Consider the following 56,182-nt stretch of genomic DNA (forward strand, 5'->3'; position numbering starts at 1 on the left):
CGCCCTGGCGGTGGCCGTACACCGGGACAGCGGTGAGCTGACCACGGCCGCGACGGACGGCGCCAGCGCGGCCACCCGGGCGGCGGTGGCCCGGGCCTGGGCCCGGCCCCGCGCGGTCAGCGGCACGTCGCCGCGACCGGAGTACTGCTTCTGCACGGTGCGGTCGGTCTCCCCGTGCCGCACCAGGATCAACCGGGTGCCCTCCTCGGTCGGGCGCGGTTCCCAGGAGGCCGGCGTGGTGGCCGGGTCGGTGCCGGTGGCCTTCGCGGTGGCGGCGCGGGCGGCCACCTCGCGGGCGGCGGCCCGGGCCGCCGAGTCGGGGCCGGCGACCTCGCGCGGCGGCTGCGCGGCACGCGGCGCCGCCGCCGTCGGGGCGCGGCCGGCGGCGGCGTCCATGGCGGCGTTGGCCAGCGCGTCGGCGTGCTTGTTGCGCTCCCGGGGGATCCAGGTGAACCGGACGGCGGTGAACCGGCCGACCAGCCCGGCGGCCTGGGCGGCCAGCGGGCGCAGCCCGGGGTGCTTGATCTGCCAGCGGCCGCACATCTGCTCGACCACCAGCTTGGAGTCCATCCGCGCCTCGACCTCGGCCGCGCCCAGCTCGGCGGCGGCCTCCAGCCCGGCGATCAGGCCCCGGTACTCGGCCACGTTGTTCGTCGCCGTGCCGATCCCCGCCGAGCGTTCGGCCAGCACCTCACCGGTCTCCGGGTCCCGGACCACCGCGCCGTAGCCGGCCGGGCCCGGGTTGCCCCGGGAGCCGCCGTCGGCCTCGATCACGACCGCGCGTACCGCCACGGCGGCTACAGCCCCGACTCGTTGGTCCGGACCATGATCCGGCGGCACTCCTCGCAGCGGACCACGTCGTCCGGGTCCGACTTGCGGATGCGGGCCAGGTCGGCGCCGGAGAGCTCCAGCCGGCAGCCGCCACAGCGACCACCGGTGAGCAGCGCGGCGCCCATTCCGGTGTCCTCGCGGATCTTGTCGTAGAGCGTGACCAGGTCCGCCGGCAGGTCACCGGCGAGCGGCTGGCGGGAGGTGCGCTTGAACTCCTCCTCCTTGGCGATCTCGGCGAGCGCGTCGTCGCGGCGCTGCTCGGTCGCGGCCCGCCGCTCCCGGGCCTCGGCGATACGGCTCTCGATGCCGTCGAGCACGCCCTGCGCGGTCTCCCGCTGCTCCATCAGCTCCAGCTCGGCGTCCTCCAGGTCGCTCTGCCGGCGGTTCAGCGAGACCAGCTCGTGCTGGAGCGCCTCCAGCTCCCGGGCCGGGCCGCTGCCCGAGGCCAGCCGGGCCTCGTCCTTGCTCTTGCGCGCCCGCACCTGGTCGACGTCCTTCTCCAACCGGGCGATGTCCCGGTCCAGGTCGTCGACGGCAACCTGGGCACGGACCCGCTCGTCCTCCAGCGCCGACAGCTCGCGCGCGAGCGCCTCCAGCTCGGCCCGTTCCGGCAGGCTCCGGCGGCGGTGCGCCAACTGGGCGAGCGTGGTGTCGATCGCCTGGAGGTCGAGCAGGCGACGCTGCACCTTCGGGTCAGCCTTCACGGTCGGGGCTCCTTGTCGTCCGGTCGGGGCGCGGCGGCGTGCACGGTCCAGGGGTCGGTGTCCAGGTCGGACACCACGGTCTCGACGCCGAGGTCGTCGGCCAGGTGGGCGGCCAGGTCGTCCAGCCAGGGCCGTTCGGTCGCCCAGTGGGCGGCGTCCAGCAGGGCCGGGCCCCCGGCGGCGAGGTGCTCGCCGGCCGGATGGTGGCGCAGGTCCGCGGTGAGGAACGCGTCCACCCCGGCCGCCGTCGCCTCGGCCAGGAAGCCGTCCCCCGAGCCGCCGCTGACGGCGAGGGTACGAACCATACGCCCGGGATCCCCGGCGGCGCGAACGCCCCAGGCGGTGACCGGGAGCACGTCGGCGGCCAGCCGGGTCAGCTCGGCCAGCGTGACCGGCGTGGGCAGCTCGCCGATGCGGCCGATGCCCCGACCGGGCGCGTCGGCCGGTGAGCCGGGGCGGGGCCGGTGCAGCGGACGCAGCCCGGTCAGCCCGAACCGGGCGGCGAGCGCGTCGGACACGCCGGGGTCGGCCACGTCGGCGTTGGTGTGCGCCACGTACAGGGCGACGTCGGCCTTGATCAGCCGGTGCACGATCCGGCCCTTGAACGTGGTGGCGGCCACCGACGAGACGCCGCGCAGCAGCAGCGGATGGTGCGCGACGATCATGTCGGCGCCGGCGGCGAGCGCCTCGTCCACCGTCTCCGGGACCACGTCGACCACGCAGGCGACCCGGCGGACCGGCTGGTCGGGCTCGCCCACCACCAGGCCGACCCGGTCCCACTCCTCCGCCCAGGCGGGCGGGTAGCGGCGGTCCAGGGCGGCCACCACGTCGGCGACCGTGGGCGGCGATCCGGTTGTGCTCACGGCCGGCCAGCTTACCGGCCGTCCGGCGGTTTCCACGCCCACGGCGTTAAGCGGGGCCCCCTGCACCACCGAATGCGTTGACAAGGGGCCCGTGCTTACACCTCAGGCGGCCAACGGCCGGGCCGCGCCGCGCAGGGCGGCCAGGCCGGCCTCCCAGGGGAACGCGTCCAGGTGCTGCTCGCCGGTCCCGGGCGGGTGCAGGCGTACGACGTGGTCGCCGAAGACCACCCGGACACCCCACTCGGCGAGCCGGTTCAGGCTGGCCCGGAACGCCGGGTGCCCGGCCATCGCCACGTTGGTGAACGGGACCGCCGCGATCGGCACACCGAGCCCCTGCGCCTCGATCAGCAGGCCGAGCGCGAGCGTGTCGGTGATGCCGGCCGCCCACTTGTTGACCGTGTTGACCGTCGCCGGGCAGACCAGCATGGCGTCCGCCGCGGGCAGCACGTCCTGGTCACCCGGGTTCTTGTAGTGCGTACGGACCGGGTGGCCGGTCTGCCGGGCCAACGCCGCCCGGTCGACGAACTTCGCGCCGTCCGGCGTGGTGACCACGCAGACCGTCCAGCCGTCGGATCGGGCGAGGTCGACCAGCCGGCCGACGTGACGGGCCAGCGGCGAACCGCAGGCGATGACGTAGAGCACCCGAGGGTGCCCGTCGCTGGTGTGCGGACCGCTCATCGGGCCCGGCCCGCGCTCATACTCCGACTCCCATGTGCTCAGCCAACTCCGCAATCGGCGGCGGCGGCGCACCACGTGTGCGACGGAGCACGTCCGACATCAGTTCGTGGGCGATGGGCCGGCACCGGATCTCGGAGGGCGCGAGCCGGTCGCCCTGCAACAGCATGTCGCCGGCGTTGGCGACGTCGCCGATCTGGGCGTACCCCCGGGCCAGGTCGAGCAGGTGGTGCGCGCGCCGCTCCGGCAGGAGCGCGTTGAACGCCGCGGTGGGCAGCCGCTGGTGGGTCTCCACCGCCCGGCCGCCGTCCCCCAGCTCGACCGCCGCGGCGGCGCGGTGCAGCTCCAGGTTGGTCGGGCCGAACGACGTCCAGTAGTGGTTGTGGTCGCCGCCGAGCAGGACGGCCGCCTCGGCGGCGCCGCTGATCAGGTCGTCCACGGTCGCCGAGTCGCCGATCCGGGCGGCGGCCATGGCGCCCTGGAGCAGCAGCGAGCCGTAGACCGAGAGGCGCTCGGGCCGGGCGTCGGTGTCGTTGCCGGGGGCGAGCCGGTCGGCGATCCGCACGTTGAGTTCGAGCGCGGGGCGGGGGCGGCCCATCGCGACGAGCGCGTTGCAGACCCGGGTGGTGGCGATGCCGGCGAGCAGCGGGTCGTCGGCCCGCTGGGCCACCGCCATCGACCGGTCGGCGGCCAGCCAGGCCAGGTTGCACTCGCCCAGCTTGCGCAGCACCGAGGAGGCGATCTGGTAGACCTGCCCGAGCAGGTGGGCGGCCTCCCGGCCCTGGTCGTCGCCGCCGTAGACGGCGTCCGCCGCCTGGGCGTCGCGCAGCAGCTTGGGCAGCGCCCGGGTGAGCATGCCGTAGCGGCCGTACTGGTAGGTGAGCCAGGCGTGGTTGACCGCCTTGCGCATGTCGGCGAGCGGTGGCGGGTACGGCGCCGCGTCGAAGTAGGCGCTCATCGAGTCGTAGCGCTCCAGGGCGGAGCGGATCTCCTCCACCTCGACCTGGTCGATGCAGTTGAGCGCGTCGCTGCGGCGCTCCGGGTCCTTGCCGTGCAGCAGTTGCACGTCGATCTGGAGGATGTCGGCGATCTCGTAGAGCACGGAGAACTTGTCCAACCGGCGGACCCCGCGCTCCACCTTGTCCACCCAGCTCTTGGACTTGCCGAGCCGGTCGGCGAAGACCTGCTGGGACATCTTGCGACGACTCCGCCAGTACGCCACCCGCCGGCCTATGGGTAGTTCGTCCATCCCCACTCCCTCCCCCTGTCGGCGCCGGCCGGCCTCCGCACGTTCACCAGATTTGCCCTGGTCGCACAGGTTGTACGTCAGCCGTCCGGCCAGTTCTCATAGTTTTTGTGCAAGTTGCACCGGCCATTCGTCAGGTCAACGATCCCGGGTTACGGCAGTGACGGTCCTCGACGTGTGGCGGTGGACGATTCGGTGGGGCGAGAGGGGATGGCACACATGTGGGGGAACGTCCGACCGCGCGTCGCTCACCTGTCGCCGCTGGAGCGGGTGCGGCTGCGACGGGTCGCGATCCGGTACGCGCTGCACGGCTGGCCGGTCACGCCCGGCGCCTGCCTCGCCAACAGTCGCTTCGTCTGCGGCCGGGCCGGCTGCCCCACGGTGGGCTGCCACCCCGCGCTGGAGGAGTGGGACCACGCGGCCAGCGCCGACCCGGCCCGGGTGGCCACCTGGTGGCGCAGCCGCCCGCACGGGGTGCTGCTGCCCACCGGGCGCGCGTTCGACGTGCTGGAGGTCGCCGCCCACCTGGGCCGGCAGGTGCTGGAGACGGTCGCCGCCCACCCGGCCGGCTTCGGCGTACGCGGGCCGGTGCTGGTCACCCCGACCGGCCGCTGGATGTTCCTGGTCCGCCCCGGCGACCCGCTGCGACCGGAGCTGGAGCACTGCTTCCACGTGGTGCGGCACGGCCCCGGCTCGTGGATCCCGGCCCCGCCCACCCGACTGCCCGAGGGCGCGGTGCGCTGGGCGGTCGCCCCGGAGCAGGCCCGCTGGCAGCTCCCCGACTCCTACCTGGTGCAGAACGCGCTGATCGCGGCGTTGCGGGCAGCCGGCGTCACGCTCACCCCGGAGCTGTTCCCCGGTCACCTCCCGCTGCCCCGCCGGGGTCGCTGACCCGACTGTCGCCGAGAGCGACTCCCCGGCACCGGGCTCGTTGAGCCTGGCGAGGGCGCGGACGCGCCAGAGCGGGGGTTGAGGATGTCCAGGGACGACGCGGCCCGCCACACCGGCGGCACGGAACCAGCACGGCACCGCCGGCACCCGCACCCGTGGGGCTTCACCCGCCCGCGCGGCGCCCGCCCCGGGCGACCCCGCCCCACCGGCTCCCGCCCCGCCATCCTGCACCGCCCGCTCCGCTGACCCCGGCCCCTTCAGGGGGCGACCGGGAGGGCGTGGGAGCGGAGGAGGCGGGCGTCGTCCGTCACCACGGCGTGCCGCCAGGGCGCGGGAAGGCGGTCCAGCCAGGCGATGCCGGGCTCGCCCATGGCCACCGCTGCCGTCGCGTACGCGTCCGCCACGCCCAGGTCCGGGCCGACCACGGTGACCGAACGCAGGCCGGCCGCCGGCGTGCCCCGGCGCGGGTCGACCACGTGGTGGCCGCGCTCGTAGACACCGCTGGTGGCGACCGCCAGGTCGGTGCCGGTCAGCACCAGGCAGGTGGCCGCCGGGTCCCACGGATGCCGCACTCCGATCCGCCACGGCTCGCCGGTCGGGCTGTGCCCCCGGACCCGGACGTCGCCGCCCGCGTTCACGCAGTGGTTCGGGGCGCCGGCCGCCGCCAGCCGGTCCGAGGCGACCTGCGCCGCCCACCCCTTCACGTAGCCGGACGGGTCCAGCCGCCCGGTGGCGTACGCGTCGAAGAAGCCGTCCGTGGCCGTCCACAGGTCGGCGCAGCGCGCCAGCACCGCCCGCAGGTCGCCGGAGGCGTCGACCGCCCGCAGCTCGCCCCGGTCCAGCCGGCACACCTCGCTGTCGTCCCGGTACGTGCTGAACCGGGCGTCCACCTCGCGCAGCCAGTCGAAGGTGCGCTCGGCCAGCTCGTGCGACGTGGCGGCGGGCAGGTCGTCGGCCAGGTCGAGGCTGATCGCCGTACCCATGATCTGCTCGACCCGACGCAGGCCGGGCCGGCCGGCGGCGGCCAACCGCGTCACGCCCTGTCGAGGGCGGACTGCAACGACTGCTTGTACGCGGTGCTGGTGTACGTGGCGCCGGAGACGGTGTTCAGGTTGGCGCTCTGCTTCGCCACCACCTCGCCGGAGCTGCCGCTGTAGCGGGCCTGCACGTCGTCGGCGCGCTGCCCCTCCTGGCCGCCGACCGGCATGTCCAGCCCGGTCGCGTCGACGATGCGGCTGCCGCTCAGCGTGATCTGCACCCGCAGCGACCCGTACCGATAGGTGACGGTCGGCCCGGTGACCGTCCGCGTGGTGGGCTTCGGCGCCTTCGTGGTGGTCTTCGGCGCGGCCGGGGCGGTCCGGGTCCGGGTGCTGTTCCGGGTCGCCGGGGTCCGGTCGGCGGAGGGCTTCGCGCTCGGCTTCGCCGAGGTGCTGGGCGCCGCCGACGGCGTCACGCCGGCCGCGGCGGGCGGCAGGGCGTCGGGCGCGGGTGAGCCGCCCGGCGCGACCGGAGCCGACGCGGCCGGCACGTCACCGGCGGTGGCCTGCCCGGCGCCGGGGCCGCCCTTGAGGACCACAAGCGCGGTGGTGCCGGCGGCCAGTCCGGTGATCGCGATCAGCGCGCGACGCATGGTGGATGCCTTCCTACAGCTCGAACGCGGTGAGGTGGATCTGGCGGCGGGGCACGCCGGCCGCCCGCAGCGCCCGCACGGTCTCGTCGACCAGGCCGCCCGGCCCGCACAGATAGACGTCGCGGCGGGTCAGGTCCGGCACCAGGTGGCGCAGCCCCTCCGGGTTCATCACCTGGCGGGGCCCGGGGTCGTCGCGGCGGCCGATGACGTACCAGACCGAGGTCTGCCGGGCCTGGGCCAGCCAGTCCAGCTCCTGGTGCAGCAGCACGTCGGCCGGGGTACGCGCGCGGTAGATCAGCGCCGCGCCGGGCGGCAGCTCCTCCAGCATGGCCCGCAGCGGCGCGATGCCACTGCCGCCGGCGATGAGCAGCGCCCGCTCCCGGGTGCGGTGCGCGGCGGTGAACGTGCCGGACGGGCCCTCCGCCCACACCCGGGTGCCCGGGGTGAGGTCGCGCAGGTCGGCGGTGTGCCCGCCGACCACCTTCACGGTGAGCCGCAGCCAGCGGCCGTTGGCCGCCGCCGAGACCGAGAACGGGTGCGACTGCCACCAGCCGCCGGGGTTGAGGAACCGCCAGCGGAAGTACTGGCCGCCGAGCATGTCGATCTGGTTGAGCCGCTGCCCGGTCAGATAGACCGAGACGGTGTCCGGGCTCTCCGCCACCACGTCGGCCACCCGCAGCCGGTGCCGCAGGTTGAACACCAGCGGCGCGATGAGCCGGCCCCACAGCAGCGCGGCCACCACCAGCAGGTACGCGGCGATCCAGCCGGTGCGCACCGGCCCCGGCTCGTAGAGCTGGGCGCCGTTGCTGAACTGGTGCGCGTAGCCGAGCAGCAGGGTGAGATAGCTGGTCAGGTGCAGCGCGTACCAGAGTTCGTAGGGCAGCCGGCGGCGGATGCCGCGGACCGCGGTGAACCCGACCACCACCATGATCCCGGCGGCCACGAACGCGGAGAGCATGTCCTCGTAGTCGGTGAGCAGCGCGCCGACCTCGCCGAACACGGACTTACGCTCCTGCCGGGCGTAGCCGACCACCAACAGCGCCATGTGGGTGAGCACCGCCACCAGCAGCGTCGCGCCGAGGTCCCGGTGCAGGCGGGAGATCCGCTCGCCGCCCAGCGCCCGTTCCAGCACGCCGAGCCGGCTCATCGCCAGCACCTGCACCAGCAGCAGGTAACCGGCGATCAGGCCGGTGATCCGGCCACCGGCGGTGAGCAGGTCGGCGGTGTCGGCCAGCGAGCCGGCCGGGGTGGCCAGCCACCACGGCAGGACCGCGACGACCAGACCGAGCCAGAACGCCGCCGCGAGCGCCCGCCGGCCGCCGGGCCCGCGACGCGGCCGGCCCGGTGGTACGGGAGCAGCCGGACGGCCGCCGTACGGGGCGGAGTGCCCGGTACGACGGCCGGCGGCGTCGGTGTGCTGATACGTCACGCGTACATCTTGATCGGGGTGAACTTCTGCCGGGGGAAGACCTTGTCCACCTGGGCGGCGGTCAGGCCGAAGCGGCCCTGCGCCACCGACCCGTAGACGTTGAACATGTTGTTGTACTCCGGCACGTCGCCGCTGTCCAACTTGTCCAGGCCGTTCCAGGTGCCCAGCAGCGAGCCGGCGAGCTTGCGCCCGGACAGCACGGTGACCACGCCGCCGTGCCCGTGGTCGGTGCCGCCGCTGTTCGAGGCGACCCGCCGGCCGAACTCGCTGGACACCATGACCGTCACGTCCGCGGCCTTGTCACCCAGGTCGGTGAAGAACGCGGCCATGGCGTTGGCCAGCTCGTTGAGCCGCCGCCAGAGCTGGCCGCCCTCGCTGGTGCCCTGGTTCTCGTGGGTGTCGTAGCCGCCCATGCCGACGGTCGCCACCCGCACGTTCGCCCCGCCCTTGATGAGCTGGGCGAGCTGCTGGAACGCGTTCCCGACGCCCTCGTACTTGACGCCGGCCGCGGCGGCGTACGGCTTGGCGGCGAGCTTCTGGGCGGTGGACAGCGCGCCCATGCCCTCGATGACGGCCTCCTCCACCGGATGGTTGATGCCGGTGAACAGGCCACGGATCGCCTTCTCGGTGGCCGCGCGGTACTTGTCGTCGCCGTTGAGCCGCAGCTCACCGACGTTGTTGAGGGAGATCGCGCCGTTCACGCCGACAAGCGAGCGGGGCAGCGTGCTGCCGATCCCGACGCTGCGGAACGCGGTGCCCTTGCCGAGCGTGTCGACCAGGCTGTCCAGCCAGCCTCGGCCGCCGGTCTCGCCGGGCAGGCCACCCAGGTTGCAGGCGTCGGCGGCCTGGAAGTGGCTGCGGGACAGCCGCGGGTCCGACACGGCCGGCACGAAGCCGAGCTGGCCGGCCTTGAGCCACTTCTCCAGCGGGGCGAACGCGCTGGTCAGCTTGAAGCCGCGGGCCAGGGCCAGCGAGTCGTTGCCGAGCAGCAGGTCGGGGCGGGACTTGCCGAGCACCGGGTCGTTCGCCGGGGCGACCAGGCTCAGGCCGTCCAGCCCGCCGTAGAGGAAGACGTGGATCAGCGTGCCGGTCTTGGTCGCCGCGAACGACGCCGAGGTGGTCACGAACTGCGCGGTCGCCAGCGCGGTCGCGGTGGCCGCAGCGCCGGCCACGAAGGTACGCCGGGTGACGCCCCGGCCGTCCTGCTGGGCCTCCTCGACCTCCTCCAGCCGGCGGTACCGGTCGGCCTCGGCCGCGTTCTCGGCCGCGACGATGTCCGCCTCCGCGCGCAGCAGCGCCTCGGTCGGGTTGTCGGCCAGTCGCCGCACGTCGGGGCATTCGGGGTGCAGGGGGTACGGGTTCACGGTCATCTCCATCGAATGCCTCACCGGAGGTGGTGCTGGGGGGACGCGAGGATCGTCCGCGCGACCGCGGCGATGGCCCCGTTGAAGGTGGCGTCGACCTTGGCGCCCTCGGACACCCCGGCCACGGCGAGCACGAGCTTCTTCTCCTTGGCGCTCAGCTTCTGGTGCACGAGCTTCTGCGCCAACGCGTCCACGTACGCCCCGGCGGTCGTCGGCGGCTTCGCCACCAGCTTCTCCGGCTTCACGTAGGTGAACTGCTTGCGCCAGCCGCCGAGCAGGTCGCCGGCCTCGTTCCAGCCGTCGACCATGGTGCCGGCCGAGGTCCAGGCCAGGTAGACGTCGGCGTAGCCGTCCGGGGTGGGCTTGCCCATCGGGTACTGGCCCAGCTCGCGCATCTTGTCCTGGATCTGCCGCAGGCCCTGCGCGAACGGCGTACGCCGCTGGTCGCCCTCGAACCCGGCGGTCGCGTCCGGGCCCACGCCCAGCGACCGGTACGTGGCGACCAGGTACTCCATCGGGCGGCGGACCTTCTGGCCGACCGCGGCCCAGAACTCCGAGGAGCTGAACAGCGTCGCCAGCACCGGCCGGATGTTGCCCTTGTTGGTGGTGTACGCCTTCGCCAGCCGGTCCACGATCGACTTCGGCGGCGTGTCGGAGACGAACCGGGTGGCCAGGTTCTGGGCCACGTACTTCGCGGTCGACGGGTGCAGCGCGATGTACCGGATGTACGAGTCGATCACCTTGTCGGCGACCTTCGGGTCGTTCGAGTTGTTCGCGTGGCTGAACCCGAGGATCTTCACCTTGCCGACGTAGTGCCGGTCGCCGAAGAACATGTACTTGCCGTCCGCGACGCCCCGGCCGGTCTGGAGCATGGCGGCCTGCCGCACGTCCTTCTCGGTGTAGCCGCCGTCGACGCCGACCGAGTACAGCTCCAGGTTCTCCCGGGCCAGGTTCTCGTTGATCGCGTCCTTGCGCGAGTCGACCTGGTTCAGGTAGAGCAGCAGCGCGGGGTGCTTGTTCGCGGCGACCAGCATGTCCGGGTAGCTGCCCAGCGCGTACTTGCGGATGACGTCCTTGTCGAACGAGTTGCGGTACGTCTCGCCGCCGTCGAAGTCGGCCGCCACGTGCAGGAAGTCGTTCCAGAAGTCGACCATCACCTCGAAGAGCTGGCGGTCGGACCAGATCTGCCGGGCGATGGTGGCGTCCACCGTCTCCCGGGCCGGGTCGACGCCGCGCTCGTTGAGCTGGTCGCGCTGCTCGCGGAGCTGGGTCGGGCTGAGCTTCAACGAGGGCAGCTCGGCCAGCTTCAGCTCACCCTTGGTCGGGGCGATCTTCTCCGGCTCCAACTGCTGGCGCAGCCAGTTGTCGATGCCGAGCTTCTTGATGTCGGCGATCACCCTGGGCGTCGGGCCGAACGTGGTCCGGCTGGCCAGGTGGCGGATCGGGTCCTTGGCGAGCACCGTCTTCACGGTCACCTCGGTCGCCGCCGCGGCCGCCGCCGGGCTGCCGAAGAGCCGGCCGCCGGCCGGGGCGTTGCGCTTGAGCGCCGCGCCCGCCCGGGAGCCCATGTAGCTCTCGTTCTGCTCGGTGTAGGTCCGCACCGTGCTGGGCTGCTGGCCGCTGGGCCGCGCCTGGGTGCCGTCGGTGGTCACCGTGCCGGTGGCGTCACCGGCCGCCACGTCGTCCGAGAACAGGCCGCGAAGCTGCGGGGAGAGCGCGAAGGCCGCGCCGCCGGCGACCACCGCCGCGCCGCCGAGCGTGGCGAGGGCACGACGCCGGCCACGACTCGGGGCGTCGTCGGAGTCGTCGTCCAGGTTGGGCAGTCCCGGGCCGGCCGGCGGCGGGTACCCACCGGCGGGCTGGGCGTAGCCGGGGTGCGGCTGGGGGTGACCCGCGCCGGGCGCGTGGCCGGCCGGGGCGAAGCCGTTCGGTCCGACCCACTGGGGGCCCGGGGCGGGCTGCGGCGCCGGGGCGGGGTGACCGCCGGCGTACGGGGCGGTGGCGCCCAGGTCGCGGTACCCGTCCGGATGGGGGTGCTGGTATCCGTCCCAGCCGCGGTCGTCCCGAGGTCGACGCGGTGGCACGTTCAGGTCGGCCATGTAGCTATCCCGTTTTCTTCGAGCGCCGGCACGCCTGCCACCCGGGGGTTGGGTGGGAGGGGCGGCGACGGTTGCCGGAGAGTTGCTACGGGAAAGTAGCCAGGCCGGACCGGCTGCTCAAGGCGGCCCGGAGCGGCTCCTGAGCACACTTAAGACGGTGCTCAGGCCCGGCGCGGGCCACCCGACGTCGACCCCTTCCCCCGGCACCCCCCGGAGCAGGGCCGACTCACCCGCCAACCGCCCGGACGCGAGGTTTCGCCCGCCATCGGGCCCTCACCCCCCGTTCACCCCCACAGGCAAACTTAAGGCACCGCTAAGCCTCCCCTACCCCTCTCCCCCGCCCGCCCTCCCCGGGCAGATTCACGGGAAGAGTGGCCATTCCGCCTCGGATGGCCACTCTTTCCGGGAAACCGGGCGCTCGTTGTCGAGGGGCGGGGAAACGAGCAGGGGCAGGGGGGCTTGACGGGCGGGGAATCCGGGTAAGCCGCCGAACCGCTGAAGCCGTGAGGGGAAGGCATCGCCATGCTCAGCCAAGAGGATCAGCGCAGGTTCGAACAGATCACCCGCCAGCTGCGGGAAAGCGATCCGCGGTTCTTCGCCCGGTTGGACAACCGGATCAGGGGTCGCCGGGGCCGGTACCTGATGCTGTTGACGATCACGCTGTGGGCCTCGCTGCCGGCGATGACCGTGCTGGCCGGGAGGTTGGCCGGGGCGATCTGCGCCACGGTGCTGGTCGCCAACGCCGCCCTGATGTGGCGCTTCCGCCATCGCCTGCGGTGAGCGCAAGGACGGGCCCCGCTCAACGCCTCCGGTAGAGGTGGGGCACCCGCTCAACCGGCCGGTCCGCGCAACTCCCGGTACGCGCGGCGCAGCCGCTCGACCAGGCCCGGCCCACCGATCTCGGCGCCGGGTGGGCCGAGCTGCCGCAGCAGCAGCTCCGGGCCGGTGTCCAGGGTGGGCGGACGGTCGGGCAGCGCCACCGGTGAGAGCCAGAACCGGTCCAGCTCCGCCGCCGGCTCGATCGGCGTCAACCCGGCCAGCACCCGCCCGGCGCCGGTCACCGACAACGCCGCCGCCCCGGCCGGCGGGTCCACCGAGCCCGCCGACGACGCCGCTGCCGTCCCGTCCGGGTGGTCCACCGACCCGGCCGACGACGCTGCCGTCCCGACCGGCGGGTCCGCCGATCTGGCCGACGCCGCCGCCGACCCGTCGGGCCGGACCCCGCGTAGCGTCCGCAGCCGGTTCAGCAGGTCGGCCCGGGATCGGCCGCGCCAGTGCAGCAGCCGGAACGGGTCCGCGTCGAACGCCTCGGCGAGCAGGTAGAACGTGGCCGCCAGGTGCTTGCACGGCACCGCGAAGTCGGGGCAGCCGCAGCGCTGCGCCAGCTCGCCCACCTCGGCCGGGAACAGCGGCGCGCCCGCCGCGGCGAACAACTCCTCCAGCTCCGCCGGCAGGTCACCGGCGAGCAGCCGGGCGCTGAAGAACGCCTGCCCGGCCAGCTCCGCCTCGATCCGACGCCAAACCTCCTCCGGGTACGCGGACAGCCCGATCCGCACCGGGTACGGAGTCGGCCGCGACCCCTGCACCTCGGCGGTGACGAGTCCGGGCGCGACGTCCAGCCGGAGCACCTGCCCCCGGCGCGCGTACGCCCGACCCCGGGTGAGCCGGGTGCCGAGCGCGAACGACTCCAACACCTCCAGGAACCGCCGCGACCACCAGGACCGCCCGATCGCGCCCCGGGTGCTGCGCGCCCGCAGCCCACCCTCGACCCGCAGCGGCGGCCCGTACTCGTCGAAGCGGGGACCCGTGCTCACTCGACCACCGCCCCGGCCTCCAGCGTGAACAGCTCCCGCAGCGTCTCGGTGGACAGCTCGGTGACCCACTGCTCGCCGCTGCCCACCACCGACCGGGCCAGGTTCCGCTTGTCGGCGATCATCGCGGCCACCTTCTCCTCCACCGTGCCGGCGCAGACGAACTTGCGCACCTGCACGCGGCGGCGCTGGCCGATGCGGAACGCCCGGTCGGTGGCCTGGTCCTCCACCGCCGGGTTCCACCAGCGGTCCACGTGCACCACGTGGTTGGCGGCGGTCAGCGTGAGCCCGGTGCCGCCGGCCTTGAGCGAGAGCACGAACAGCGGCGGGCCGTCCGGCGACTGGAACCGGGTGACCATGGCGTCCCGCTCGGCCTTGCCGACACCGCCGTGCAGGAACAGCACCTCCCGGCCGGTACGCGCCGACAGGTGCCCGCGCAGCATCCCGCCGAACTCGGCGTACTGGGTGAAGAGCAGCGCCCTCTCCTCCGCCGCGAGCACCTCGTCGACGATCTCGTCGAGCCGTTCCAGCTTGCCGGACCGGCCGGCCAGCGCGGAGCCGTCGTGCAGCAACTGGGCGGGATGGTTGCAGACCTGCTTGAGCCGGGTCATGGTGGCCAGCACCAGCCCCCGGCGCTCGATCCCGTCACTGGACTCGATCTTCGCCATCATGTCGTCGACCACGGCCCGGTAGAGCGCGGCCTGCTCGGCGGTGAGGTTGCAGAGCACCTCCATCTCCAGCTTCTCCGGCAGGTCGGTGATGATCGACGGATCGGTCTTGAGCCGCCGCAGCACGAACGGGCCGGTGACGCGGCGCAGCCGCTCGGCCACCTCGGCGTCGCCGTGCCGCTCGATCGGCTCGGCGAACCGCTTGCGGAACGTCGCGGCCGGGCCGAGCAGCCCCGGATTGGCGAACTGCATGATCGACCAGAGGTCGGCGAGCCGGTTCTCGACAGGCGTACCGGTGACTGCGACCCGGTGCCGCGCGGGCAGCGCGCGGACCGCCTCGGCCTGCCGGGTCGCGGCGTTCTTGATCGCCTGTGCCTCGTCCACCACCACCCGGTGCCAGTCCACGCCGGCGAGGTCGACGGCGTCCCGGGCGGCCACCGAGTAGGTGGTGAGCACCAGGTCCGCCTCCTGCACGGCGACGCCGAACTCCTCGCCCCGGGTCCGCTCCGCGCCGTGGTGCACGTGCACGCGCAGGTCGGGCGCGAACGTCGCGGCCTCGCGCTGCCAGTTGCCGACCAGCGACATCGGGCAGACCAGCAGCGTCGGGCCGGCCTGCGGCGGGTCACCGGCGAGCAACGCGAGCAGCTGCACCGTCTTGCCCAGCCCCATGTCGTCGGCGAGGATCCCGCCCAGCCCCAGCGACTGGAGGAAGGTCAGCCAGGCCAGGCCGCGCCGCTGGTACGGCCGCAGCGTCCCGACGAAGCCCGGCGGCGGGTCGGCCGGCGTGAGCCGCCGCTCCGCCTCGCCGGCCAGCAGCTCGCCGAGCGCCCCGTCGGCGACCACGTCCAGCACCGGCAGCTCGCCACCGCCCTCCTCGCCGGACAGCCCCATCCGCAGCAGGTCCGCCACGGTCAGCTCGCCGGAGGACCGCAGCAGGCGCAGCCCGGCCTCCAGCCGCTGCGGGTCCAGCTCGACCCAGCGACCGCGCAGCCGGACCAGCGGCGACTTCAGGTCGGCCAGCGAGGCCAACTCCTCGGCGGTCAGCGGCTGGTCGCCGAGCGCCACCTCCCAGCGGTAGTCGACGAGCGCGTCCATCCCCAGCGTGCCGGCGGCGGTGGCGACCGCGCCCGGCGCGGTGCGGCCGCGCGCCCGCAGCCGGGCGCCGAGACGGGACGAGGAACGCCGCCACCAGGACGGCAGCAGGACCCCGAAACCGGCCGCGTGCAGCACCGGCGCTCCCTCGCGCAGGAACCGGTGCGCGCCCTCGGCGTCCAGCTCCATCCCCTCCGGCGCGGCGGTACGCAGCGCCGCGTCCACCTCCGGCCAGAGCCGGCTGGCCCGGCCCAGCTCCGCCAGCAGCGTCTCCTGCGGGTCGATGCCGCGCGCGGCGAGCGCGGGCGCGGGCCGCTGCCAGATGTGCCCGGCGTCGACCACCAGCCCCGGCTCGTCGGTCGGGTGCAGGCCGAACTCCACCCGCCACGCGCCGCCCTCGACCAGTTCGGCGACCGGGTCGACGGCCGGCTCGACCAGGCGGAACGTGGCCCGTACCGCGCCGCCGGCGGCGTCGCGCTGCCAGGCGTCCAGCTCGCGCCGCAGCGTCGCCAACGCGGCCGGCTCGGTGGTGAAGGCGCGCTCCGGGCCGGTGAGCGCGGCCAGCCAGCGCGGCACCGGACCGCCGGGTCGCATGCCCCGGTGCAGCCGGGTGTCGGCCAGGGCCGCCCGGGCGGCGGCGTCGACGAGCGCGTCCAGCGCATCCGCCACCAGTTCGCCCGGCCCCACGCCCTCGCGGGCGGCGCGGGCCGCCGGGGGCAGGGCCAGCGCCAGGTCGCGGGCCCACCCCGCGTCCGTGCCGGTGAGCAGTGGCCGCCAGAGCGCCAGCGCGGTCGCCACGTCGGCCTCCGCCACCGCCCGGAGCCGGCGCCGGGCTCGCGCCGGGTGGTGAGAGGGGGCCCCTTCTCTACCGGAGGCGTTAAGCGGGGGCCCCTCCTTGAGGGCGAGCACGGTGGGGAGCAGGCGGCCACGGGTGACCAGGTCGGCGGCGAAGTCGGCCAGCTCGGCCAGGTGGCGCAGGCTCGCCCCGACCGGGTCCGGCCGGGGCGCGCGCAGCAGCGCGTACGCGTCGTCCGGGGCGTACGCCAGCGCGGGGACCCGCCAACCGGCGCGGGTGACCGGGCCGCGGACCGGGTCCCCGACGGCGGCCCGGACCAGCTCCGGCGAGTCCACCGGCGAGCCGGCGCGGGTGGGCAGGCCGAGCAGCACGGAGATCGGCTCACCCGGCAGCGGATCGAGCGCGGCGGCCAGCGTGGCGTGGTCGGCGGCGAACGGTTGCGGCCGTTCCCGGGGCGCACGGCCGGGCCGGCGCGGCGCGGCGGCCGGCAGCGCGCCGTCCTCGGCCCACAGGGCGAGCCCCGCGCCGGGCAGCCACAGCCCGTGGATGACCAGCACGCTCTCCCCCTCGCGACGTCCGGGGCCAGGATAGGCGGCTCGGCGCGGATATCGTCGGCGCCATGGCCGACCTCCTCGTGATCGGTGGGCTGGGCGTGGACGTACGCGCCCGGGTGCCCGCGCTGCCGCTGCCCGCCGCCGACTCGCTGACCGTGCCCCCGGTCGAGCTGCGGATCGGCAACACCGGGGCCGGGGTGGCGCTGGCCGCGCACGCGCTCGGCCTGCGGGTGACGCTCGTCGACGTGCTGGGCGCCGATCCGGCCGGCGACGTGGTGCGGGCGGCGCTGGCGCGTACCTCGGTGCGGACCGTGCTGGTGGACGCGCCGGCCGGTACCCGCCGGTCGGTGAACCTGGTCGACCCGGCCGGCCGACGGATGTCGTTGTACGACCCGCGCCCGTGGTCCGGCCAGGCGGCGCCGTTCGCCGAGGCGGAGCTGGCCGCGCTGGTCGCCGGGGCCGCCCACACGCACGTGTCGATCATGGATTGGGCGCGGGACGCGCTGCCGACGCTGCGTGGTGCCGTGTCCCTCTCCACCGATCTGCACGACTGGGACGGCGAGAACGGCTACCACCGGCCGTTCGCCGAGGCCGCCGGGCTGGTGTTCGTCAGCGACGTGAAGCTGGGCGAGCGGGCCGGCAAGGCGGCGGCCGGGCTGGCGCCGCGCACGGTGCTGGTCACCGGCGGGGCGGCCGGCGCGACCCTGCACACCCCGGACGCGCCGCCGGCGCACGTGCCGGCCGCCACCCCACCGGCGCCGGTGGTGGACACCAACGGCGCCGGGGACGCCTTCGCCGCGGGCCTGATCGCGGCCCGGCTGCGGGGTGCCGACCCGCTCGACGCGGCCCGCTACGCCGCCCGGGTCGCCGCCGCCGCGTGCACCCACGACGGGATGGAGTATCCGGACGGGCTGCTGCCCCGCGAGTGACACCCGCGGGCGGTTCGACGGGTGCCGCCGCGCCCGGAGCGTGCCCGCTGGACCGGGACGAGGCCGCTCCGACGCTCAGATCGCGCCGGTCTCGCCGTCGGTCAGCTCGCGCAGGATGTCGGCGTGCCCGGCGTGCCGGGCGGTCTCCTCGATCAGGTGCACCAGCACCCACCGCAGCGACACCTCGCCGAGCTGGGGATGCGGCACCACGTGGTCGAGGTCGAAGCGGGCGGCGACGGCGCGGGACCGGGCGCAGGCCGCCTCGTAGGCAGCGGCGAGCGCCTCGACCGTGTCGTCGGGGCCGAGCGTGAAGCTGGCGTCGGCGTCGGCCTGGGAGGTGAGGTAGACGTCGCCCGGCTCCGGCGCGAACAGCCGGGCGAACCAGTTTCCCTCGACCAGGGCGAGGTGCTTGAGCAGCCCGGCCAGCGTGGTCAGCGAGGGCACCAGCCGTCGACAGGCGTCGGCGTCGGCGAGGCCGCGCGCCTTGCGCAGCACGGTGGCGCGGTGGAAGTCGAGGAACGCGTCGAGGATCGCCCGTTCGTCGCCCGTGCGGGCGAGGACCGGACCGAGTGTCGGGTCGATCGTCGGGGTCGCCATGTCCGGACCCTAGTCGCCGGACCGACCGCACGCTGCCCCGCTATCCGCTGCGCGTGCCCTTCGGCCGGGGCAGGATGGGCGCATGGCTTCCACGGTGCACATTCCCCTGGTCGGCGGCGCGGCCGACGGCGAGACCGTCACGGTCGAGCTGGACAGCAACGGCCGTCCGCCGCTGACCCACCACCACCTCGGAGCGGGTGGGCTGGCGGAGGCGCAGATCTACGAGCTGGAGTCGGACGACCGGCCGGAGCACGACTGGGTCTACACCTGGCGCGGCCCGGCGGTCTGAGCGCGCCGGCTCAGGCCACCGGGGTCAGCGTGCGGGTCCGGATGCTGTCCAGCACGCTGCGGGTCACCTGCGAGGTGCCGCGCGCCTGCTCGCAGACCTCGGCCACCCGGCGGGCGGTCTCGTCGGCGCGGGCCGCCCGCTCGTCCCACAACCGGTCCACCTCGGCCAGCAGCGGGCCCTCCACCTCCCGCTCCATGCCGCGCAGCGCCGGCACGCCGAGCCGCTGGGCCAGGTCGAAGACCTTGCCGGCGTACGGCAGCGGCAGGAACGGCGTGTTCATCATGGCGGCGAAGATCAGGAAGTGCAGCCGCATGCCGACCGCCAGGTCGAAGTGGCGCATCAGGCCGAGGATCTGCGCCGGGCGGTAGTCGCCGTGCAGGATCCGGCCCCGGTCCGCGGCGATCATGTGCGACAGCACGCCGTGCGAGTGCCGGATGTCGTCGCGTTCCATCGGGACGAAGAGCACGTGCGCGTCGATCCGGTGCACCAGGAAGTCACCGATCTGGGCGAGCAGTCGGTGGTAGCCGTCCACGTCGAGGCGTTCCGCGGCCCGGCCCGGCTCGCGCACGCTCAACCCGACCAGTCGCGAACCGGCCGGCACGCCCTCCTCACGCAGCCACTGCGCGGGGAACTCCTCGGGCGTGAGCAGGAACGCCGGGTCGCCGGTGACGGTGATCGGGTTGACCAGGCCGGCCTCCTCCAGCACCATCCGCGACTCCTGGTCCCGGACGGTCACCTCGACGGCCTGTGCCAGCGTCTCGCGGACCATGCCGGTGTCCACCCCGTCGGTGAGCGGGCCGACGCCGACCGCGTACGTGAGCAGCGGCAGGCCCCGCTCCTGGGCGACCCGGACCACCCGTAGGTAGCGCCGGGCCTCCTTGTCGTAGAGGATCCCGCCGCCGCCCAGGACGAGCAGGTCGAGCTGGTTGAGCACCTGGGACGAGTCGACCCGGCTGACGCCCTCCCACGGCACCGCCTCGACGTCGGGGTGGGCCAGCGCGGTGTGCGCCGGGTTGCGGGAGAACACGATGATCCGCGCGTTCGGCTCGTGCTGACGCAGGTCGGTCAGGAGACCCGTGAGGATCGCCTCGTCGCCGAGGTTGCGTCCGCCGTACGAGCCGAGCACGCCGATGGTCAGTCCGGCGCCTCCGGTCATCCGATGCTCCTTTCCGTGGCGTCCGGGCCAGCGTTCCCGCTGCGCACGCCGGGGTAACCCGGTCGGGTGCCGGTCTCAGGGGGCGAGGTCCGCGCCACCGACCAGACGGGAGACCAGGGAGGAAACCACCTGGTCGGGGTCGAACCCGGCGTCGATCGAGGTGGTGAGCAGGTCGAGCAGGAGCCCGTCGACCGCGTAGTGCAGCAGCGCGATCTCGTACGCCCCGCCGGGCAGGCCGGCGGCGACGTGGAAGGCGACGTCGTCGGCGTACCCCCGGCGGAGCACGTCGCCGAGCGCGGCCCGCAGTTCGGGACGGCGGCCGGCCTCCAGCCGCAGCTCCCACAGCGCCCGGGTGAGGTCGGGCTCGCGGGTGGTGCGGGCGACGACGTCGCGCAGGTAGTCGGTGACCAGCGCGAGCGACGGCTCCCGGCGGCCCAGGTCGGCCACCACCGCCGGGTCGGGCGCCATCCGGTCGAAGATCCGTTCGGCCAGGCCGGCGAGCAGCGCCGACCGGGACGGGAAGTAGTTGGAGGTCGTGCCGGTGGGCACGCCCGCCTCGGCGTCGACCGCCCGGTGGGTCAGCCCCCGCGCGCCGGCGGCGGCGAGGATCCGCAGGCCGGCGTCGGCGAGCAGGGTACGGCGTTCCGGGTTCCTGGCCACGCCGGACACCCTAGCAACAACCACGACAGGTGTTGTACATTCGTCGCCGAACCACGACGGCCGTCGTGGTTACCTTGGACATCGGAGTCGGTTTGCGCACGCTCGTCTACTTCGTCGCCAGCACGCTCGACGGCTTCATCGCCGCCCCCGACGGGTCGTTCGACTTCCTCCCGCTGGAGCCGGACGTGGCCCCCTACCTGGTGTCCGACTGGCCGCAGACGCTGCCCACGTTCGCCCACGCCCAGCTCGGCGTCCCGTCGCCACCCACCGGCCGCTTCGACGCCGTGCTGATGGGTCGCGCCACCTACGAGCCGGCCCTGAAGGTCGGCGTCACCAGCCCCTACGCCCACCTGGAGCAGTACGTCTTCAGCCGCTCCCTGGACCCGGCGGACCATCCGGACGTCTCGGTGGTGACCGGCGAGCCGGCGGCGTTCGTCCGCGAGCTGAAGACGCGTCCCGGCGGCGACATCTGGCTCTGCGGCGGCGGCAACCTCGCCGGCCAGCTCCTCGACGAGATCGACGAGCTGGTGGTCAAGCTCAACCCGGTGGTGGCCGGCAGCGGCATCCCGCTGGTCGACCGCCGCTTCGACCCGAGCCGGTTCACCCTCACCGCCACCCGCCCGTTCAACAGCGGCGTCGTGGTGCTGCGCTACGCGCGGTGAAAGGCCGGGCCCCCTGTTAACGCATCCGGTAGAGGCAGGGGCCCCGCTTGACGCCTCGATGTCGAGCGGGGCCCCGGCCAACTCGGTTGCCCGGCGAGGGGACGGCGCGCACGGTGGACCGGGTGAGCAGCCTGACGAAGAACCGACTCCACTGGCACGAGCTGCCGGCCCACGTACGCGCCGCGGTCGAGACCATCCTCGACGACCGGGTGGTGACGGCGGAGTCGCAGCCGGGCGGCTTCTCCCCCGGCACCGCCGACCGGGTCCGCACCGCGCGTGGCGAGCGGGCCTTCGTCAAGGCGGTCAGCCCCGCGCAGAACCAGCACACGCCGGCCATGCACCGCGCGGAGGCCCGGATCGCCGCCGCGCTGCCGCCGACCGCGCCGACGCCCCGGCTGCTCGGCAGCCACGACGACGGCGAGTGGATCGCGTTGGTCTTCGCCGACGTCGAGGGCCGGCACCCGGTCACCCCGTGGGACGCCGGCGAGCTGGCCGCCGTGCTGTCCACGCTGGAGACGATGGCCGCGACGCTCACCCCGGCCCCCACGGTCGCGACCACCACCGCGACCGAGGCGCTCGTCCACGACTTCGCCGGCTGGCGACGCCTCGCCGACGATCCGCCCGCCGATCTCGACCCGTGGGCCCGCGACCACCTGCCCGAGCTGTGCGCCGCCGCCGACCGCGGCCTCGCCGCGCTGGCCGGCGACACGCTCTGCCACCTCGACGTCCGCGCCGACAACCTGCTGCTCGGCCCGGACGGACGGGTCACCGTGATCGACTGGCCCTGGGCCTGTCGTGGGCCGGCCTGGCTGGACACCTTGCTCACCGTCATCAACGTGCAGGTGTACGGCGGCCACGACCCGGACGCCCTGCTGGCCTCCCGGCCGCTCACCGCGCACGTCGACCCGGCCGATCTGACCGGGGTGCTGGCCGGGCTCACCGGCTTCTTCCTCGACGGCGCCCGTCAACCGCCGCCGCCCGGCATCCCGACCGTGCGGGCGTTCCAGCGACTCCAGGCCGACGCCCTGCTCCCCTGGCTGACCCGCCGCCTGAGCCCCTGACCTCTGCCCCCCACCCTCCCCACCCTCCCCGCCCTCCCCACCTCGTTGATCTTGCAGTTGTGGCCCCTCGAAAGCCCGATACGCCCCTTCTGCCCGGGCCACTTCTGCAAGATCGACGCACGGGTGGGGTGGGGTGGGTTAGGGGCGGAGGGCGAGGGGGTTGGTCAGTAACGGGGTGAAGGCGAGTTCGGCGGCGCCGATCAGGGTGGCGTCGTAGCCCAGCGCGGAGACGCGCAGGTGGGCCTTGTCGCGCGAGACGGGGAGCACGTTGGCGGCGATACGGTTGCGGACCTGCTGGGCTGCGGTGCCCGGGAACACCTCGCGCAGCGTCCCGCCGAAGATCACCACGCCGGGGTTGAACAGGTTGATCAGGTTCGCCACGCCGATGCCCAGCCAGTCACCGATGCGCCGCAGCGCCTCGCACGCGGCGGCATCCCCCTGCTCGGCGGCGGCGACCACGGCGCGCACCGCCTCCCGCCCCCGGTGGTCGGCCGGGCGGCCGGCCTCGTCGAGCAGCGCCCGCTCACCCACCTCGGCCTCCAGGCACCCGCGCGAGCCGCAGCCACAGGGCCGCCCCTGGTACGGGTTGACCAGCATGTGCCCGACCTCGGAACCGTACCCGCCGTCACCGTCGAGCAGGTCCCCGCCGACGATGATCCCGCCACCCACGCCGACGTCACCGTGCAGGTAGATCAGGTTCTGCGCGCCGACGCCGGCGCCGCGTCGGTGCTCGGCAATCGCGCCCAGGTGGGCCTCGTTGCCGACCAGCACCGGCAGGCCGAGATCCAGCCGGCGGGCCAGTTCGACGCCGAACGCCTGGTCCACCCAACCCAGGTCCGGCCCGAACCGCACCATCCCGTCCCCGGGCCGGATCATCCCGCAGTAGGACGCGCCGATGCCCACGCACACCGACGTCGGCGGCGCGTCGTGGTGCAGCGCCCGCCCGAAGTCGGCGAGCACGGACACCACCGCGTCGAGGTCGGCCCCGGCGCGGGCCCGGGTCGCCTCGAGCCGGGCCGAGACCGTCCCGCCCAGGTCGACCCGGGCGGCCACGAGCCGGTCCACCGCGATGTCGAAGGCGAGGACGTGAACGGCTTCCGATTCCGGGCGGACCACGAAAGACGGACGTCCCGCCCGTCCGCTCGTCGTGGCGGGCACCTCCCGAACCAGGCCGGCAGCCGCGAGGTCCGCCGTGAGCGCCATGACCGTGCTGCGGTTGACGCCCAGCCAGTCGGCCAGCTCGACGCGCGAGACCGCGCCCCCCAGGTGGACCCGGCGGAGTAGCGCACCCAGGTTGCGGCGACGGGTGTCCACCTGCGCATGCCGATCCGCAGCCAGATCCTTCAGCATCGACCACCCCGTCAGCTGACACACGGCCTGTCCTCCGAGGATAGACCTCAACCATCAGCCGGTCGGCCGGCGTTCATTCCAGCGCGGGGTCGTTGCGGATGGCCGATCGCGATGCCGGCCGACGGTTTCGGCAGAAGTGGCGTCCGGCGACGGGCCGGTCCACGCCGCAGTCGACGCGGTGCGCTCAGCCGGGCGCGCGCGCCACGTGCGTGAGGAACGGCAGCACCGCCGCCGGCAGCGCGGGCGACGCCACCACCTCGTCGTGGGTCAGGCCGGGCAGCACGGCCAACCGGGACGTGGGCCGGTCCGATCCGTCGTCGCCCGGGTCCCGGTGGCCGCCGCCGAGCAGGCCGAAGAACTCGGTCACGTGACTCATCGGGATCGCGTCGGCGTCCGCGAAGACCAGCAGCACCGGCATCGGCAGCGCGGCCACCTCGGCCGACCAGTCGTAGTCGCGGCGCAGCAGCTCACCGCTGCGCGCCCAGAGCGCCGGCCAGTCCTGCGGCCGGGGCGCGGCCTCCGCGTACCGCTCGTACGGCGGGGTGCCACGCATCCGCTCGGCGGCGCGTTCGTCGTGCGTGGACATCGCGGCCAGCACCCGCGGGTGCCAGCCGCCGCGCCGGAACGGCGTGGAGACCAGGACCAGGCGGCGGACCAGCGCGGGATGCTGGATCGCGGTACGCAGGGCCACGCCGCCGCCGAGCGAGTAGCCGAGCAGGTCGACCTCGGGCAGGTCGAGGTGCCGCAGCAGCGCGGCCACGTCGTCGGCCATCGACTCGTACCGCAGCGGCCGGTCCACGCCGCCGGTGCGGCCGTGGCCCCGCAGGTCGACCGCGATCAGTCGCCGGCGGGCGGCCAGCGCGGACCGGACCGGGGCGAACGTCCCGGTCGAGCCGTAGGAGCCGTGCAGCAGGACCAGCGGCTTGCCGGCGCCCTGCACCTCGTACCAGATCCGCAGCCCGCGCACGTCCGCATAACTCACCCGCTGATCGTGCCGCCCCGGCCGGCGTTTCGGGGCGGGATCAGTCCCGAGCGCGTGGGCGGGCGCGCAGGTGGGCCCGCTCGCCCTGGCTGCCGAAGAGGCTGAGGAACTCCACGCCGTCGGCGTCGGCGCGGCCGAACCAGTGCGGGACGCGGGTGTCGAACTCGGCCGCCTCACCGGGGACGAGCACCAGGTCGTGCTCGCCGAGCACCAGGCGCAGCCGCCCGTTGAGCACGTAGACCCACTCGTACCCCTCGTGGGTCTTCGGCTCGGGCTCGGCCCGGCCGCCGGCCGGGATGATCAGCTTGTACGCCTGGATGCCGCCGGGCCGCCGGGTGAGCGGCAGCATGGTCATCCCGTGCGCGGCGACCGGCCGCAGGTGGATCCGCGGGTCACCGGTGGGTGGCGCGCCGACCAGTTCGTCCAGGGCGACGCCGTACGCCTTGGCCAGCGGAAGCAGCAGCTCCAACGTGGGCCGCCGGCCGCCGGACTCCAGCCGGGACAGCGTGCTCACCGAGATGCCGGTCGTGGCGGAGAGGTCGGCGAGCGTGGTCTCCCGTTCGCGGCGCAGCGCGCGCAGGCGGGGGCCGACCGCGTCGAGCGCCTGGTCGAGGTCGTCATCCATCCCGCCAGTTTGCCACGTTGGCAACAAGGTTTGCTCCCGGGCGCAGGGTCGTCGCACGCTGGGCGCGGAGGTGGTCACGATGACCGAGGTACGGCAGGACGACTACGAGGTGTTGGTGATCGGCGGCGGTGCGGCCGGTCTGAGCGGCGCGCTGATGCTGGCCCGGGCGCGCCGGTCGGTGCTGGTGGTCGACGGGGGCAGCCCGCGCAACGCGCCGGCCGACGGGGTGCACGCGCTGCTGGGCCTCGACGGCGTGCCGCCGGCCGAGCTGCTGGCACGCGGGCGCGACGAGGTCCGCCGTTACGGCGGTCACCTGCTCACCGGCGAGGTCGAGGCGGTGACCCGCGACGGCGAGGGGTTCGACGTGGCGCTGGCCGACGGTCGTCGGGTGCGGGCCGGCCAGGTGCTGGTGGCCACCGGCCTGGTCGACGAGCTGCCGGCGGTGGCCGGGTTGCGCGAGCGCTGGGGCCGGGACCTGGTGCACTGCCCGTACTGCCACGGGTGGGAGGTGCGCGACCGGCCGATCGGGGTGATCGGCAGCGGCCCGCTGTCGGTGCACCAGGCGCTGCTGTTTCGGCAGTGGAGCGACGACGTGGTCTATCTCCGCCATACCGCGCCGTCGCTCACCGACGAGCAGGCGGAGCAGCTCGCCGCGCGCGGCGTGCCGGTGGTGGAGGGCGAGGTCGCGGCCGTCGAGGTGGTCGGGGACCGGTTGACCGGGGTACGCCTGGGCGACGGCCGCACGGTCAGCCGGGAGGTGCTGACCGTCGCGCCCCGGATGGTGGCGCGGGCCGGGTTCCTGGCGACGCTGGGGCTGCGCGTGGCGCCGCACGAGAGCGGTTCGGGCGAGTACGTGCCGGCCGACCCGGCGGGGCGTACCGGGGTCCCCGGGGTGTGGGTGGCGGGGAACGTGACCGACCTGTCCGCGCAGGTCGGAGCCGCGGCGGCGGCCGGCGCCCGGACAGCCGCGATGATCAACGCGGATCTGGTGGCCGCGGAGACGCGCGCGGCGGTCGAGGCGCGTCGGCGGACGACGGACCGCGAAACGGCCCTAACCTGACAATTCTTCCCCTAGGTTGAAAGCGCAGGAGGCAGTCGACACCGGGGGGCGACGTGGAGAGCTATCCGGCGATCGAGGATCACGGGCTCATCGGCGACCTGCAGACCGCCGCGCTGGTGACCTGCGACGGGACGATCGACTGGTTCTGCGCGCCGCGCTTCGACTCGCCGAGCGTCTTCGCCGCGCTGCTGGACCGGGAGAAGGGCGGCTACTTCCGGATCGCCCCGCACGACGTCCGGTACGTCACCAAGCAGCTCTACCTGCCCGGCACACCGATCCTGATCACGCGCTTCATCAGCGCGGACGGCGTCGCCGAGGTGATGGACTTCATGCCGGTCACCGGCGAGCGGGCCACCGACGCCCACCGCCTGGTCCGCATGGTCAACATGGTCCGGGGCAGCATGCGCTTCCGGGTCGAGTGCCGGCCCCGGTTCGACTACGCCCGGCAGAAGCACCGGCTCGAACGCCACCGGAACGGGTACGTCTTCCGCAGCCCGTCGGCGTCGCTCACGTTCAACCCGGTCGACCCGGTGCGCCAGCTGATCTCCCAGAGCGGCGACCTCCACCTGGACGACGGTGACCTGGTCGCGCACGGCACGTTGAACGAGGGCGACACCGGCGGGGTGGTCCTGGAGACGGGCGGCGCGGAACCGCGGATCATCTCCCCGGAAGAGGTCCAGGGGATGTTCGAGTGGACCCGCGACTACTGGCGGCGCTGGGTCGAGCGGTCCCGCTACACCGGCCGCTGGCGGGAGATGGTCGAACGGTCCGCCATCACGCTCAAGCTCATGACGTACGCGCCGACCGGCGCGATGATCGCCGCGCCCACCGCCGCGCTGCCCGAGCTGGTCGGCGGCACCCGCAACTGGGACTACCGCTACACCTGGGTACGCGACACGTCGTTCTCCGTGCACGCGCTGCTCGGCCTCGGGTTCACCGAGGAGGTCAGCCGCTACATGGACTGGCTGGACGAGCGGATCCGCGAGGCCGGCGACCACCAGGACCCACTGAAGATCATGTACCGGGTGGACGGCTCCTCCGACCTGCACGAGGAGGTGCTCGACCACCTGGAGGGCTACCGCGGCTCCAGCCCGGTGCGGATCGGCAACGGCGCCGCCGACCAGCTCCAGCTCGACATCCACGGCGAGGCGCTCTACGCCATGCACCTCGCCGACGAGCAGGGCATCCGGGTGTCGCACCAGGTCTGGAAGAGCACCGTCCGGCTCGTCGACTGGCTCTGCCACAACTGGGACCAGCGCGACGCCGGTATCTGGGAGAGCCGCCACCACCCCCGCAACTACACGTTCGGGCGGGTGATGTCCTGGGTGGCGCTGGACCGGGCCATCCGGCTGGCCACCCGTACCGGCCGCCCCGGGGACATGTCCTGCTGGACCGAGCAGCGCAACCGGATCTACAACCAGGTCATGGCCCGCGGTTACCACCGGGAACGCGGCAGCTTCGTGCAGGCGTACGACGAGAACGTGCTGGACGCCGCGCTGCTGGCCATGCCGGCGGTCGGCTTCATCACGCCGAGCGACCCGCTCTGGAAGTCCACGCTGGCGTCGATCGAACGGGACCTGGTCTCCGACAGCCTGGTCCACCGGTACGACCCGGAGCACTCCCCCGACGGCCTCCCCGGCCACGAGGGCACGTTCAACATGTGCACGTTCTGGTACGTCGAGGCGCTGGCCCGCACCGGCCGACTGGACGACGCGAGACTCACGTTCGAGAAGATGTTCACGTTCAGCAACCACCTCGGCCTGTACGCCGAGGAGATCGCCGCGACCGGTGAGCAGATCGGCAACTACCCGCAGGCCTTCAGCCACCTCTCCCTGATCAACTCGGCGTTGGCGCTGAACGACCTGCTCGACGCCGAGGCGGACGCCCGCCGCCGCCAGTAGGACGACTCACGCCGGCACGGTGCCGACCCGGATCCGGTTGCCGTCCGGGTCGGTGACCACGAAGTCCCGCCCCCAGTCCTGGCTGCCGACCTCGACCCCGCCGCACGCCGCCGCCAGCGCGTCCACGTCGTCGACGTAGAGGTAGACCAGCGTCCCGGGCCGGGCGTCGCCGGCGTGCTCGGACAGGTGGATCTCCATGCCGGGTCGGGCGATGCTGACGTAGCGCGGCAGGTCGGGCGCGAACCGGTGCTCCCACTGCCGGACGAACCCGAGGCGGGCGTACCAGGCGACGGCGGCGTCGGTGTCCCGAACCCGCAGGACGGGGGCCAGTCGTTCGGTCATCCGAGCATTGTGCCCCTCGGGTGTGTCGATCTGCACCGATGTGGGCACCAGAGCCCGGGTGGCGGAGGAACGGGGACCCGGCGCGGAGCCGGTGGTGTTGTTCGCATCGCGGTGGTGGCCGGCGGTGCTCGTACCGCTCGGGCTGCTCGCCCTGACGATCGCGATCGGTCTCCGGCTACGCACCGCTTCGCTGGTTGCGCACACCGGGCTGACCGCTGCCACCGTCATCGCGGCGTGGCGCCAACGCGACGGCGCGTTGCTCGCCGACGACACCGGGTTGCTGATCCGGCACCGGGGACGCGTCACCCGCAGCTACCGCTGGGCGGAGATCCGGGAGGCGGGGTTGACCCGTCCCGGCTTCGGCCGGCTCGCGCTCGCCGTGTTCCCGGACGGCGGCCCGTGGGACGTGCCGGGGCCGAACAGCGCGGCCCTGGTCGGGCGCGTCTGGCAGTGGCGCCGGCCGGACCCGTCGGCCAGGGAGCGGGTGGAGGCGGTGCTGCGTTCCCACGGCGTCCGCATCACCGACCTCCTCTCCTGACGCGGGAGCGATTCGCACGCGATGCCTCTGCTTCTGCCGAACGCCGGGGTCGATCGAGCCCGACACGGACACCACCGCTGTCCCACCCCCGTGTTCCAATCCCGGCCATGCATGTCGTCGTCACCGGGGCGCTCGTGGAGAACGGCGCGGTCCTGCTGGTGCACCGCAGCCCGACCCGCCGGGCCTACCCGGATCTGTGGGATCTCCCCGGCGGGCATGTCGAGGCGGGTGAGTCGGAGCGACAGGCCCTCGCGCGGGAGATGCACGAGGAGATCGGTGTCCACATCGTGGCGGAGTCCTCGTCACGCCTGGGCGAGCTGCGCCTCGGCAGCGGCGAGGACGCCGTTCACGTGGCCGTCTGGCACGTCGGGGCCTGGGTCGGCGCTCCGACCAACTGTGCGCCCGACGAGCATGACGACATCGCCTGGGTGGCGACAGGCGAACTGGGCGGCCTGCCCCTCGTGCACGGCGGCGTGGTGGGGCTGGTCCGGAAGGTGGTGGGCGCGGCAGGTTTCGAACCTGCGACCCCTCGCTTGTAAGGCGAGTGCTCTCCCACTGAGCTACGCGCCCGGAACGCCCGTACGGCGGGCCGGAGCGGCAAGCTTACCTGCCGCCTCCGGCCCGGTCGAACGACGTGCTCGGGTGGCTCAGGCGGCGACTGCCTCGGCCAGCGCCTTGCGCCAGCCCTGCTGGTCGCGCGCCTCGCCGGGCATGTTCATCTCGGCGAAGCGGACCACGCCGGCCTTGTCGATGACGAAGGTGCCCCGGTTGGCGATGCCGGCGACCTCGTTGAAGACGCCGTACGCCTGGGCCACCGCGCCGTGCGGCCAGAAGTCGGCCAGCAGCGGGAACTGGTAGCCCTCCCGGTCGGCCCAGATCTTGTGGGCGTAGACCGAGTCGACGCTGACGGTCAGCACCTGGACGTCGTCGTTGACGTACTCGTTGAGGTTGTCCCGCACCTCGCACAACTCACCCTGGCAGATGCCGGTGAAGGCGAGCGGGTAGAAGACCAGCAGCACGGTCTTGCGACCGCGCAGGTCGGAGAGTCGAACCTCCTGGTTGTTCTGGTCCTTGAGCAGGAAATCCGGCGCCTCGGCGCCAACCGCGATGGGCATGTGTGCTCCTACTTCTTGCTCTTGGACCCGCGCCGGAGCACGAGGCGGGCGCCGCTCCAGTCGCGGCCCGCGTTGATGGTGGAGGTCTGCTGGAGCCCGGCGGTCTGGGCGCTCTCCGCGACCTCGCTCGGCTCGACGTGGCCGTCCCGGCCGGCCTTGGGGGTCAGGAGCCACACCACGCCGTTGTCCGCCAGCGGGCCGAGGGCGTCGACGAGGAGCTCGAAGAGGTCACCGTCGCCGTCCCGGTGCCAGACCAGAACCGCGTCGACCACCTCGTCGGTGTCCTCGTCGACCAGTTCTCCACAGCGGTCGGTCAGGGCGTCCCGGAGATCGGAGTCGACGTCGTCGTCGTAGCCCATCTCCATGACGACCATGCCCGGCTCGATCCCGAACCGGTCCGCCAGGCTGCGTACCCCGTCGGCGGCCTGACCAGCGGTCGCGCTCACTGTCGCGTGCCTCCTCATCTCATCCCTGCCGGCGGCGTCGTGCGACACCGCCGCGCCCAGTCCACACAGTTGCGGCTCGCTGCGCAAGTGGCGCACCGGGTGGAACGGAATTTACCGTGCCAGCAGCGTACGGGCACCCTCGGTAATGGCTTCCTCGGACACCAGAACCTGATGAGCAGCCGGACCTAATGGTACAAACGAGTCAAGAGCGGCCACCCGTCGCGCCGCGCCGACATAACCGGTGTCGACAAGCGTCGCCAGCACCCCCTCGCCCACCCCGCCGGAGCGCCGCGTCTCGTCCACCACCAGCACTCGGCCGGTCGCCGACGCCTCCCGGATGATGTCGGCCACCGGCAGCGGGGCGAGCCAGCGCAGGTCCACCACCCGGGTGCCGACGCCCTCCCCGGCCAGCGTGGCCGCGGCCCGCAGCGACATCCGCACCCCGTTACCGAAGGTGATGATGGTGAGATCGTCGGTGGAGCCGATGCCGTACACCCGGGCGCGGCCGATCGGCACGTGCCGGTCCGCCCAGGCGCCCGGCTCGGCGTACTCGGCCAGCCACTCGCCGTCGCCGTCCGCGTGGAGGTCGCGGGTGTGGTAGAGCGCGATCGGCTCCAGGAAGACGCAGACGGCGCCGTCCACCCGGGCCGCCGCCAGGCAGGTACGCAGCATCGGCGCGGCGTCGTCCGGCCGGGCCGGCACGGCGATCACCAGCCCCGGAACGTCCCGCAGCACCGCCACCGAGTTGTCGTTGTGGAAGTGCCCGCCGAAGCCCTCCTGATACGCCAGGCCGGCCACCCGCACCACCATCGGGTTCCGGAACGCACCCCGGGAGAAGAACCGCATGCTGGCCGCCTCGCCGCGGAGCTGGTCCTCGGCGTTGTGCAGGTACGCCAGGTACTGGATCTCCGGCACCGGCAGCATGCCGGCCAGGCCGGCGCCGAGCCCGAGCCCGAGGATCGAGGTCTCGTCGAGCAGCGTGTCGAACACCCGGGCCACCCCGAACCGGTCCCGCAGTCCCTTGGTCACCCCGTACACCCCGCCCTTGGCGGCCACGTCCTCGCCGAACACGGCCATCTGCGGGTGGTCGAGCATGCCGTCGGCCAGCGCCGCGTTGATGCTCTGCGCCAGCGTCAGCGGCCCGGTCAGCTCCGGCGGCTTCCCGCCGAACGCCTCCGCCCGCGCCCCGGCGCCCGGACCGGCCGCGTGTGCCGCCGCGTCGGCGACCGCCCGGGACACCCGCACCGGCCGGCGCGGCGCCAGCTCCGCCACCACCTCGACCGGGGTGGCCAGTTTCGGCTCGTCCAGCACCTCCTCGGCGATCCGCCGGAGCTGCCAGCCCCGCTCGTCGTACCGGGCGAGCAGTTCCTCGCCACTCGCGTAGCCGCCCGCCACCAGCCGCCGCGCGGTGACCAGCAGCGGGTCCCGTGCCACGTCCGCGGCGATCTCCGCCGGGCTCCGGTACGCGGTCTCCGCGTCCGCGCCGGCATGCCCCATCAGCCGGACCGTGCGCAGGTGCAGCACGGCGGGCCGGCGGTGCCGGCGCACCCAGGCGGTCGCCTCCGCCGCCACCCGGTGGCTCGCCACCACGTCAGTGCCGTCGGCGTCGAAGTAGCGGATGCCGGGCCGGGACCGCAGCATGGCGGCCACCCAGCCCTCGGGCGAGCGCACGCTGATGCCCAGCCCGTTGTCCTCGCAGACGAACAGCACCGGGATCCGCAGGCCGGTGTGGTCGTACCAGCCGGCGGTGTTGAACGCGGCGGTGGCCGTGGCGTGGTTGACCGAGGCGTCGCCGAAGGAGCAGACCACCACGGCGTCCAGCGGCCAGGACGCCACCTCCGGGTCGCCGTCGACGTGTCGTCCGCCCCGCCGGAGCCGTTCCAGGGCCAGCCCCAGGCCGACCGCGCGGGGCAGGTGCGAGGCGATGGTCGAGGTGGTCGGCACGACCGCGAGGTCGGCCCGGCCGAAGACCTTGTGCCGGCCGCCGGCGATCGGCTCCTCGGCGGAGGCGACCATGCCGCGCAGCATGTCCCGCGCCGCGCCCGCGAACGCGTCGTCGAGCGACGGCGACGGCAGACCGGGTACGCCGACCGTCGCGTCGCCGTCCGCGTCCACGGTCACCCCGGCCCCGTCCGGCAGCAGCACCGCGTCGAGGTCGCCGGAGTCCGCCGGCCCGGCCGGCCCGGCCGCGCCGCCGGCGGGGTCACCCGGAGCGGGATCCTGGTGGGAGACGACCCCGGTGGGGTCGCTGCCGGCCCTCGCTCCGCTCGGTGCGGTCACCCATGCGCTGTCGGGCCAGGATCCGTCCGTGTCCCGTGGATCGGAATCCTGCTCCCGGCCGGCGGGCGCGGGTGGCGCGTCGGGTGGGAACTCGCCGGCCGCCTGGGCGGCGCGCAGGCAGTAGAACGCGCCGGACCGGTAGTGCAGCAGTGCCGGGTCGGTCGGCCGCAGCGCGGCGGCCACCGCCGCGTTGCCCTCGTGGCCGGCCGAACCGATCGTGTAGTACCCCTCACCGAAGCCGCGCAGCCAGCGCCCGGCCAGGTCGACCAGCCGGCTGGTGAGCTGCGCGTCGAACAGGGCCAGCGCCTGCGCCCCGGTGAGCGACCCACCGTCGGGTAACGGTTCACGCAGGTCACGCCGCTGGCCGGGCGCGTCGAGCGCGGCCAGGTCGGCTCGGAGCCGGTCGTCGAGATCGTGCGGGGAGGTCACGTCGGACAGCATTACCGACTCAGGCCCGCCTCGCCCAGTCGGACACGTTCCGCCCGGCGCGGCTCAGACCTCGCCGCGCTCCTCCGGGCAGCCGCCGTCGGACACCTTCCAGACCAGGTCACGCAGCGTGGCCAGCTCCGCCGTGCTCAACCCGTCGAGCAGCCGTGAGTCCGACATCACCTGGCGTACCCGCTCCCGGACCTGCCGGCCCCGCGCGGTGACGACGAGCGCCCGCTGCCGCCGGTCGGTCGGGTCGGCCCGGCGCTCGACCAGCCCGGCCTGCTCCAGCTTGTCGGCCAGCCCGGTCACGTTGGAGCGGTCGCAGCCGAGTCGCACGGCCAGGTCGCGGGCCGGCGACGGGTGGTCCGGGTCCAGCTCGTGCAGCGCCCGGGCCGCGGCCGGGGTCAGGCCCAGCGCGGCGATCTCCTCGTCCTGGTGGTGCCGCAGCGCGGCGGCGACGTGCTGGATCCGGCGCACGGCGTCCCCGGCCAGGCCGAGCCGGTCGTCGGCCGGGGACGACGTGCGGGGGACCGGGCGTTGCGCCATGCCGACCATCATACGTGACAGATCAACAATTGACTTCCTCCACTATTGCGGAGCGCACCAGACCCGTACCGTCCGCGCCTGCTCGGCTGACGTCGCCACCTTTCATCCGCCGACCGTTGTTCGGCGGAAAGCGCCCCTGCCCGTCACCTGACGGCCATCGACGATCGCCAGGCTGCCCGGAGTCGACGAACCGGACTCCGGGGAGGAAACCGTGGCACTGTCCCGACGTACCATCCTGCTCAGCGGCGCGGCGCTCGGCGCCGCCGGCGCGGCAGCCGGCCTGCCGGTCGCGGCGGCCGCGGCGCCCGGCCCGCTGCGCCGCGACCCGTTCACGCTCGGGGTGGCCTCCGGCGACCCCGGCCACGACGGTGTCGTGTTGTGGACGCGGCTCGCGCCGGAGCCGCTGGCCGAGGACGGCCTGGGTGGCATGCCGTCCCGGGTGGTGCCGGTGTCCTGGGAGGTGGCCGCCGACGAACGGTTCCGGCACGTGGTGCGCCGAGGGGTACGGCTGGCCCGGCCGGAGTCGGCGCACAGCGTGCACGTCGAACTGGACGGCCTGCTCCCCGGTCGGGAGTACTTCTACCGGTTCCGGGTCGAGCGCTGGCTCTCCCCGGTCGGCCGCACCCGCACCGCGCCGCCGCCCTGGCTGCTGCCGTCCGCGCTGGCCATGGGCTTCGTCTCCTGCTCGCAGTACGAGCACGGCTACTTCACCGCGTACCGGCGGCTGGCCGAGACCGAGCCGGAGCTGATCCTGCATCTCGGCGACTACCAGTACGAGTACGCCAAGGACACGTACACGGTGCCGGGCGGCAACCCGCGCGACCACGAGGGTCCGGAGACCCGGACGCTCGCCAACTACCGGCAGCGGCACGCCCAGTACAAGACCGACACCGACCTCCAGACGGCGCACGCGGTCGCGCCCTGGGTGGTGGTCTTCGACGACCACGAGGTGGAGAACAACTGGGCCGACGAGGTGCCCGAGGCCCCGGACCCGGACTTCCTCGCCCGGCGGGCGGCGGCGTTCCAGGCGTACTACGAGAACATGCCGCTGCGCCGCACCTCGATCCCGCGCGGCATCGACATGCAGCTCTACCGGCGGGTGCGCTGGGGCCGGCTGGCCACGTTCCACATGCTCGACACCCGGCAGTACCGGGACGACCAGGCGTGCGGTGACGGCTACCGGGACTGCGCGGACGCGTCCGACCCGGCCCGGTCGATCACCGGCGCCGCGCAGGAGGCGTGGCTGCTGGACGGCTTCCGCCGCTCGGACGCCCGGTGGGACCTCCTCGGCCAGCAGGTCTTCTTCGCCCAGCGGGACAACAACGCCGGGCCGCTCACGGTCACCAGCATGGACGCCTGGGACGGGTACGTCGCCTCGCGGGACCGGATCACCCGGGGCTGGGTGGCCGCCGGGGTGCGCAACCCGGTCGTGCTCACCGGCGACGTGCACGCGCACTGGGCCAGCGACCTGAAGCTGGACTACGCGGACCCGACGTCGCGCACGGTCGGCAGTGAGCTGGTCTGCTCCTCGATCACCTCGACCGGGGACGGCGCGGACTCGCCGACGGGGTCGCACCCGTGGCTGGCGTTCAACCCGCACCTGCGCTTCCAGAACAATCTGCGCGGCTACGTGCGCACCACGATCACGCCGAAGGAGTTGACCGCGAACTTCGACGTGCTGCCGTACGTGAGCCGGCCGGACGCGCCGGCGTACACCCGGGCCACGTTCGTGGTCGAGGACCGGGTGCCCGGCCTGAACCTGACGTACGACCGGCCGCCGGCCGCCGCGCGGACCGTCGCGCCCGAGGTGGACCAGGGCCGCCAGACCGTAGAGACGGAAACCGCCCGTCCCTGATCCGACCCCTCCCCCCGCCGCTGGACGCTGATACACGGAAAGAGTGGCTGTTCCGCGTCGGATGGCCACTCTTTCCGTGCATCTGGGGCCCCTCTTCGGGGTGGGGTGTAGTCAGGCGGGGAGGAAGGAGAAGCGGATCTGGCGGTCCGGGTTGTCGCCGTTCGGGTCGACCAGGCAGATGGACTGCCAGGTGCCGAGCTGGAGCCGCCCGCCGAGCACCGGCAGCGTCGCGTACGGCGGCACGAACGCCGGCAGCACGTGATCGCGGCCGTGTCCGGGTGACCCGTGCCGGTGCCGCCACCGGTCGTCGGTGGGCAGCAGATCGTCGAGCGCGCGGAGCAGATCGTCGTCCGACCCGGCGCCGGTCTCGATGATCGCCAACCCGGCGGTGGCGTGCGGCACGAAGACGTGCAGCAGCCCGTCGCCGGACCCGGCGACGAACCGTTCGGCCTCGGCCGTGATGTCCCGGACGGTCGGCCGGGCCCCGGTCCGGACGCTGATCACCTCGCTACGCATACGGCGCATTCTGCCGCAGCGGTTCGCTCTCCCGCCCGGCCGGCCGGCACGTCCGTGATCGCACAAAGTTACCGGCGGGTACCTGTGTTCAGCATCGCGTCTGGGGGAGCCGGAGGTGACGACGAGCGCCACGAGGGGGCAGGATGGCGCTAGAGACCTATCCCACACAGAACCGAGGGAACGCCTGTGGCTACGGAACGCAAGCGCCCGGTGATCACCGCTGGTCTGCCGAGCCAGCTTCCGGACATCGACCCTGAAGAGACCAGCGAATGGGTCGAGTCACTCGACGGTGTCATCGACGAGCGCGGAACCAAGCGCGCCCGGTACGTCATGCTGCGCCTGCTGGAGCGGGCCCGCGAGCGCCAGGTCGGGGTGCCGTCGCTGACCACCACCGACTACATCAACACCATCCCGCCGGAGCGGGAACCGTGGTTCCCCGGTGACGAGCACATCGAGCGACGGCTGCGGGCTTACATCAGGTGGAACGCCGCCATGCTGGTGCACCGGGCCCAGCGCCCGGAGATCGGCGTGGGCGGTCACATCTCCACGTTCGCCAGCTCGGCGTCGCTCTACGAGGTGGGCTTCAACCACTTCTTCCGTGGCAAGGAGCACCCGGGCGGCGGCGACCAGATCTACTACCAGGGTCACGCCTCCCCCGGCATGTACGCGCGGGCGTTCCTGGAGGGTCGGCTGAGCGCCGACCAGCTCGACGGCTTCCGGCAGGAGCTGTCGCACCGCGCCGGCTCGCTGCCCTCGTACCCGCACCCGCGGTTGATGCCGGACTTCTGGGAGTTCCCCACCGTCTCCATGGGCCTCGGCCCGCTGAACGCCATCTACCAGGCGCGGTTCAACCGCTACCTGCACCACCGCGGCATCAAGGACACCTCCCAGCAGCACGTCTGGGCGTTCCTGGGCGACGGCGAGATGGACGAGGTCGAGTCGCTCGGCGCGATCGGCGTGGCCGCGCGCGAGGAGCTGGACAACCTCACCTTCGTGATCAACTGCAACCTCCAGCGCCTGGACGGTCCGGTCCGCGGCAACGGCAAGGTCATGCAGGAGCTGGAGGCGTTCTTCCGGGGCGCCGGCTGGAACGTGATCAAGGTGGTCTGGGGTCGGGAGTGGGACCCGCTGCTCGCGGCGGACACCGACGGCGCGCTGGTCAACCTGATGAACACCACGCCCGACGGTGACTACCAGACCTACAAGGCGGAGTCCGGAGCGTACGTCCGGGAGCACTTCTTCGGCCGCGACGCGCGGACCCGCAAGATGGTCGAGCACCTGAGCGACGACGAGATCTGGAACCTCAAGCGGGGTGGCCACGACTACCGCAAGCTCTACGCGGCCTACAAGGCGGCGATGGAGCACACCGGCCAGCCGACGGTGATCCTCGCCAAGACCATCAAGGGCTGGACGCTGGGCTCGCACTTCGAGGGCCGCAACGCCACGCACCAGATGAAGAAGCTGACGCTCGACGACCTGAAGCTGTTCCGCGACCGGCTCTACCTCGACATTCCGGACAAGCAGCTGGAGGAGAACCCCTACCTCCCGCCGTACTACACGCCGGACGAGAAGTCGGACGAGATGGAGTACCTGCGGGAGCGGCGTCGCCAGCTCGGCGGTTTCCTCCCGTCGCGCACCACCGAGCGCAGGACGCTGGCGATCCCGGGCAGCGAGCGGTTCGCCGACGTCAAGCGCGGGTCGGGCAAGCAGAAGGTGGCCACCACGATGGCCTTCGTCCGCCTGCTCAAGGACGTGATGAAGGACAAGGAGTTCGGCAAGCGCTGGGTGCCGATCATCCCGGACGAGGCCCGCACGTTCGGCATGGACTCACTCTTCCCGACCCAGAAGATCTACTCGCCGCACGGCCAGCGCTACACCTCGGTCGACCGGGAGCTGTTCCTGTCGTACAAGGAGTCGACGACCGGGCAGATCCTGCACGAGGGGATCAACGAGGCCGGTTCGGTCGCCTCGTTCACCGCCGCCGGCACGTCGTACGCCACGCACGGCGAGCCGATGATCCCGATGTACATCTTCTACTCGATGTTCGGCTTCCAGCGCACCGGCGACGGGTTCTGGGCGGCGGCCGACCAGATGGCCCGGGGTTTCGTGCTCGGCGCGACCGCCGGCCGGACCACGCTCAACGGCGAGGGTCTCCAGCACGAGGACGGGCACTCGCTGCTGCTCGCCGCCACCAACCCGGCGGTGGTCGCGTACGACGCGGCGTTCGCGTTCGAGCTGGCGCATATCCTGGAGAACGGCCTACACCGGATGTACGGCGAGGCGCAGGAGAACGTCTTCTACTACCTCACCGTCTACAACGAGCCGATCTTCCAGCCGGCCGAGCCGGAGGGCGTGGACACCGAGGGCATCGTCAGGGGCATCTACCGCTACTCGCCGGCGCCGCAGGTGGGCGCGGACGCGCCGAAGGCGAACGTGCTGGCCTCCGGCACCGGCATGCAGTGGGCGCTCAAGGCCCAGCAACTGCTCGCCGAGGACTGGGGCGTGGCCGCCGACGTGTGGTCGGTGACGTCCTGGACCGAGCTGCGCCGCGACGCGGTGGAGTGCGAGGAGCACAACCTGCTCAACCCGGGCGAGGAGGAGCGGGTGCCGTACATCCAGCGCAAGCTGGCCGACGCCGAGGGCCCGAAGGTCGCGGTCAGCGACTGGATGCGCGCGGTACCGGACCTGATCGCGCGCTGGGTACCGGGCGACTACACCTCGCTCGGCACCGACGGCTTCGGCATGTCGGACACCCGGCACGCGTTGCGTCGCCACTTCCACGTGGACGCCGAGTCGGTCGCGGTCGCCACGCTGCGGCAGCTCGCGCTGCGGGGCGCGGTCCCGGCCCACGTGCCGGCCGACGCCGCCCGCAAGTACGCCCTGGACGACGTCACCGCCGCCCCGGTCGGCGAGACCGGCGGCGACAGCTAGCAGTTGAAAGGAAGGGCCCCTTCTTAACGCCTCCGGCAGAGAGGGGCCCCTTCTCACCGCCGACGGCGTGCGAGCACGACGATGGTCCGGCGTCCCTGGTTGGGATGCCGGACCATCGTCGTTGCGGGCGACGCCGGGACTGGACCCGGTCAGCCGACGGCGGCCAGGTCGGTCAGCCGGGCCAGCGAGTCCTCCAGGTCGGCGCCCACCCGGCGCAGGCCGAGCCGCAGCAGTGCGGCCTTGACCGGCCCGGCGGGCCACCGGACGACGATCAGCCGGACCACGGTGCCGCCGGCGTCCTCGTCCGCGGTGAGCTGGACGTAGATCTCGGTACGCGCCTCGGCCCGGGCGCCGGCGCCCTTGGCCCGTTCGCGCCAGCCGATCAACGTCGGTTCCTGATAGGCGATCACTTCGGCCTCGTGCGCGGCGCCGCGTCCGGCCTGGACGAGTTGCCGCCGACCGAACCCCTCCCCGGAGAGGACCTCGGCCGCACGGACCCCCGCCAGCCAGGCCGGCAGCTGCTCGGCGCGCTGCACGACGTCCCAGACCACTTCCACCGGCGCCGCCACGTGTGCGCTGCGTTCCACGAGGATCATGAGCGTCTTTCCCCCACTTAAAACTACATCCGCGATATTCGGCACTCTATGTGTAAATCGGACTTAAGCGGACGGGATCGGCGAAGACACGCCGAAACGCCCCGGCGTCACCCACCGTCCCGGCCTATGGCGTGGCGTTCTCCCGAGCCCTAGAGTCGCGAACACGCTTCACGTATTGGGAGGGCGAATTGACGACCGTGCCGATGCCCGACTTCCCCGCCGGCTTCCGCTGGGGGGTGTCCACCTCCGCGTACCAGATCGAGGGCGCGACCACGGTCGACGGCCGGGGACCGTCCATCTGGGACACGTTCGCCCACGAGCCGGGCCGGATCGTCGACGGCAGCACCGGCGACGAGGCGTGCGACCACTACCACCGGCACGCCGAGGACACCGCGCTGCTGGCCGGGCTGGGCGTGTCCGCGTACCGGTTCTCGGTCGCCTGGCCCCGCGTCCAGCCCACCGGCGCCGGCCCGGCGCACGCGGCCGGGCTGGACTTCTACGACCGGCTGGTGGACGGCCTGCTCGCCGCCGGCGTCGACCCGGTCGCCACGCTCTTCCACTGGGACCTGCCGCAGGCGCTGGAGGACGCCGGCGGCTGGCTGAACCGGGACACCGCCGCCCGCTTCGCCGAGTACGCCGACCTGACCGCGACCCGCCTCGGCGACCGGGTGAAACTCTGGATCACGCTCAACGAGCCGTTCATCCACATGAGCCTCGGGCACGGCATCGGCACCCACGCGCCCGGCCGGATGCTGCTCTTCGACGCCTTCCCGGTGGCCCACCACCAGCTCCTCGGGCACGGCCTGGCGGTCGCCGCGCTGCGCGCCCGCACCGCGAGCCCGGTGGCGATCGCCAACAACTACTCGCCGGTGCGGCAGGTCGGGGACACCGACGCCGACCGGGCCGCCGCGCAGGCGTACGACGCGCTGCACAACCTGCTCTTCACCGACCCGCTGCTCGGCCGCGGCTACCCCGACGCGCCCGGCCTCGACCCGGCCGTGATCCACGACGGCGACCTGGACGTGCTGGCCGCCCCGATCGACGTGCTCGGCGTGAACTACTACAACCCGACCGGCATCCGGGCCCCCGAGGAGGGCTCGCCGCTGCCGTTCGAGATGGTGCCGCTGGACGGGTACCCGCGCACCGCGTTCGACTGGCCGGTGGCCCCGGACGGGCTGCGCGAGCTGCTGCTCCAACTCCACGACCGGTACGGCGACGCGTTGCCGCCGGTCCAGGTCACCGAGAGCGGCTGCGCGTACGACGACGTGCCGGACGCGCAGGGCCGGGTGGACGACCCGGACCGGATCGCCTACCTGGACGGGCACGTGCGCGCGGTGCACGAGGCGATCACCGCGGGGGTGCCGGTGACCGGGTACTTCGTCTGGTCGCTGCTGGACAACTGGGAGTGGGCCGAGGGGTTCACCAAACGGTTCGGCCTGGTGCACGTCGACTACCCCACGCAGCGGCGTACCCCGAAGTCGTCGTACGCCTGGTTCCGGGACCTGGTCCGGCGATGACCACGGTGAACCCGACGCCGGCCTCGCTGCCGGCGGCGCTCGCCGAGCCGACCGTGCCGGTCCGGCGGAGCTGGATCGCGCTGATCTTCGCCGCCAACCTGGGCGTCTGGATGGCGTTCTTCACGCCGATCCAGGTGCTGCTGCCGCAGCAGGTGGAACGCATCGCGCCGGGCGACAAGGAGGCCATGCTGGCGGTGGTCACCGGCCTCGGCGCGCTCGCCGCGGTGCTGGCCAACCCGCTGGCCGGGGCGTTGTCCGACCGGACCTCGCTGCGGCTGGCGAACCGGCACTTCGGCCGTCGGCACGTCTGGACCGCGACCGGCGCGGTGGTCGGCGCGTTCGCGCTGGTGCTGCTGGCGCGGCAGGACAGCATCGCCGGCGTGGCGGTGGCCTGGGTGGCCGCGCAGGTCTGCTTCAACGCCATGCTGGCCAGCCTCACCGCCGCGATCCCGGACCGGGTGCCGGTGGCGCAGCGCGGCGGCGTCTCCGGCTGGGTGGGCATCCCGCAGGCGCTGGGCCTGGTGCTCGGCGCGGTGCTGGTCACCGCCGTGGTCACCGGCAACGCCGCCGGGTACGCCGCGATCGCGCTGGCCGTGCTGCTGCTGTCGCTACCGTTCGCGCTGCTCACCCAGGACGACCCGCTGCCCCGGGAGCACCGGACGCCGCTGCGGGCGCGCGCCCTGCTCGCCTCGATGTGGATCAGCCCGCGTCGTCACCCCGACTTCGCCTGGGCCTGGTTCACCCGGTTCCTGGTGCAGTTGGGCAACGCGCTCGGCACGCTCTACCTGCTGTATTTCCTCACCGACGGGGTGCGGGTGGCCGACCCCGAGGGCTCGCTGCTGGTGCTGATCCTGCTCTACACGGTCGGCATGATGCTCACCGCCGTGGTGGCCGGGCGGCTCTCCGACCGCTCCGGCCGGCGCAAGGTCTTCGTGATCGTGTCCGGGCTGATCATGGCGGTGGCGGCGACGCTGCTCGCGGTGGCGCCGGTCTGGTCGATGGCGATCGTCGCCGCGCTGCTGCTCGGCGCCGGTTACGGCGTCTACCTGGCGGTGGACGCCGCGTTGATCACCCAGGTGCTGCCGGCCGCCACCGACCGGGCCAAGGACCTCGGCGTGATCAACATCGCCAACTCCGCGCCGCAGGTGCTGGGGCCGGCGGTCTCCGCCCCGATCGTGGTGCACCTGGGCGGCTACCCGACGCTCTACGCGGTGACCGCGGCCGTCACGCTGCTCGGCAGCGCGCTCGTCGTGAAGATCAGGGCGGTGCCCTGACCGGGCCCCCTGCCGGAAAGCGGTCGCGGCCCGCCGTAGGCTGGGGGACGTGACGGTACGTGTACGCTTCGCCCCCTCCCCGACCGGAATGTTCCACGTCGGCGGCGCCCGCTCGGCGTTGCAGAACTGGATCTTCGCCAAGCAGCAGGGCGGGGTGTTCGTGCTCCGCGTCGAGGACACCGACGCGGCCCGCAACCGGCCCGAGTGGACCGAGGGCATCCTCTCCGCGCTCGACTGGATCGGCATCACCCGCGGCAGCTACGAGGGCCCCTACTTCCAGTCCTCGTACGCGGGCGAGCACCGCGCCGCCGCGCAGCGGCTGTACGAGGCCGGCCGGGCGTACTACTGCGACTGCACCCGCGACGACGTGCAGGCGCGTACCGGCTCGCAGCACCGGGGCTACGACGGCTTCTGCCGCGACCGGGGCCTGTCCGCCGGCGAGGGCCGGGCGCTGCGCTTCCGCACCCCGGACGAGGGCGAGACCGTGGTGGTCGACCTGATCCGGGGCGAGCCGACGTTCGAGAACAAGCTGATCGAGGACTTCGTCATCGCCCGGGGCGACGGCTCGCCGGTCTTCCTGCTGGCCAACGTGGTCGACGACATGACCATGGGGATCACCCACGTGATCCGGGCCGAGGAGCACCTGCCGAACACCCCGAAGCAGCAGTTGCTCTGGGACGCGCTCGGCGTCAAGCCGCCGGTCTGGGCGCACGTGCCGGTGGTGGTCAACGAGAAGCGGCAGAAGCTGTCCAAGCGGCGGGACAAGGTCGCCCTGGAGGCGTACCGGGACGAGGGCTACCTCGCCGACGCGATGCGTAACTACCTGATGCTGCTCGGCTGGGCGCCGTCGGGTGACCGGGAGATCGTGCCCTGGTCGGTGATCGAGGACGAGTTCCGGCTCGACGAGGTCAACCCCTCCCCCGCCTTCTTCGACGAGAAGAAGCTGCGCGCCTTCAACGGGGAGTACATTCGCGCCCTGCCGGTGGAGGAGTTCGTCGCCGCGTGCCAGCCGTGGCTCACCGGCACCGACACGATCGCCCCGCCGCCGTGGCAGCCGGCCGAGTTCGACCCGGCCGCGTTCGCCGCGGTGGCCCCGCTGGCGCAGACCCGGATCGCGGTGCTCAGCGAGATCGTGCCGAACGTCGACTTCCTCTTCCTGGCCGACCCGCTGATCGACGAGGCGGCTTGGGCGAAGGCGATGAAGGAGGGCGCCGCCGAGCTGCTGGACGCCGCGATCGCCGCGTTCGACACGCTGGCGACCTGGGACGCCGAGTCGCTGAAGGCCACGCTGGAGGCGGTCGGCGCGGAGCGCGGGTTGAAGCTGGGCAAGGCGCAGGCGCCGGTCCGGGTGGCGGTCACCGGCCGCACCGTCGGGCTGCCGCTGTTCGAGTCGATCGAGGTGCTCGGCCGCGACCGAACGCTGACCCGGCTGCGCGCCGCCCGGGTACGCCTGGTCTGAGCCCGGGGGTGACGCCCCCGGCGTGTCGTCCGGGCGTGTCGCGCGCCGGAAACGTTGCCCTTTCGGGCGTCATGCCTCCTGGTCATATTTATGACCAGGAGGCATGACGAGATGCGGTAGAGGTCTCTCCCGTCCCGTCACGCACGGTGACCGGGCGAGCGGACGCCCGCCGCGGATCCGGCCTGCCGCCGGGTGCCCGACCCGGTCAGCCGCGGGCAGCGCGGCGACGCAGCAGCAGGCCACCGCCCAGCGCGGCCAGCACCACGACCGCGCCGGCCGCCCAGAGCCAACCCGAACCCCCGTCGTCGTCCCCGGCGGCGGCCGCGGGCGTCGGGCTCGCCGGCGACGGCGCGGCGCTCGTGGGCGCCGTCGCGGTCGTCGGTGGGGCGCTCGCGGACGTCGCCGGCGTCTCGGCCGGGGTGCCGGTGGTCAGCGTGAACCGGATCTCGCCCTTGATCGGATGCCCGTCGTCGGACGCGAGCCGGTAGGCCACGATGTAGAGCCCGGCCGCGGCGGGCTTGAAGGGCACGCTCACCCGCTTCCCGGAGAAGGTCGGCGGTCCGCCCGCGGCGACCACGTTGTCCGGCCCGGTGACGGTGACCGTCGTGCCGGCCTCCTTCGGTGTGGCCAGGAACCGCAACTCGATGCGCTTCGGCGCGGCGGCCACGCGGGCCCCGTTGGCCGGGTCGCTGCCGGTCAACGAGTTGTGCGCGGCGGCCGGCGCGGCCGGCAACAGCAGCGACACCCCCGCCGCCAGCCCGAGCACCGCCAGCCAGGTACGTGTCGTACGGGCAACCCTGCCCCCCATGAGCCCCTCCGTCCGGGTAAGATCCGGCCGCTGATCTTCGACCGTTCATTGGTCGGTCTCAGCTCGCAGATAGTTCCAAATACTCTTCCACCTACTGCAACCACGCGACGTTCTGCGGAGTCTTTTGGGTGGGCGGGTCCAGTGTGACCGGCAGCGGAAGCCAGCCATCGAACGGGGCGAGGAGGCGGCGATGGTCCGGAAGGTGAGGCGGCTGCTGACCGTCGTGGCCGGGGCGGCGGTGCTGGCGTGCACGCTGGCCCTCACCGGCACGACGGCGGCCCAGGCCGCGCCGAAGCCGAAGCTCGCCCCGGCCGGGGTGGACATCACCGGCGACCAGCTCGACCAGCCGTTGCAGTTGCGGGCCGACACCAAACCGGCCGAGGTCACCATGATCGTCGACCAGGTCAAGTGGCTGGGGACGACCGGTCAGCTCCGCGGCCCGGCGGCCAAGGACCTCGGTCCGAAGTACACGGTGGTGGTGCTCGCCGCCGGCAGCCCGCAGCACACCTACGACCTCTTCCCGCTGGCCAAGGGCGGTCCCCGGGTCTACCGGCCGGCCAAGCAGCCCGACCTGAGCCACCCCCGGGCCGGCTGGTTCTTCGGGCGCCTCAACATGTCCGAGACGCTGCGCGCCGTCGGGGTGCCGCTGGCGCCCCGGTTCGACACGCTCTCCGGCGGCATCGGCGGCGGCGAGCGCGTCCTGCCGGAGGAGGCGCTCGACCCGGCGGAGGGCCTCGACACCGCGCTCGGCGAGTTGCAGCGCCTGCTGCTGCTCAACATCGGCGTGGTGTTGGTCATCACCGTCGGGCTGGCCGGCATCGCGCTCCTGGTGCGCCGCCGCACCCGCTGAGCCCGGCTCAGACGGTCAGCACGACCTTGCCCCGGACGTGCCCCGCCTCCACCAACCGCTGCGCCTCGGCGGCCTCGGTGAGCGGGAACGCCCGGGCCACGTGCACGGTGAGCCGGCCGGCGTCGACCAGCCCGGCGAGCACCCCCAGGTCGGCCGACGACGGCTTGACGAAGACGTACGCGCCGCCGAGGCGGGTCACGTGCTCCGGGTCGGCGGTGGAGACCAGCCGCCCCGGCCGGCCGATCAGCTCGGCGGAGGCGTCCAGCGCGTCGCCCCCGAACAGGTCCAGCACCACGTCGACGCCGTCCGGCGCGACCGCGCGGACCCGGTCCGGCAGGCCGTCGCCGTAGCTGACCGGCTCCGCGCCCAGCGACCGGACGAAGTCGTGGTTCGCCTCGCTCGCCGTGCCGATCACCCGGTCGGCGCCGAGCGCGCGGGCCACCTGCACCGCGAGGTGTCCCACCCCGCCGGCCGCACCGTGCACCAGCACGGTGTCACCGGCGCCGGTGCGGGCCAGTTGCAACGCCTGGTAGGCGGTGAGCCCGGCCAGCGGCAGGCCGGCCGCCTCCGGCCAGGACGCCCGCACCGGCTTGTCGGCCAGGCACCGCTCCGGGGCCGGGACCAGTTCCGCGTACGTGCCGTGCTGCACGTCGTCGCGACGGACGTAGCCGATCACCTCGTCACCGACGGCGAACCCGGACACCGCCGGACCGACCGCCTCCACCACGCCTGCGGCGTCCCACCCCGGCACCAGCGGGAAGTGGGTCGGGAACGCGCCGGCCAGGTGCCCCGCCCGGACCTTCCAGTCGACCGGGTTGACCCCGGCGGCCCGCACCCGCACCAGGACCGTGTCCGGACCGACCGGCGGGGTGGGCAGCTCACGAACGGTGAGCAGGTCGGCCGGGCCGTACTCGTCGATCGCCATCGCCTTCACCCACCCACGCTAACCGCCGGACGGGCCCCGCGTGGTCAGCACCAGCGGCGCGGCGGCCGTTCCCGGCGGCTCGTGCGGTTGCCGGGGCGCACCGCGCCGTGCCGGTGGCCACCCGCCCAGCCGGCCTGGTCGCTGCGGCAGCCCTGGGTCGGCGCCGGGTCGACCGTGGGACCGGCCGGCTCGACGACCCGCTGACGCGGTGCCGCCGACTCGTCGTCGGCGCGCTCCGGCGACCGCCCGGCGGCCGGCTCACCCGGATGGGTCAGACCCGCCCGGCGCGGCTGGTCGTGGCCCGGCCGGCAGTGCTCGTGCTGGGCGCAGCCGTGTTCGGCCTCCCCGTGCGCCATCCCGGTCCCCCTCACCCTTCGCCCTCGCCCGTCGGACGGAACGCCCCGACGCGCTCTGACACCGTACTGGCCCGGCCCGACGAGATCGTCAGCGCGTACCGGTGCGGACCGCCCGTCCGCGGCGCCGCCGCGGACTCGGAGTGGATCCGCTGGTCAGGCCGTGTCAGGCTGGTGCGGTGAGTGAACCGGGCGGTACCGAGACGTCGGCCACGCTGCGCCGCATCGAGCGGGCCGCGGGGAGCCTGGCCACCGCCAGCGTGGCCCGGATGGACGAGAGTCTGCTGTGGTTCCGCGAGCTGCCGGCCGACCAGCGTTCCTGGGTGATGCTGGTGGCCCAGGCCGGCGTGCGGTCACTGGTGCAGTGGCTGCGCCAGGGCGGCGGCGCGACCGACCGCACCCAGGAGGTGTCGGACGAGGTCTTCGCCGCCGCACCGGTGGCGCTCGCCCGCTCGATCAGCCTCCAGCAGACCGTGGCGCTGATCAAGGTGACCATCGAGGTCGTCGAGGAGCAGGTGTCCGAGCTGGCCGTGCCGGGCGAGGAACAGTCGCTGCGGGAGGCGGTGCTGCGGTTCTCCCGCGAGATCGCGTTCGCCGCCGCCCGGGTGTACGCCCGGGCCGCCGAGACCCGGGGCTCCTGGGACGCCCGGTTGCAGGCGTTGCTGGTGGACGCGCTGCTGCGCGGCGACTCGCCGGACGTGCTGGCCAGCCGCGCCGCCGCGCTGGGCTGGTCGGACGCGCCGCCGGTGGCGGTGGCGGTGGGCCGCTCCCCCGGCGGTGAGGTGTCGGCCGTCCTGCACACCGTCTACCGGCAGGCCCGCCGGATCGGCGTCGAGGTGATCGGTGGCGTGCACGGCGACCGCCTGGTGATCGTGCTGGGCGGGGCGGCCGATCCGCTGGCGGCCACCGGGAAGCTGCGTACCGCGTTCGGCGACGGGCCGGTGGTGGTCGGTCCGGCGGTGCCCAGCCTCGACGAGGCGACCGAGTCCGCGCGGGCGGCGCTCGCCGGGTTCCGGGCCGCGCCGGCCTGGCCGACCGCGCCGTGCCCGGTCGCCGCCGGCGAACTGCTGCCCGAACGGGCGCTGGCCGGCGACGCCGAGGCGCGCCGCCGGCTGCGCCACGACGTGTACGCGGCGCTGGCCCGCGCCGGCGGCGGCGAACTGCTGGAGACGCTCGACGCGTTCTTCGCCGCCGGCGGCACGCTGGAGAGCGCGGCGCGGGCGCTGTTCGTGCACCCGAACACGGTGCGTTACCGGCTGAAGCGGATCGCCGAGGTGACCGGGTTCTCGCCGCTCGCCCCGCGGGACGCCTTCGCGCTCCAGGTCGCGTTGACCGTCGGTCGGCTCGACCCGGTGGTCCCGGCCGTCACGCCGGTCCCGAACCAGACAGCGAGCCCAGCCGGTCGGAAAGTGGCCCAGAGCGGCGACGACCGGCGCCGATCTTTGTAGGTTTCCTCTAAAGCTTCTAGTGCGGTTTGGTGCCGTGCGTTACAGCGCGACCCGCGAGTATCCGTCAGAGTCGTACACGTGCTCGCCGTACTCTCCCCCGGACAGGGTTCACAGAAGCCCGGTTTCCTGAACCCATGGCTCGACCTCGCCGGCGCCGAGGCGCGCCTGCGCTGGTGGTCGGCGCTGGCCGGGGTCGACCTGATCCACCTCGGCACCGAGGCGGACGCGGACGAGATCAAGGACACCGCCCGCACCCAGCCGCTGCTGGTCGCCGCCGCGCTGCTCGCCGCCGAGCACCTGCCGATGCACGACGTCCGGGTCGTCGCCGGGCACAGCGTCGGCGAGCTGGGCGCCGCCGCGCTGGCCGGGGTGCTGCCCGCCGAGGCGGCCGTGACGCTCGCCGGCGTACGCGGCCGGGAGATGGCCGCCGCCTGCGCGCTGGAGCCGACCGGGATGGCCGCCGTGCTCGGCGGCGACCCGGACGAGGTGCTCGCCGCACTGGAGACGCACGGCCTGCACCCGGCCAACCGCAACGGCGCCGGCCAGATCGTCGCCGCCGGCGCGATCGCCGGGCTGGAGAAGCTCGCCGTCGAACCGCCGACCCGGGCACGGGTCATCCGGCTCAAGGTGGCCGGCGCGTTCCACACCCCGTACATGGCCCCGGCCGAGACCGCGCTGGCCGGCGTGGCCGGCGGCGTCACCGTCGCCGACCCGGCCCGCGTTCTGCTGTCCAACCTCGACGGCGCCCCGGTCGGGTACGGCCGGGAGGCGGTGCAGCGGCTGGTCCGGCAGGTGACCGCCCCGGTCCGCTGGGACCTGTGCATGCGCACCCTGGTCGACCTCGGCGTCACCGGCGTGGTCGAACTGCCGCCGGCCGGCACGCTGGCCGGTCTGGTCAAGCGGGAGCTGAAGGGGGACGGGGCACCGGAGATCGTCACCCTGAACACGCCCGACGACCTGCCCGCCGCGCGGAGCCTGATCGCCCGGCACGGCGGTGGCGGCGTCGCCCGCCCGCCGGCGTCTGGTTTCCGGGTGGTGGTCTCCCCCGCCGCCGGCGTCTTCACGCCGGTGGCCGAGCTGACCGAAGGCGCCGGTGTGCACGCCGGCCAGGTCGTCGGCCACGTCGCCGCCCGGCAGGGGCGGGTCGAGGTGACCGCGCACGACAGCGGGCTGCTCACCGAGTGGCTCGCGCACCACGACGACCCGGTCGCCCCGGGCCAGCCCCTCGTCCGCATCGGAGGATCGCACTAAATGGCCGGCAGCCGGATCGCCGCGATGGGGCACTACCAGCCCTCCCGCGTGGTCACCAACGACGAGCTCGCACAGTTCGTCGACACCAACGACGAGTGGATCCGGGACCGGGTCGGCATCGCCACCCGGCGGATCGCCGGCGAGGAGACCGTGGCCGACATGGCCACCGCCGCCGCCGGCAAGGCGCTGGCCAGCTCCGGCCTCACCGCCGCCGACATCGACCTCGTCGTGGTGGCGACCTGCACGTCGGTGGACCGCAGCCCGAACGTGGCCTGCCGGGTCGCCGCGAAGCTGGGCATCAACGCGCCGGCGGCGTACGACCTCAACACCGCCTGCTCCGGTTTCGCGTACGCGCTCGGCACGGTGGACCACGCGATCCGGGCCGGCGCGGCGCGCAACGCGCTGGTGATCGGCGCGGAGAAGCTCTCCGACGTGACCGACTGGACCGACCGGTCGACCTGCATCATCTTCGGCGACGGCGCCGGCGCGGCGGTGGTCACCGCGACCGCCGACGACGAGCCGACCGGGATCGGGCCGGTGGTGTGGGGCTCCGCGCCGGAGAAGGGCGACGCGGTGCGGATCGAGGGCTGGCGTCCGTACATCGCGCAGGAGGGGCAGTCGGTGTTCCGCTGGGCCACCACCGCGCTGGCCCCGCTGGCGCTCCAGGCCTGCGAGCGGGCCGGGGTGGCCCCGTCGGAGCTGGCCGCGTTCGTGCCGCACCAGGCCAACGCGCGGATCATCGACGGCATCGCCAAGCGGCTGAACATCCCGGACGCGATCATCGCCAAGGACATCGTCGAGTCCGGCAACACGTCGGCGGCGAGCATTCCGCTGGCCCTGTCGAAGATGGTCGAGCGACGCGAGGTGCCCGCGGGCGCCCCGGTGCTGCTGTTCGGCTTCGGCGGCGGCCTGACCTACGCCGGTCAGGTCGTGCGCTGCCCCTGATGACCCCCTCGGGCGCGAACGCGCTCCAGGTGCGGTGACCGGCGTCGCCGGCCGCCGAGAAACCCCGATGAGAGGAACCAACCGCAATGACCCGTGACGAGATCACCGCCGGCCTCGCCGAGATCCTCGAAGAGGTTGCCGGGGTGAGCCCGGACGACGTGGCCGAGGGGAAGTCCTTCACCGACGACCTCGACGTCGACTCGCTCTCCATGGTGGAGGTCGTGGTGGCGGCCGAGGAGAAGTTCGGCGTCAAGATCCCGGACAACGAGGTGCAGAACCTGAAGACCGTCGGGGACGCGGTCAGCTACATCGAGGCGCAGTCCTGATCATGAGTCGCCCCGACGTCGTCGTCACCGGGCTCGGCGCGACGACCCCGCTCGGCGGGGACGTCGCGTCGACCTGGGACGCCATGCTGACCGGCCGCTCCGGGGTGAGTGCGCTCACCCAGGAGTGGGCCGGGCAACTGCCCGTCCGGATCGCTGCCCAACTGGCGGTGGACCCGGCCGAGGTGCTGGACCGCGTGAAGCTGCGCCGGCTGGACCGCTCCCAGGCGATCGCCCTCATCGCCGCGCGGGAGGCCTGGGCGGACGCCGGGCTGGCCGACGCCGGGCCGGACCCGGAACGGCTGGCCGTCAGCGTCGGCTCGGGCATCGGCGGCGCCACCACCTTGCTCGCCCAGGACGACATCCTGGAGGCGTCCGGACCGCGACGGGTCTCCCCGCACACGGTGCCGATGCTGATGCCGAACGGCCCGGCCGCCTGGGTCGGGCTGGAACTGGGCGCCAAGGCCGGGGTGCACTCGTTGGCCAGCGCCTGCGCGACCGGCGCGGAGGCGATCTCGCTGGGGCTGGACATCATCCGCGCCGGCCGCGCCGACGTGGTGGTGGTCGGCGGCACCGAGGCGGTCATCCACCCGCTGCCGATCGCCGGCTTCGCCTCGATGCGGGCCATGTCGACCCGCAACGACGAGCCGGAGAAGGCGTCCCGACCGTGGGACAAGGCCCGGGACGGCTTCGTGCTCGGCGAGGGCGCGGGCGTGCTGGTGCTGGAGCGCGCCGACCACGCCGCCGCCCGCGGTGCCCGCGTCTACGCGCGCCTGGCCGGCGCCGGGGTCACCTCCGACGCGTACGACATGGTGCAGCCGCACCCGGAGGGCGAGGGCGCGATCCGGGCCATCACCCGGGCGCTCGCCGACGCGGACATGGCCGGACGGGACATCGTGCACGTCAACGCGCACGCCACCTCCACGCCGGTCGGCGACATGCTGGAGATCGGCGCGCTGCGCGAGGCGATCGGTGACCACCCGCTGCTCACCGCCACCAAGTCGATGACCGGGCACCTGCTCGGCGCGGCCGGCGCGTTGGAGTCGATCGCCACCATCCTGGCCATCCGGGACGGGGTCGTGCCGCCCACGGTCAACCTGGACGACCCGGACGACGGCCTCAGCCTGGAGGTGGCCGCGCACAAGGCCCGGCACCTGGAGATCCCGGCCGCGCTGAACAACGCGTTCGGCTTCGGCGGGCACAACGTGGCGCTGGTCTTCACCCGCCCCTGAACCAGGTCTGCAAGGAAGGGCCCCTTCTTAACACGTGAGTGTGAGAGGGGGCCCCTTCTATACCGGAGGCGTTAACAGGGGGCCCGTCCTTACACCTTGCAGGTGGTGGCGGGCAGGCCCGGGACCGGGACGGGGGCGCGGCCGGTGGGGCGGGCCTTGCCGGCGAGCACCGCGGCCAACGCGGTCATCGAGGCCCGGGTGGACGAGTAGGTCGCCAGCACCGTCGGCGACTTCGCCCCGGCCAGCACGTACGGCGTGTCCATCGCCACCGTCACCGCCGCGTCGGCGTTCAGGTCCTTCGTGCCGTCGCCGTACCCGACGAGGTGCACGACGGTGCCGCCGGAGGACACCACCTTGACACCGGCGGCGGTGAGCGCCTCGGTCAGCAGGGCCCGGGTGCGGTCCCGCCCACCGGAGGAGGTGACCCGGACCGGTCCGGTCACCGCACCACCGCACGTGCCGCGCAGCACGGTCACCGCGGCGGCGGCCAGGTCGGCGGCGGCCTTGCGGTGCTCGGGGCCGTCCAGCGTCGACAGCGCCGGCTGCGGGTGCCCGGCCAGCCGGAACTTCATGGTGAGCACCCGGGTGACCGCCTCGACCAGGCGGGTGCGGGGCAACGAGCCGTCCGTCAGCGCGGCGCGCAGTCCGTCGTACGCCTGGCCCACGTTCGGCGTCATCAGGATGAGGTCGTTGCCGGCGTTGAGCGCGCGGACCGCCGCCTCGCCGGGCGACCACTTCTTCGCCGGCGCCATGTTCATCCCGTCGGTGATCACCACCCCCTGGAAGCCGAGCTGGCCGCGGAGCACGTCGGTGAGCAGCTTGCGGGAGAACGTGGCCGGGGTGCCCGGGTCGACCGCCGTGACGTTCAGGTGGGCGGACATCACCGCCATGGCGCCGGCGTCGATCCCGGCGCGGAACGGCGGGAACGCGGTGCGCTCCAGCACGGCCCGGGACTGCCCGACCACCGGAAGTTCGGTGTGTGAGTCGGCGGCGCTCAGGCCGTGCCCGGGGAAGTGCTTGACCGCCGCGCCGACGCCCTCGGCCTGGAGGCCGCGGACCGCGCCGGCCACCTGGGGCGACGCGGTGGCCGGGGTGGCGCCGAAGGACCGGGAGCCGATCACCGTGCTGCGGGTGGCCAGCACGTCGGCGACCGGGGCGAAGTCCAGGTTGATCCCCATCGCGGCCAACTCGGCGCCGGCGGCCCGCCAGGCGGCCTCGGTCAGCGCCGGGTTGCCGGCCGCGCCGGCGGCGAGTGGGCTGGGCAGTTGGGTCACCCCGTCGGTGATCCGGGTGACCACGCCGTACTCCTGGTCGGTGCCGACCAGGAACGGCGCGGCGCCGGCGGGCAACTTGCCGGCGGCGGCGCGCAGCCCGTCGGTCAGCGCCCGGACCTGCTTCGGGTTGTCGACGTTGGTGGTCTCCTGGTTGCCCGAGGTCGGGTCGTCGGCGCTGAAGCCGACCAGGATCACGCCGCCGAGGCGGTACTTCGCCACCATCTCGGCGGGGGTGTCGACACCGGCCAGCGCCCGGTTGCCGGCGGCCGAGCCGGCGGAGACCCGGGTGGCCGAGCTGCCGTACGCGTACGGCATCAGCACCTGGCCGACCAGGTCCTCGTCGGAGAGCGTGGCGACGAGCGCGGCGGCCCGGGCGGCGGGATCGGCGGCGGCCGGGTCGGTGGACCCCGACGCGCTCGCGCCCGCCGACGGCGTCGCTGTCGACGGCGTCGGCCGGGGCCGGTCCGGCCCGTCCGAGCAGCCGGTGAGGACCAGCGCGGTCAGTGCGGCGAGCGCGACGGCGGAGCGTCGCGAAGGAATCGACACGGGCCCCACCGTATCGGGGCAACTCGCCCGGCGTCACCCCACCCGGGTGAGCAGCGTCACCGGCGCGCCGTCGCCGGCGTACCGGTAGGGCTCCAGCTCGGCGTCCCAGGCGGTGCCGAGCGCCTTGTCGAGGGCGTGCGCGAGCGCCTCCGGGGCGCGGGCGGCGGCCATCAGGGTACGCAGCCGGTCCTCGCCGAGCTGGATGTCGCCGGCCGCGCCGACGGTGGCCCGGAACAGGCCCCGGCCGGGGACGTACATGAAGCGCTCGCCGTCGGCGCCGGGACTGGGCTCCTCGGTCACCTCGAAACGGATCATGGGCCACTGCCGGAGGGCAGCGGCCAGCTCGGCGCCCGTCCCCGGGCTGCCGGTCCAGCCGCACTCGGCGCGCCGCGCGCCGGGGTCGACGGGCTGCCCCGTCCAGTGCAGGTTGACCGGCGCGGCGAGGACGCGCGCGATCGCCCACTCGACGTGCGAGCACACGGCGAGCGGGGTCGAGTGGACGTATACGACGCCACGCGTTGGCACGGTGACCTCCCGGTGAGCCGAGGTGCGTCTTCCCCTACGACCTCGTCACCCGAGTGGCCCCTGGCACACATGATGACCGCTGTGGCAGGTGGTGCGCCAGCGAATCGGAAAATTCGCCGCGGTCGGTCGGCCGGAAATACCCGGGTGGGCGACCCGGTTGTGTCCCGGTGACGGCGCGACCACCAGCCAGGCGTCGCGTTCGTGTACAGTTCTCTGGGCGGTTCTGTGCCGCCGCACGTCTTCGCGGGCCGGCGCTCAAACCCGGGCGTCACTCGCACAGCCCCCGGACGGTTCCCGTCCCCACCGTACGTCTGCAAGGAGTACCTCCGTGGCGAGCAACACCTCTAAGACCGCGCGCGCGTCAGTCCGGGCCGGCCAGGCTGGCCAGGGTGGCGCCCTCAGCGTGCTGGGCGAGTTCAAGTACCTGATCCCGCTCAACGGCGGCAAGCACGCCTACGTGCGCAACCTGACCAACGGCAAGACCGCGCACCTGCGCACCGACTCCGACGCCTTCGTCGAGGAGATCCGGACGCTGGCCGCCGCCGGCCACGCCGCCAAGATCCGCGCCGAGATCAACGGCCTGGCCGCGTCCTACCCGGACCACGGCTGGGACGCGACCGAGAAGCGTCTCGTCGAGGCCGGTGTCTTCGAGGGCTGAGCCGCCCTCACCCGCACCACCGCGACCGCCCGTCGGGGATCACCCCGGCGGGCGGTTCCGTGTCTCCTCCGCCGGCAGCAGCGTGACCTCACCGGTGGCCAGGTCGTAGAGCGCGCCCACCACGGCCAGTTCGCCGGTGGCGACCCGGTCGGCGAGCAGGTCGTCGGCGCGCAGCGCGGCCACCGTGCGCCGCACGTGCCGGCGGATCGCCAGCGGGTGGACAGCCGGGTCCGCCACGCCGACCTCCCGCACCGCCGGGGTGATCCGGTCCACCACGTACCCCAGCGCGCCACCGGGCCGCCGCCCGGTGCGCACCGCGTCGACGGTCGAGCCCACCGCGCCGCAGCGCTCGTGGCCGAGCACCATCACCAGGCGTACGCCGAGCTGGCCCACCACGTACTCGATCGAGCCGCAGACCGCGCGGTCGAGCACGTGCGCGCCGGTGCGGATCACGCAGATCGAGCCGAACGTCTGGTCGAAGATCGCCTCCAGCGGCACCCGGGAGTCGATGCAGCCCAGCACCACCGCGTAGGGCTGCTGGTCGCCGGAGGCGACCGCCGCGGCGGCGGTCACGTCGTGCCCGTGCAGTGGTTGGCCGCTGACGAAGCGGCGGTTGCCGGTGAGCAGCTCGGCCAGGGCGGCCCGGGGGGTCCGGGCGGCGGGCGGGGACGGCATGCCTCCAGCCTGGTCACCGATCGGACCGCACGGGGGCGGACGGCGAATCTTCTCACCGGCCCGGTTGCCGTGGTGTCATGACGGGTAACGCCGGTGTCACCACCGGGTAACGCCCCGGTGACCGGACACCGGGCGGCCCGGGGAGGTGGACCATGTCGGAGCACCAGGAGCTGCGGCTTTCCGACGACGTACGCCTGCACGTCACGGTGACGGGGCCGGTCGACGCCGACGTCACCGTGGTCATGCTGCACGGCTGGACGCTGGACGGGCGGAGCTGGCACCGGCAGCTCACCGACCTGCGGGACCGCTTCGGCGAGCGGGTCCGGGTGGTCGCCTACGACGCGCGCGGTCACGGCCGGTCGAGCTGCCTGACGCTGCGCGACGCGACGCTGGCCCAGCTCGGGGACGACCTGGCCGCGGTGGTCGACGAGTTCGCCGTGTCCGGCCCGGTGGTGCTGGTCGGGCACTCGATGGGCGGCATGACGGTGATGGAGTACGCGCACCGCCACCCCGACCGGTTCGCCGAGCGCACCGCCGGCCTGGTCTTCGTCTCGACCACCGCCGAGGGGCACACGCACACCGTCTACGGGCTCTCGCCCC

Annotated in this window: 54 protein-coding genes and 1 tRNA gene (2 of these 55 only partly in view); 23 read left to right on the plus strand and 32 right to left on the minus strand. The window is 73.8% G+C overall.

What is annotated here, in order from left to right; genetic code table 11:
* From AB0B02_RS15390 to AB0B02_RS15410, 5 genes are all read right to left on the minus strand, one after another.
* A protein-coding gene (locus AB0B02_RS15390) for a bifunctional RNase H/acid phosphatase (RefSeq protein WP_281936912.1) crosses the window boundary here: on the minus strand, positions 1–792 show its 5' portion. 420 nt of this gene lie to the left of the window's left edge; 792 of the gene's 1,212 nt are visible here — the first part of the coding sequence; the start codon lies at positions 790–792; its stop codon lies beyond the left edge, outside the window.
* A 5-nt stretch (positions 793–797) separates the two neighbouring features.
* A complete protein-coding gene (locus AB0B02_RS15395) occupies positions 798–1,535 on the minus strand; it encodes a C4-type zinc ribbon domain-containing protein (RefSeq protein WP_281936913.1) in 738 nt (245 codons plus the stop codon).
* Entirely contained in the window at positions 1,532–2,362 is an 831-nt protein-coding gene (locus AB0B02_RS15400) for a Nif3-like dinuclear metal center hexameric protein (protein ID WP_281938519.1), read from the minus strand. The genes AB0B02_RS15395 and AB0B02_RS15400 overlap by 4 nt, the downstream gene beginning before the upstream one ends.
* A gap of 138 nt (positions 2,363–2,500) precedes the next feature.
* Positions 2,501–3,076: a flavoprotein gene (locus AB0B02_RS15405; protein WP_281936915.1), complete on the minus strand. Its 576-nt coding sequence runs from the start codon at positions 3,074–3,076 to the stop codon at positions 2,501–2,503.
* Between the two features lie 16 nt (positions 3,077–3,092).
* The gene (locus AB0B02_RS15410; protein WP_281936917.1) at positions 3,093–4,322 is read right to left on the minus strand and encodes a helix-turn-helix domain-containing protein; all 1,230 of its coding nucleotides are present in this window, start codon (positions 4,320–4,322) and stop codon (positions 3,093–3,095) included.
* A 216-nt stretch (positions 4,323–4,538) separates the two neighbouring features.
* Between AB0B02_RS15410 and AB0B02_RS15415 the strand changes: the two genes are divergently transcribed.
* The gene (locus AB0B02_RS15415) at positions 4,539–5,210 is read left to right on the plus strand and encodes a bifunctional DNA primase/polymerase (protein WP_107155866.1); all 672 of its coding nucleotides are present in this window, start codon (positions 4,539–4,541) and stop codon (positions 5,208–5,210) included.
* Between the two features lie 257 nt (positions 5,211–5,467).
* Here the strand turns inward: AB0B02_RS15415 and AB0B02_RS15420 are convergent, their stop codons facing one another.
* From AB0B02_RS15420 to AB0B02_RS15440, 5 genes are read right to left on the minus strand one after another with little or no spacing between them, the layout of a single operon-like run.
* Positions 5,468–6,193, minus strand: coding sequence for an FAD:protein FMN transferase (locus AB0B02_RS15420; protein ID WP_281938521.1), 726 nt, complete (start codon positions 6,191–6,193; stop codon positions 5,468–5,470).
* 50 nt (positions 6,194–6,243) lie between these two features.
* Positions 6,244–6,840 (minus strand): FMN-binding protein, encoded by a 597-nt coding sequence (locus AB0B02_RS15425; protein ID WP_281936921.1) that lies wholly within the window; start codon positions 6,838–6,840, stop codon positions 6,244–6,246.
* Positions 6,841–6,853: 13 nt separating this feature from the next.
* A complete protein-coding gene (locus AB0B02_RS15430) occupies positions 6,854–8,269 on the minus strand; it encodes a ferric reductase-like transmembrane domain-containing protein (RefSeq protein WP_357300691.1) in 1,416 nt (471 codons plus the stop codon).
* Positions 8,266–9,639, minus strand: coding sequence for a DUF1501 domain-containing protein (locus AB0B02_RS15435; protein WP_233219523.1), 1,374 nt, complete (start codon positions 9,637–9,639; stop codon positions 8,266–8,268). The genes AB0B02_RS15430 and AB0B02_RS15435 overlap by 4 nt, the downstream gene beginning before the upstream one ends.
* Positions 9,640–9,653: 14 nt before the next feature.
* Positions 9,654–11,732, minus strand: coding sequence for a DUF1800 domain-containing protein (locus tag AB0B02_RS15440; protein ID WP_357300693.1), 2,079 nt, complete (start codon positions 11,730–11,732; stop codon positions 9,654–9,656).
* A 522-nt stretch (positions 11,733–12,254) separates the two neighbouring features.
* On the opposite strand from AB0B02_RS15440, the gene AB0B02_RS15445 reads away from it, so the two are divergent.
* Positions 12,255–12,512, plus strand: a complete 258-nt coding sequence (locus AB0B02_RS15445; protein ID WP_281936927.1) for a DUF3040 domain-containing protein — start codon at positions 12,255–12,257, stop codon at positions 12,510–12,512.
* Between the two features lie 50 nt (positions 12,513–12,562).
* Here the strand turns inward: AB0B02_RS15445 and AB0B02_RS15450 are convergent, their stop codons facing one another.
* Together AB0B02_RS15450 and AB0B02_RS15455 are read right to left on the minus strand one after the other, a co-directional pair.
* Positions 12,563–13,546: an SWIM zinc finger family protein gene (locus tag AB0B02_RS15450; protein ID WP_357300696.1), complete on the minus strand. Its 984-nt coding sequence runs from the start codon at positions 13,544–13,546 to the stop codon at positions 12,563–12,565.
* Entirely contained in the window at positions 13,543–16,656 is a 3,114-nt protein-coding gene (locus AB0B02_RS15455; RefSeq protein WP_357300698.1) for a DEAD/DEAH box helicase, read from the minus strand. The genes AB0B02_RS15450 and AB0B02_RS15455 overlap by 4 nt, the downstream gene beginning before the upstream one ends.
* Before the next feature lie 62 nt (positions 16,657–16,718).
* Here AB0B02_RS15455 and AB0B02_RS15460 point away from each other — a divergent pair, with 62 nt between their 5' ends.
* A complete protein-coding gene (locus AB0B02_RS15460) occupies positions 16,719–17,582 on the plus strand; it encodes a carbohydrate kinase family protein (protein ID WP_357300700.1) in 864 nt (287 codons plus the stop codon).
* A 75-nt stretch (positions 17,583–17,657) separates the two neighbouring features.
* Here AB0B02_RS15460 and AB0B02_RS15465 read toward each other — a convergent pair whose 3' ends face one another.
* A complete protein-coding gene (locus AB0B02_RS15465; protein WP_281936932.1) occupies positions 17,658–18,179 on the minus strand; it encodes a DinB family protein in 522 nt (173 codons plus the stop codon).
* A gap of 82 nt (positions 18,180–18,261) precedes the next feature.
* Between AB0B02_RS15465 and AB0B02_RS15470 the strand changes: the two genes are divergently transcribed.
* On the plus strand, positions 18,262–18,468 hold the full coding sequence (locus AB0B02_RS15470; protein ID WP_281936934.1) for a hypothetical protein: 207 nt from the start codon (positions 18,262–18,264) through the stop codon (positions 18,466–18,468).
* Positions 18,469–18,478: 10 nt separating this feature from the next.
* On the opposite strand, the gene AB0B02_RS15475 is transcribed toward AB0B02_RS15470, so the two are convergent.
* Positions 18,479–19,624, minus strand: coding sequence for a polysaccharide pyruvyl transferase family protein (locus tag AB0B02_RS15475; RefSeq protein ID WP_281936936.1), 1,146 nt, complete (start codon positions 19,622–19,624; stop codon positions 18,479–18,481).
* Between the two features lie 75 nt (positions 19,625–19,699).
* The gene (locus AB0B02_RS15480) at positions 19,700–20,284 is read right to left on the minus strand and encodes a TetR/AcrR family transcriptional regulator (protein ID WP_357300703.1); all 585 of its coding nucleotides are present in this window, start codon (positions 20,282–20,284) and stop codon (positions 19,700–19,702) included.
* A gap of 65 nt (positions 20,285–20,349) precedes the next feature.
* Here AB0B02_RS15480 and AB0B02_RS15485 point away from each other — a divergent pair, with 65 nt between their 5' ends.
* Positions 20,350–20,946, plus strand: a complete 597-nt coding sequence (locus tag AB0B02_RS15485) for a dihydrofolate reductase family protein (RefSeq protein WP_357300705.1) — start codon at positions 20,350–20,352, stop codon at positions 20,944–20,946.
* A gap of 122 nt (positions 20,947–21,068) precedes the next feature.
* Positions 21,069–22,007, plus strand: coding sequence for a phosphotransferase (locus AB0B02_RS15490; protein WP_357300707.1), 939 nt, complete (start codon positions 21,069–21,071; stop codon positions 22,005–22,007).
* Between the two features lie 138 nt (positions 22,008–22,145).
* On the opposite strand, the gene AB0B02_RS15495 is transcribed toward AB0B02_RS15490, so the two are convergent.
* The 3 genes from AB0B02_RS15495 to AB0B02_RS15505 all read right to left on the minus strand — a co-directional run bounded on the left by AB0B02_RS15495 (position 22,146) and on the right by AB0B02_RS15505 (position 24,964).
* Positions 22,146–23,357, minus strand: coding sequence for an ROK family transcriptional regulator (locus tag AB0B02_RS15495; protein WP_281936944.1), 1,212 nt, complete (start codon positions 23,355–23,357; stop codon positions 22,146–22,148).
* Positions 23,358–23,541: 184 nt separating this feature from the next.
* Positions 23,542–24,339, minus strand: coding sequence for an alpha/beta fold hydrolase (locus AB0B02_RS15500; RefSeq protein WP_281936945.1), 798 nt, complete (start codon positions 24,337–24,339; stop codon positions 23,542–23,544).
* A gap of 40 nt (positions 24,340–24,379) precedes the next feature.
* Complete coding sequence (locus tag AB0B02_RS15505) at positions 24,380–24,964, minus strand: XRE family transcriptional regulator (RefSeq protein ID WP_281936946.1); 585 nt, start codon at positions 24,962–24,964, stop codon at positions 24,380–24,382.
* A 79-nt stretch (positions 24,965–25,043) separates the two neighbouring features.
* On the opposite strand from AB0B02_RS15505, the gene AB0B02_RS15510 reads away from it, so the two are divergent.
* Both AB0B02_RS15510 and AB0B02_RS15515 read left to right on the plus strand, forming a co-directional pair.
* Positions 25,044–26,024 carry an NAD(P)/FAD-dependent oxidoreductase gene (locus AB0B02_RS15510; RefSeq protein ID WP_281936948.1) on the plus strand — a complete coding sequence of 327 codons (981 nt, stop codon included), beginning with the start codon at positions 25,044–25,046 and terminating at the stop codon, positions 26,022–26,024.
* Between the two features lie 53 nt (positions 26,025–26,077).
* Positions 26,078–27,925: a glycoside hydrolase family 15 protein gene (locus tag AB0B02_RS15515; protein WP_357300711.1), complete on the plus strand. Its 1,848-nt coding sequence runs from the start codon at positions 26,078–26,080 to the stop codon at positions 27,923–27,925.
* 6 nt (positions 27,926–27,931) lie between these two features.
* Here the strand turns inward: AB0B02_RS15515 and AB0B02_RS15520 are convergent, their stop codons facing one another.
* The gene (locus AB0B02_RS15520; protein ID WP_281936952.1) at positions 27,932–28,267 is read right to left on the minus strand and encodes a glyoxalase superfamily protein; all 336 of its coding nucleotides are present in this window, start codon (positions 28,265–28,267) and stop codon (positions 27,932–27,934) included.
* 94 nt (positions 28,268–28,361) lie between these two features.
* Here AB0B02_RS15520 and AB0B02_RS15525 point away from each other — a divergent pair, with 94 nt between their 5' ends.
* Positions 28,362–28,805, plus strand: a complete 444-nt coding sequence (locus tag AB0B02_RS15525; protein ID WP_357300713.1) for a hypothetical protein — start codon at positions 28,362–28,364, stop codon at positions 28,803–28,805.
* Between the two features lie 107 nt (positions 28,806–28,912).
* Positions 28,913–29,344, plus strand: a complete 432-nt coding sequence (locus AB0B02_RS15530; RefSeq protein ID WP_357300984.1) for an NUDIX domain-containing protein — start codon at positions 28,913–28,915, stop codon at positions 29,342–29,344.
* Here the strand turns inward: AB0B02_RS15530 and AB0B02_RS15535 are convergent.
* From AB0B02_RS15535 to AB0B02_RS15555, 5 genes are all read right to left on the minus strand, one after another.
* A tRNA-Val gene (locus AB0B02_RS15535) sits at positions 29,301–29,375 on the minus strand. The genes AB0B02_RS15530 and AB0B02_RS15535 overlap by 44 nt on opposite strands.
* Positions 29,376–29,452: 77 nt before the next feature.
* On the minus strand, positions 29,453–29,920 hold the full coding sequence (locus AB0B02_RS15540; protein ID WP_281936959.1) for a peroxiredoxin: 468 nt from the start codon (positions 29,918–29,920) through the stop codon (positions 29,453–29,455).
* Between the two features lie 8 nt (positions 29,921–29,928).
* A complete protein-coding gene (locus tag AB0B02_RS15545; protein ID WP_107155847.1) occupies positions 29,929–30,366 on the minus strand; it encodes a DUF3052 domain-containing protein in 438 nt (145 codons plus the stop codon).
* 111 nt (positions 30,367–30,477) lie between these two features.
* Positions 30,478–33,087, minus strand: a complete 2,610-nt coding sequence (locus AB0B02_RS15550) for a thiamine pyrophosphate-dependent enzyme (RefSeq protein WP_357300716.1) — start codon at positions 33,085–33,087, stop codon at positions 30,478–30,480.
* A 51-nt stretch (positions 33,088–33,138) separates the two neighbouring features.
* Positions 33,139–33,621, minus strand: coding sequence for a MarR family transcriptional regulator (locus tag AB0B02_RS15555; protein WP_281936965.1), 483 nt, complete (start codon positions 33,619–33,621; stop codon positions 33,139–33,141).
* 211 nt (positions 33,622–33,832) lie between these two features.
* Here AB0B02_RS15555 and AB0B02_RS15560 point away from each other — a divergent pair, with 211 nt between their 5' ends.
* Positions 33,833–35,476 (plus strand): alkaline phosphatase D family protein, encoded by a 1,644-nt coding sequence (locus tag AB0B02_RS15560; protein ID WP_357300718.1) that lies wholly within the window; start codon positions 33,833–33,835, stop codon positions 35,474–35,476.
* 111 nt (positions 35,477–35,587) lie between these two features.
* On the opposite strand, the gene AB0B02_RS15565 is transcribed toward AB0B02_RS15560, so the two are convergent.
* Positions 35,588–35,992 carry a YjbQ family protein gene (locus AB0B02_RS15565; protein WP_281936970.1) on the minus strand — a complete coding sequence of 135 codons (405 nt, stop codon included), beginning with the start codon at positions 35,990–35,992 and terminating at the stop codon, positions 35,588–35,590.
* Between the two features lie 186 nt (positions 35,993–36,178).
* Between AB0B02_RS15565 and aceE the strand changes: the two genes are divergently transcribed.
* Positions 36,179–38,923 carry a pyruvate dehydrogenase (acetyl-transferring), homodimeric type gene (gene aceE, locus AB0B02_RS15570; RefSeq protein ID WP_357300721.1) on the plus strand — a complete coding sequence of 915 codons (2,745 nt, stop codon included), beginning with the start codon at positions 36,179–36,181 and terminating at the stop codon, positions 38,921–38,923.
* Between the two features lie 149 nt (positions 38,924–39,072).
* Here the strand turns inward: aceE and AB0B02_RS15575 are convergent, their stop codons facing one another.
* Positions 39,073–39,519, minus strand: a complete 447-nt coding sequence (locus AB0B02_RS15575; protein WP_281936972.1) for an SRPBCC family protein — start codon at positions 39,517–39,519, stop codon at positions 39,073–39,075.
* A 203-nt stretch (positions 39,520–39,722) separates the two neighbouring features.
* Here AB0B02_RS15575 and AB0B02_RS15580 point away from each other — a divergent pair, with 203 nt between their 5' ends.
* Genes AB0B02_RS15580 through gltX form a run of 3 tightly spaced genes read left to right on the plus strand, consistent with a single transcriptional unit; the run spans position 39,723 to position 43,769 of the window.
* A complete protein-coding gene (locus AB0B02_RS15580; RefSeq protein ID WP_357300986.1) occupies positions 39,723–41,036 on the plus strand; it encodes a GH1 family beta-glucosidase in 1,314 nt (437 codons plus the stop codon).
* The gene (locus AB0B02_RS15585; RefSeq protein WP_281936973.1) at positions 41,033–42,310 is read left to right on the plus strand and encodes an MFS transporter; all 1,278 of its coding nucleotides are present in this window, start codon (positions 41,033–41,035) and stop codon (positions 42,308–42,310) included. Before AB0B02_RS15580 ends, AB0B02_RS15585 begins: the two co-directional genes overlap by 4 nt.
* Before the next feature lie 49 nt (positions 42,311–42,359).
* Positions 42,360–43,769 carry a glutamate--tRNA ligase gene (gltX, locus tag AB0B02_RS15590; protein ID WP_357300724.1) on the plus strand — a complete coding sequence of 470 codons (1,410 nt, stop codon included), beginning with the start codon at positions 42,360–42,362 and terminating at the stop codon, positions 43,767–43,769.
* Positions 43,770–43,974: 205 nt separating this feature from the next.
* Here gltX and AB0B02_RS15595 read toward each other — a convergent pair whose 3' ends face one another.
* On the minus strand, positions 43,975–44,577 hold the full coding sequence (locus AB0B02_RS15595) for a copper resistance CopC family protein (protein WP_357300726.1): 603 nt from the start codon (positions 44,575–44,577) through the stop codon (positions 43,975–43,977).
* A gap of 190 nt (positions 44,578–44,767) precedes the next feature.
* Here AB0B02_RS15595 and AB0B02_RS15600 point away from each other — a divergent pair, with 190 nt between their 5' ends.
* Positions 44,768–45,427 carry a hypothetical protein gene (locus AB0B02_RS15600; RefSeq protein ID WP_107155835.1) on the plus strand — a complete coding sequence of 220 codons (660 nt, stop codon included), beginning with the start codon at positions 44,768–44,770 and terminating at the stop codon, positions 45,425–45,427.
* A 7-nt stretch (positions 45,428–45,434) separates the two neighbouring features.
* Here AB0B02_RS15600 and AB0B02_RS15605 read toward each other — a convergent pair whose 3' ends face one another.
* Together AB0B02_RS15605 and AB0B02_RS15610 are read right to left on the minus strand one after the other, a co-directional pair.
* Positions 45,435–46,352: an NADP-dependent oxidoreductase gene (locus tag AB0B02_RS15605; protein ID WP_281938529.1), complete on the minus strand. Its 918-nt coding sequence runs from the start codon at positions 46,350–46,352 to the stop codon at positions 45,435–45,437.
* A gap of 44 nt (positions 46,353–46,396) precedes the next feature.
* Positions 46,397–46,708, minus strand: coding sequence for a hypothetical protein (locus tag AB0B02_RS15610; protein WP_357300728.1), 312 nt, complete (start codon positions 46,706–46,708; stop codon positions 46,397–46,399).
* 140 nt (positions 46,709–46,848) lie between these two features.
* On the opposite strand from AB0B02_RS15610, the gene AB0B02_RS15615 reads away from it, so the two are divergent.
* From AB0B02_RS15615 to fabF, 5 genes are all read left to right on the plus strand, one after another.
* Positions 46,849–48,153 (plus strand): helix-turn-helix domain-containing protein, encoded by a 1,305-nt coding sequence (locus tag AB0B02_RS15615; protein WP_308447825.1) that lies wholly within the window; start codon positions 46,849–46,851, stop codon positions 48,151–48,153.
* A gap of 78 nt (positions 48,154–48,231) precedes the next feature.
* Positions 48,232–49,404 carry an acyltransferase domain-containing protein gene (locus tag AB0B02_RS15620; protein ID WP_281936981.1) on the plus strand — a complete coding sequence of 391 codons (1,173 nt, stop codon included), beginning with the start codon at positions 48,232–48,234 and terminating at the stop codon, positions 49,402–49,404.
* A complete protein-coding gene (locus tag AB0B02_RS15625) occupies positions 49,405–50,349 on the plus strand; it encodes a beta-ketoacyl-ACP synthase III (protein WP_281936983.1) in 945 nt (314 codons plus the stop codon).
* 86 nt (positions 50,350–50,435) lie between these two features.
* Positions 50,436–50,675, plus strand: a complete 240-nt coding sequence (locus AB0B02_RS15630; protein ID WP_013735281.1) for an acyl carrier protein — start codon at positions 50,436–50,438, stop codon at positions 50,673–50,675.
* A 2-nt stretch (positions 50,676–50,677) separates the two neighbouring features.
* Positions 50,678–51,904 (plus strand): beta-ketoacyl-ACP synthase II, encoded by a 1,227-nt coding sequence (gene fabF, locus AB0B02_RS15635; protein ID WP_281936986.1) that lies wholly within the window; start codon positions 50,678–50,680, stop codon positions 51,902–51,904.
* 89 nt (positions 51,905–51,993) lie between these two features.
* Here fabF and AB0B02_RS15640 read toward each other — a convergent pair whose 3' ends face one another.
* Both AB0B02_RS15640 and AB0B02_RS15645 read right to left on the minus strand, forming a co-directional pair.
* Entirely contained in the window at positions 51,994–53,733 is a 1,740-nt protein-coding gene (locus AB0B02_RS15640; RefSeq protein ID WP_357300733.1) for a glycoside hydrolase family 3 protein, read from the minus strand.
* A 24-nt stretch (positions 53,734–53,757) separates the two neighbouring features.
* Entirely contained in the window at positions 53,758–54,249 is a 492-nt protein-coding gene (locus AB0B02_RS15645) for a DUF3145 domain-containing protein (RefSeq protein ID WP_107155828.1), read from the minus strand.
* Between the two features lie 328 nt (positions 54,250–54,577).
* Between AB0B02_RS15645 and AB0B02_RS15650 the strand changes: the two genes are divergently transcribed.
* Positions 54,578–54,907, plus strand: coding sequence for a hypothetical protein (locus AB0B02_RS15650; RefSeq protein ID WP_281936990.1), 330 nt, complete (start codon positions 54,578–54,580; stop codon positions 54,905–54,907).
* A gap of 39 nt (positions 54,908–54,946) precedes the next feature.
* Here AB0B02_RS15650 and AB0B02_RS15655 read toward each other — a convergent pair whose 3' ends face one another.
* The gene (locus AB0B02_RS15655; RefSeq protein ID WP_281936992.1) at positions 54,947–55,582 is read right to left on the minus strand and encodes a carbonic anhydrase; all 636 of its coding nucleotides are present in this window, start codon (positions 55,580–55,582) and stop codon (positions 54,947–54,949) included.
* Between the two features lie 152 nt (positions 55,583–55,734).
* On the opposite strand from AB0B02_RS15655, the gene AB0B02_RS15660 reads away from it, so the two are divergent.
* Positions 55,735–56,182, plus strand: the 5' portion of a protein-coding gene (locus AB0B02_RS15660; RefSeq protein WP_281936994.1) for an alpha/beta hydrolase. 479 nt of this gene lie beyond the right edge of the window; the window shows 448 of its 927 coding nt (coding positions 1–448); it begins with the start codon at positions 55,735–55,737; its stop codon lies off the right edge, out of view.

It is taken from the genome of Micromonospora sp. NPDC049240 (assembly GCF_040647835.1).
Classification (GTDB): domain Bacteria; phylum Actinomycetota; class Actinomycetes; order Mycobacteriales; family Micromonosporaceae; genus Micromonospora.

Bases quoted from the DNA above. Each gene is read 5' to 3' on its own strand.
- AB0B02_RS15540 (WP_281936959.1), bottom strand. From the start codon at position 29,920: ATGCCCATCGCGGTTGGCGCCGAGGCGCCGGATTTCCTGCTCAAGGAC.
- AB0B02_RS15580 (WP_357300986.1), top strand. From the start codon at position 39,723: ATGCCCGACTTCCCCGCCGGCTTCCGCTGGGGGGTGTCCACCTCCGCG.
- AB0B02_RS15550 (WP_357300716.1), bottom strand. From the start codon at position 33,087: ATGCTGTCCGACGTGACCTCCCCGCACGATCTCGACGACCGGCTCCGA.
- AB0B02_RS15465 (WP_281936932.1), bottom strand. From the start codon at position 18,179: ATGGCGACCCCGACGATCGACCCGACACTCGGTCCGGTCCTCGCCCGC.
- AB0B02_RS15495 (WP_281936944.1), bottom strand. From the start codon at position 23,357: ATGCTGAAGGATCTGGCTGCGGATCGGCATGCGCAGGTGGACACCCGT.
- AB0B02_RS15440 (WP_357300693.1), bottom strand. From the start codon at position 11,732: ATGGCCGACCTGAACGTGCCACCGCGTCGACCTCGGGACGACCGCGGC.
- AB0B02_RS15415 (WP_107155866.1), top strand. From the start codon at position 4,539: ATGTGGGGGAACGTCCGACCGCGCGTCGCTCACCTGTCGCCGCTGGAG.
- AB0B02_RS15625 (WP_281936983.1), top strand. From the start codon at position 49,405: ATGGCCGGCAGCCGGATCGCCGCGATGGGGCACTACCAGCCCTCCCGC.
- AB0B02_RS15520 (WP_281936952.1), bottom strand. From the start codon at position 28,267: ATGACCGAACGACTGGCCCCCGTCCTGCGGGTTCGGGACACCGACGCC.
- AB0B02_RS15595 (WP_357300726.1), bottom strand. From the start codon at position 44,577: ATGGGGGGCAGGGTTGCCCGTACGACACGTACCTGGCTGGCGGTGCTC.
- AB0B02_RS15655 (WP_281936992.1), bottom strand. From the start codon at position 55,582: ATGCCGTCCCCGCCCGCCGCCCGGACCCCCCGGGCCGCCCTGGCCGAG.
- AB0B02_RS15555 (WP_281936965.1), bottom strand. From the start codon at position 33,621: ATGGCGCAACGCCCGGTCCCCCGCACGTCGTCCCCGGCCGACGACCGG.
- AB0B02_RS15510 (WP_281936948.1), top strand. From the start codon at position 25,044: ATGACCGAGGTACGGCAGGACGACTACGAGGTGTTGGTGATCGGCGGC.
- AB0B02_RS15605 (WP_281938529.1), bottom strand. From the start codon at position 46,352: ATGGCGATCGACGAGTACGGCCCGGCCGACCTGCTCACCGTTCGTGAG.
- AB0B02_RS15585 (WP_281936973.1), top strand. From the start codon at position 41,033: ATGACCACGGTGAACCCGACGCCGGCCTCGCTGCCGGCGGCGCTCGCC.
- AB0B02_RS15410 (WP_281936917.1), bottom strand. From the start codon at position 4,322: ATGGACGAACTACCCATAGGCCGGCGGGTGGCGTACTGGCGGAGTCGT.
- AB0B02_RS15530 (WP_357300984.1), top strand. From the start codon at position 28,913: ATGCATGTCGTCGTCACCGGGGCGCTCGTGGAGAACGGCGCGGTCCTG.
- AB0B02_RS15575 (WP_281936972.1), bottom strand. From the start codon at position 39,519: ATGATCCTCGTGGAACGCAGCGCACACGTGGCGGCGCCGGTGGAAGTG.
- AB0B02_RS15600 (WP_107155835.1), top strand. From the start codon at position 44,768: ATGGTCCGGAAGGTGAGGCGGCTGCTGACCGTCGTGGCCGGGGCGGCG.
- AB0B02_RS15425 (WP_281936921.1), bottom strand. From the start codon at position 6,840: ATGCGTCGCGCGCTGATCGCGATCACCGGACTGGCCGCCGGCACCACC.
- AB0B02_RS15610 (WP_357300728.1), bottom strand. From the start codon at position 46,708: ATGGCGCACGGGGAGGCCGAACACGGCTGCGCCCAGCACGAGCACTGC.
- AB0B02_RS15470 (WP_281936934.1), top strand. From the start codon at position 18,262: ATGGCTTCCACGGTGCACATTCCCCTGGTCGGCGGCGCGGCCGACGGC.
- AB0B02_RS15505 (WP_281936946.1), bottom strand. From the start codon at position 24,964: ATGGATGACGACCTCGACCAGGCGCTCGACGCGGTCGGCCCCCGCCTG.
- AB0B02_RS15420 (WP_281938521.1), bottom strand. From the start codon at position 6,193: ATGGGTACGGCGATCAGCCTCGACCTGGCCGACGACCTGCCCGCCGCC.
- AB0B02_RS15445 (WP_281936927.1), top strand. From the start codon at position 12,255: ATGCTCAGCCAAGAGGATCAGCGCAGGTTCGAACAGATCACCCGCCAG.
- fabF (WP_281936986.1), top strand. From the start codon at position 50,678: ATGAGTCGCCCCGACGTCGTCGTCACCGGGCTCGGCGCGACGACCCCG.
- AB0B02_RS15435 (WP_233219523.1), bottom strand. From the start codon at position 9,639: ATGACCGTGAACCCGTACCCCCTGCACCCCGAATGCCCCGACGTGCGG.
- AB0B02_RS15630 (WP_013735281.1), top strand. From the start codon at position 50,436: ATGACCCGTGACGAGATCACCGCCGGCCTCGCCGAGATCCTCGAAGAG.
- AB0B02_RS15405 (WP_281936915.1), bottom strand. From the start codon at position 3,076: ATGAGCGGTCCGCACACCAGCGACGGGCACCCTCGGGTGCTCTACGTC.
- AB0B02_RS15475 (WP_281936936.1), bottom strand. From the start codon at position 19,624: ATGACCGGAGGCGCCGGACTGACCATCGGCGTGCTCGGCTCGTACGGC.
- AB0B02_RS15460 (WP_357300700.1), top strand. From the start codon at position 16,719: ATGGCCGACCTCCTCGTGATCGGTGGGCTGGGCGTGGACGTACGCGCC.
- AB0B02_RS15565 (WP_281936970.1), bottom strand. From the start codon at position 35,992: ATGCGTAGCGAGGTGATCAGCGTCCGGACCGGGGCCCGGCCGACCGTC.